This is a genomic window from Hyphomonas sp. (assembly GCF_041398385.1).
In the GTDB taxonomy this organism is placed as follows: domain Bacteria; phylum Pseudomonadota; class Alphaproteobacteria; order Caulobacterales; family Hyphomonadaceae; genus Hyphomonas.
Map to the genome: position 1 here is coordinate 1 of NZ_JAWKUW010000003.1, position 57,234 is coordinate 57,234.

At 64.0% G+C, this 57,234-nt stretch carries 49 protein-coding genes, 2 tRNA genes and 1 pseudogene (1 of these 52 only partly in view); 28 read left to right on the forward strand and 24 right to left on the reverse strand.

Annotation, left to right across the window (positions count from 1 at the left end; all coding sequences use genetic code 11):
- The first annotated feature begins 114 nt into the window (after positions 1–114).
- From R3C13_RS07080 to R3C13_RS07095, 4 genes are all read left to right on the forward strand, one after another.
- Entirely contained in the window at positions 115–435 is a 321-nt protein-coding gene (locus R3C13_RS07080; protein ID WP_371310121.1) for an ArsR/SmtB family transcription factor, read from the forward strand.
- 215 nt (positions 436–650) lie between these two features.
- Positions 651–1,343 (forward strand): ABC transporter ATP-binding protein, encoded by a 693-nt coding sequence (locus tag R3C13_RS07085; RefSeq protein WP_371310509.1) that lies wholly within the window; start codon positions 651–653, stop codon positions 1,341–1,343.
- Complete coding sequence (locus tag R3C13_RS07090; RefSeq protein ID WP_371310122.1) at positions 1,340–3,712, forward strand: ABC transporter permease; 2,373 nt, start codon at positions 1,340–1,342, stop codon at positions 3,710–3,712. Before R3C13_RS07085 ends, R3C13_RS07090 begins: the two co-directional genes overlap by 4 nt.
- Positions 3,709–4,896 (forward strand): efflux RND transporter periplasmic adaptor subunit, encoded by a 1,188-nt coding sequence (locus tag R3C13_RS07095; protein ID WP_371310123.1) that lies wholly within the window; start codon positions 3,709–3,711, stop codon positions 4,894–4,896. The genes R3C13_RS07090 and R3C13_RS07095 overlap by 4 nt, the downstream gene beginning before the upstream one ends.
- A 415-nt stretch (positions 4,897–5,311) precedes the next feature.
- Here the strand turns inward: R3C13_RS07095 and R3C13_RS07100 are convergent.
- Positions 5,312–5,388, reverse strand: a tRNA-Asp gene (locus tag R3C13_RS07100).
- A gap of 160 nt (positions 5,389–5,548) precedes the next feature.
- On the opposite strand from R3C13_RS07100, the gene R3C13_RS07105 reads away from it, so the two are divergent.
- Positions 5,549–8,392 carry an AsmA family protein gene (locus R3C13_RS07105; protein ID WP_371310124.1) on the forward strand — a complete coding sequence of 948 codons (2,844 nt, stop codon included), beginning with the start codon at positions 5,549–5,551 and terminating at the stop codon, positions 8,390–8,392.
- Here R3C13_RS07105 and R3C13_RS07110 read toward each other — a convergent pair whose 3' ends face one another.
- From R3C13_RS07110 to R3C13_RS07125, 4 genes and pseudogenes are all read right to left on the reverse strand, one after another.
- The gene (locus R3C13_RS07110; protein WP_371310125.1) at positions 8,393–10,798 is read right to left on the reverse strand and encodes a putative bifunctional diguanylate cyclase/phosphodiesterase; all 2,406 of its coding nucleotides are present in this window, start codon (positions 10,796–10,798) and stop codon (positions 8,393–8,395) included.
- 323 nt (positions 10,799–11,121) lie between these two features.
- A pseudogene (locus tag R3C13_RS07115) lies at positions 11,122–11,409 on the reverse strand (cryptochrome/photolyase family protein); the annotation flags it as partial.
- Positions 11,410–11,412: 3 nt separating this feature from the next.
- Positions 11,413–12,102 (reverse strand): DUF6134 family protein, encoded by a 690-nt coding sequence (locus R3C13_RS07120; RefSeq protein WP_371310126.1) that lies wholly within the window; start codon positions 12,100–12,102, stop codon positions 11,413–11,415.
- Complete coding sequence (locus R3C13_RS07125; protein ID WP_371310127.1) at positions 12,099–12,623, reverse strand: cupin domain-containing protein; 525 nt, start codon at positions 12,621–12,623, stop codon at positions 12,099–12,101. Before R3C13_RS07125 ends, R3C13_RS07120 begins: the two co-directional genes overlap by 4 nt.
- 207 nt (positions 12,624–12,830) lie before the next feature.
- Between R3C13_RS07125 and R3C13_RS07130 the strand changes: the two genes are divergently transcribed.
- From R3C13_RS07130 to R3C13_RS07145, 4 genes are read left to right on the forward strand one after another with little or no spacing between them, the layout of a single operon-like run.
- Positions 12,831–13,835 (forward strand): cysteine synthase A, encoded by a 1,005-nt coding sequence (locus R3C13_RS07130; RefSeq protein ID WP_371310128.1) that lies wholly within the window; start codon positions 12,831–12,833, stop codon positions 13,833–13,835.
- Between the two features lie 3 nt (positions 13,836–13,838).
- Positions 13,839–14,684: a sulfurtransferase gene (locus R3C13_RS07135; protein ID WP_371310129.1), complete on the forward strand. Its 846-nt coding sequence runs from the start codon at positions 13,839–13,841 to the stop codon at positions 14,682–14,684.
- The gene (metC, locus tag R3C13_RS07140) at positions 14,681–15,841 is read left to right on the forward strand and encodes a cystathionine beta-lyase (protein WP_371310130.1); all 1,161 of its coding nucleotides are present in this window, start codon (positions 14,681–14,683) and stop codon (positions 15,839–15,841) included. Before R3C13_RS07135 ends, metC begins: the two co-directional genes overlap by 4 nt.
- Positions 15,838–17,325 carry a DASS family sodium-coupled anion symporter gene (locus R3C13_RS07145; protein ID WP_371310131.1) on the forward strand — a complete coding sequence of 496 codons (1,488 nt, stop codon included), beginning with the start codon at positions 15,838–15,840 and terminating at the stop codon, positions 17,323–17,325. Before metC ends, R3C13_RS07145 begins: the two co-directional genes overlap by 4 nt.
- On the opposite strand, the gene R3C13_RS07150 is transcribed toward R3C13_RS07145, so the two are convergent.
- The 4 genes from R3C13_RS07150 to R3C13_RS07165 all read right to left on the reverse strand — a co-directional run bounded on the left by R3C13_RS07150 (position 17,322) and on the right by R3C13_RS07165 (position 19,725).
- A complete protein-coding gene (locus R3C13_RS07150) occupies positions 17,322–17,711 on the reverse strand; it encodes a hypothetical protein (RefSeq protein WP_371310132.1) in 390 nt (129 codons plus the stop codon). The genes R3C13_RS07145 and R3C13_RS07150 overlap by 4 nt on opposite strands.
- A gap of 82 nt (positions 17,712–17,793) precedes the next feature.
- Positions 17,794–18,234, reverse strand: a complete 441-nt coding sequence (locus R3C13_RS07155) for a hypothetical protein (RefSeq protein WP_371310133.1) — start codon at positions 18,232–18,234, stop codon at positions 17,794–17,796.
- 8 nt (positions 18,235–18,242) lie between these two features.
- Complete coding sequence (locus R3C13_RS07160; RefSeq protein WP_371310510.1) at positions 18,243–19,256, reverse strand: NADP-dependent oxidoreductase; 1,014 nt, start codon at positions 19,254–19,256, stop codon at positions 18,243–18,245.
- 52 nt (positions 19,257–19,308) lie between these two features.
- Entirely contained in the window at positions 19,309–19,725 is a 417-nt protein-coding gene (locus R3C13_RS07165) for a hypothetical protein (protein WP_371310134.1), read from the reverse strand.
- A gap of 143 nt (positions 19,726–19,868) precedes the next feature.
- Between R3C13_RS07165 and polA the strand changes: the two genes are divergently transcribed.
- The 3 genes from polA (at position 19,869) to R3C13_RS07180 (ending at position 25,590) form a co-directional block, all read left to right on the forward strand.
- A complete protein-coding gene (gene polA / locus R3C13_RS07170; RefSeq protein ID WP_371310135.1) occupies positions 19,869–22,658 on the forward strand; it encodes a DNA polymerase I in 2,790 nt (929 codons plus the stop codon).
- A 184-nt stretch (positions 22,659–22,842) separates the two neighbouring features.
- Positions 22,843–24,681 carry a dihydroxy-acid dehydratase gene (ilvD, locus tag R3C13_RS07175; protein WP_371310511.1) on the forward strand — a complete coding sequence of 613 codons (1,839 nt, stop codon included), beginning with the start codon at positions 22,843–22,845 and terminating at the stop codon, positions 24,679–24,681.
- Between the two features lie 213 nt (positions 24,682–24,894).
- A complete protein-coding gene (locus tag R3C13_RS07180) occupies positions 24,895–25,590 on the forward strand; it encodes a response regulator transcription factor (RefSeq protein WP_371310512.1) in 696 nt (231 codons plus the stop codon).
- Here R3C13_RS07180 and R3C13_RS07185 read toward each other — a convergent pair.
- Positions 25,587–26,057 carry a DUF3995 domain-containing protein gene (locus tag R3C13_RS07185; protein WP_371310136.1) on the reverse strand — a complete coding sequence of 157 codons (471 nt, stop codon included), beginning with the start codon at positions 26,055–26,057 and terminating at the stop codon, positions 25,587–25,589. The two genes, R3C13_RS07180 and R3C13_RS07185, sit on opposite strands and share 4 nt — an antisense overlap.
- Before the next feature lie 118 nt (positions 26,058–26,175).
- Here R3C13_RS07185 and R3C13_RS07190 point away from each other — a divergent pair, with 118 nt between their 5' ends.
- Both R3C13_RS07190 and R3C13_RS07195 read left to right on the forward strand, forming a co-directional pair.
- Positions 26,176–26,640: a peptidylprolyl isomerase gene (locus R3C13_RS07190; protein WP_371310137.1), complete on the forward strand. Its 465-nt coding sequence runs from the start codon at positions 26,176–26,178 to the stop codon at positions 26,638–26,640.
- A gap of 25 nt (positions 26,641–26,665) precedes the next feature.
- A complete protein-coding gene (locus tag R3C13_RS07195; protein ID WP_371310138.1) occupies positions 26,666–28,276 on the forward strand; it encodes a stimulus-sensing domain-containing protein in 1,611 nt (536 codons plus the stop codon).
- Positions 28,277–28,279: 3 nt separating this feature from the next.
- On the opposite strand, the gene R3C13_RS07200 is transcribed toward R3C13_RS07195, so the two are convergent.
- The 3 genes from R3C13_RS07200 to R3C13_RS07210 are packed head-to-tail and all read right to left on the reverse strand — an operon-like array spanning position 28,280 to position 32,136.
- Complete coding sequence (locus R3C13_RS07200; protein ID WP_371310139.1) at positions 28,280–28,864, reverse strand: YdeI family protein; 585 nt, start codon at positions 28,862–28,864, stop codon at positions 28,280–28,282.
- The gene (gene acs, locus R3C13_RS07205) at positions 28,861–30,810 is read right to left on the reverse strand and encodes an acetate--CoA ligase (protein ID WP_371310140.1); all 1,950 of its coding nucleotides are present in this window, start codon (positions 30,808–30,810) and stop codon (positions 28,861–28,863) included. Before acs ends, R3C13_RS07200 begins: the two co-directional genes overlap by 4 nt.
- 36 nt (positions 30,811–30,846) lie before the next feature.
- The gene (locus tag R3C13_RS07210) at positions 30,847–32,136 is read right to left on the reverse strand and encodes a DcaP family trimeric outer membrane transporter (RefSeq protein WP_371310141.1); all 1,290 of its coding nucleotides are present in this window, start codon (positions 32,134–32,136) and stop codon (positions 30,847–30,849) included.
- 188 nt (positions 32,137–32,324) lie between these two features.
- On the opposite strand from R3C13_RS07210, the gene R3C13_RS07215 reads away from it, so the two are divergent.
- Complete coding sequence (locus R3C13_RS07215; protein WP_371310142.1) at positions 32,325–32,957, forward strand: response regulator; 633 nt, start codon at positions 32,325–32,327, stop codon at positions 32,955–32,957.
- A 2-nt stretch (positions 32,958–32,959) separates the two neighbouring features.
- On the opposite strand, the gene R3C13_RS07220 is transcribed toward R3C13_RS07215, so the two are convergent.
- From R3C13_RS07220 to R3C13_RS07235, 4 genes are all read right to left on the reverse strand, one after another.
- Entirely contained in the window at positions 32,960–36,430 is a 3,471-nt protein-coding gene (locus R3C13_RS07220; RefSeq protein ID WP_371310143.1) for a PAS-domain containing protein, read from the reverse strand.
- Positions 36,431–36,567: 137 nt separating this feature from the next.
- Complete coding sequence (locus R3C13_RS07225; protein ID WP_371310144.1) at positions 36,568–38,334, reverse strand: sodium:solute symporter family protein; 1,767 nt, start codon at positions 38,332–38,334, stop codon at positions 36,568–36,570.
- A gap of 3 nt (positions 38,335–38,337) precedes the next feature.
- A complete protein-coding gene (locus tag R3C13_RS07230) occupies positions 38,338–38,604 on the reverse strand; it encodes a DUF4212 domain-containing protein (protein WP_371310145.1) in 267 nt (88 codons plus the stop codon).
- Between the two features lie 94 nt (positions 38,605–38,698).
- On the reverse strand, positions 38,699–38,890 hold the full coding sequence (locus R3C13_RS07235; protein ID WP_371310146.1) for a hypothetical protein: 192 nt from the start codon (positions 38,888–38,890) through the stop codon (positions 38,699–38,701).
- A gap of 295 nt (positions 38,891–39,185) precedes the next feature.
- On the opposite strand from R3C13_RS07235, the gene R3C13_RS07240 reads away from it, so the two are divergent.
- The 3 genes from R3C13_RS07240 (at position 39,186) to pth (ending at position 41,330) form a co-directional block, all read left to right on the forward strand.
- Positions 39,186–39,794 carry a hypothetical protein gene (locus R3C13_RS07240; protein WP_371310147.1) on the forward strand — a complete coding sequence of 203 codons (609 nt, stop codon included), beginning with the start codon at positions 39,186–39,188 and terminating at the stop codon, positions 39,792–39,794.
- A gap of 199 nt (positions 39,795–39,993) precedes the next feature.
- Positions 39,994–40,617, forward strand: a complete 624-nt coding sequence (locus R3C13_RS07245) for a 50S ribosomal protein L25/general stress protein Ctc (protein ID WP_371310148.1) — start codon at positions 39,994–39,996, stop codon at positions 40,615–40,617.
- Between the two features lie 98 nt (positions 40,618–40,715).
- Positions 40,716–41,330 (forward strand): aminoacyl-tRNA hydrolase, encoded by a 615-nt coding sequence (gene pth / locus R3C13_RS07250; RefSeq protein ID WP_371310149.1) that lies wholly within the window; start codon positions 40,716–40,718, stop codon positions 41,328–41,330.
- Here the strand turns inward: pth and R3C13_RS07255 are convergent.
- Positions 41,327–42,250, reverse strand: coding sequence for a Gfo/Idh/MocA family protein (locus tag R3C13_RS07255; protein ID WP_371310150.1), 924 nt, complete (start codon positions 42,248–42,250; stop codon positions 41,327–41,329). The genes pth and R3C13_RS07255 overlap by 4 nt on opposite strands.
- A 157-nt stretch (positions 42,251–42,407) precedes the next feature.
- Between R3C13_RS07255 and R3C13_RS07260 the strand changes: the two genes are divergently transcribed.
- From R3C13_RS07260 to R3C13_RS07270, 3 genes are all read left to right on the forward strand, one after another.
- Complete coding sequence (locus R3C13_RS07260) at positions 42,408–43,430, forward strand: NADP-dependent oxidoreductase (RefSeq protein ID WP_371310151.1); 1,023 nt, start codon at positions 42,408–42,410, stop codon at positions 43,428–43,430.
- Between the two features lie 2 nt (positions 43,431–43,432).
- On the forward strand, positions 43,433–44,350 hold the full coding sequence (locus tag R3C13_RS07265) for a hypothetical protein (protein ID WP_371310152.1): 918 nt from the start codon (positions 43,433–43,435) through the stop codon (positions 44,348–44,350).
- A gap of 100 nt (positions 44,351–44,450) precedes the next feature.
- Complete coding sequence (locus R3C13_RS07270; RefSeq protein ID WP_371310153.1) at positions 44,451–44,717, forward strand: HU family DNA-binding protein; 267 nt, start codon at positions 44,451–44,453, stop codon at positions 44,715–44,717.
- Positions 44,718–44,756: 39 nt separating this feature from the next.
- Here R3C13_RS07270 and R3C13_RS07275 read toward each other — a convergent pair whose 3' ends face one another.
- Positions 44,757–46,169 (reverse strand): MATE family efflux transporter, encoded by a 1,413-nt coding sequence (locus tag R3C13_RS07275; RefSeq protein WP_371310154.1) that lies wholly within the window; start codon positions 46,167–46,169, stop codon positions 44,757–44,759.
- A 260-nt stretch (positions 46,170–46,429) separates the two neighbouring features.
- On the opposite strand from R3C13_RS07275, the gene R3C13_RS07280 reads away from it, so the two are divergent.
- Positions 46,430–46,726, forward strand: coding sequence for a hypothetical protein (locus R3C13_RS07280; protein WP_371310513.1), 297 nt, complete (start codon positions 46,430–46,432; stop codon positions 46,724–46,726).
- Here the strand turns inward: R3C13_RS07280 and R3C13_RS07285 are convergent, their stop codons facing one another.
- Positions 46,727–48,106 carry a class II 3-deoxy-7-phosphoheptulonate synthase gene (locus R3C13_RS07285; RefSeq protein ID WP_371310155.1) on the reverse strand — a complete coding sequence of 460 codons (1,380 nt, stop codon included), beginning with the start codon at positions 48,104–48,106 and terminating at the stop codon, positions 46,727–46,729. It lies immediately after the preceding gene.
- Positions 48,107–48,252: 146 nt separating this feature from the next.
- On the opposite strand from R3C13_RS07285, the gene R3C13_RS07290 reads away from it, so the two are divergent.
- On the forward strand, positions 48,253–49,560 hold the full coding sequence (locus R3C13_RS07290) for an AAA family ATPase (protein ID WP_371310156.1): 1,308 nt from the start codon (positions 48,253–48,255) through the stop codon (positions 49,558–49,560).
- A 3-nt stretch (positions 49,561–49,563) separates the two neighbouring features.
- Here R3C13_RS07290 and gor read toward each other — a convergent pair whose 3' ends face one another.
- Genes gor through glmU form a run of 3 tightly spaced genes read right to left on the reverse strand, consistent with a single transcriptional unit; the run spans position 49,564 to position 53,088 of the window.
- A complete protein-coding gene (gor, locus tag R3C13_RS07295; protein WP_371310157.1) occupies positions 49,564–50,961 on the reverse strand; it encodes a glutathione-disulfide reductase in 1,398 nt (465 codons plus the stop codon).
- A gap of 53 nt (positions 50,962–51,014) precedes the next feature.
- Complete coding sequence (rpiA, locus tag R3C13_RS07300; protein ID WP_371310158.1) at positions 51,015–51,713, reverse strand: ribose-5-phosphate isomerase RpiA; 699 nt, start codon at positions 51,711–51,713, stop codon at positions 51,015–51,017.
- Positions 51,714–51,717: 4 nt separating this feature from the next.
- The gene (gene glmU / locus R3C13_RS07305; RefSeq protein ID WP_371310159.1) at positions 51,718–53,088 is read right to left on the reverse strand and encodes a bifunctional UDP-N-acetylglucosamine diphosphorylase/glucosamine-1-phosphate N-acetyltransferase GlmU; all 1,371 of its coding nucleotides are present in this window, start codon (positions 53,086–53,088) and stop codon (positions 51,718–51,720) included.
- A gap of 83 nt (positions 53,089–53,171) precedes the next feature.
- On the opposite strand from glmU, the gene R3C13_RS07310 reads away from it, so the two are divergent.
- Positions 53,172–53,852, forward strand: a complete 681-nt coding sequence (locus R3C13_RS07310; RefSeq protein ID WP_371310160.1) for an HAD hydrolase-like protein — start codon at positions 53,172–53,174, stop codon at positions 53,850–53,852.
- Here R3C13_RS07310 and R3C13_RS07315 read toward each other — a convergent pair.
- On the reverse strand, positions 53,849–54,091 hold the full coding sequence (locus R3C13_RS07315) for a hypothetical protein (RefSeq protein ID WP_371310161.1): 243 nt from the start codon (positions 54,089–54,091) through the stop codon (positions 53,849–53,851). The two genes, R3C13_RS07310 and R3C13_RS07315, sit on opposite strands and share 4 nt — an antisense overlap.
- Before the next feature lie 503 nt (positions 54,092–54,594).
- On the opposite strand from R3C13_RS07315, the gene R3C13_RS07320 reads away from it, so the two are divergent.
- The 4 genes from R3C13_RS07320 to lpxK form a co-directional block, all read left to right on the forward strand.
- A tRNA-Val gene (locus R3C13_RS07320) sits at positions 54,595–54,669 on the forward strand.
- A 68-nt stretch (positions 54,670–54,737) separates the two neighbouring features.
- The gene (locus R3C13_RS07325) at positions 54,738–55,472 is read left to right on the forward strand and encodes a lysophospholipid acyltransferase family protein (RefSeq protein WP_371310162.1); all 735 of its coding nucleotides are present in this window, start codon (positions 54,738–54,740) and stop codon (positions 55,470–55,472) included.
- Positions 55,469–56,728, forward strand: a complete 1,260-nt coding sequence (locus tag R3C13_RS07330; RefSeq protein ID WP_371310163.1) for a 3-deoxy-D-manno-octulosonic acid transferase — start codon at positions 55,469–55,471, stop codon at positions 56,726–56,728. Before R3C13_RS07325 ends, R3C13_RS07330 begins: the two co-directional genes overlap by 4 nt.
- Positions 56,728–57,234, forward strand: partial view of a tetraacyldisaccharide 4'-kinase gene (gene lpxK, locus R3C13_RS07335; protein ID WP_371310164.1) — the 5' portion only. The gene runs 489 nt beyond the window's last position; 507 of the gene's 996 nt are visible here — the first part of the coding sequence; its start codon is at positions 56,728–56,730; the stop codon falls past the right edge of the window. Before R3C13_RS07330 ends, lpxK begins: the two co-directional genes overlap by 1 nt.

A 57,234-nucleotide genomic window follows, 5' to 3' on the forward strand; every position in this document is an offset into this window, starting at 1 on the left:
CGTCCTGGTCATCCCGGCGATTTATGTCGCCCTGCGCGGGCCGGACTGGCTGCCGAAGGAAACCGGCACGGAACCTGCTGGGCAGGCCCATGGTTCAGAGGAGGTGCATGCCTGATGGCCACCGCAAAGCGATCCCCCAACGAAGCCTTTGATGTCGTCTCCGGCAGCATCGGAGACGCCTCGGAAGTGCTGAAGGCCATGGCCGGCGAAACGCGCCTCAAGATCATGTGCGCGCTCAGCTCGGGCGGCGAGCTGCCCGTGGGCGAGCTTGCCGAGCTGACCCAACAGTCGCACTCTGCCGTGTCGCAGCATCTTGCAAAGCTGCGCGCGGCCGGGCTCGTCGAATCACGGCGCGATGCGCAGACGATCTATTATCGCTGCACCAATGGCATCGGGCGGGCGCTGATCAACACGCTCTGCGACTTCTACCGCTGATCTGGCGTCCCCGGCGCCCCGCAGCTCCGGAATTCAATTGTTCTGGCTGGCGGCGGCATGATCTTTGTCAATAATGCCAGGCTCCGGCATTGCGACGACTGGACCGTGGTCCGGGCGCGCAGGCCGCACAGAAACAGGCTATTCTTGATGCTGGCATGAACAGGTCGACCGACAGCAAGTACGAACAGGACGACACGGCCCAGTCCGACATCCTCATGTGGGGACGCAGTCTTGAGCGGACCTATGTGACCGGCGAAGTCAGCGTGCATGCCCTGCGCGGCGTGGATGTGTCCCTGCGCAGGGGCGAACTGGTCGTACTGCTCGGCCCGTCCGGCAGCGGCAAGTCGACCCTGCTGAATATTCTCGGCGGCCTCGACCGTCCGACCGGCGGCGAGCTTCATTTCGAAACGCAGGATCTGACCAACGCGAACGACGCAGAGCTGACGCGCTACCGCCGGCGCTCAGTCGGCTTCGTGTTCCAGTTCTACAATCTCGTGGCGGGCCTCACCGCGCGGGAGAACGTGTCGCTGGTCACCGAAATCGCCGACGCCCCGATGAAGCCCGACGAAGCGCTCGACCTTGTCGGACTCGGCGCCCGCGTCACGCACTTCCCGGCACAGCTGTCGGGCGGCGAGCAGCAAAGGGTCGCTGTCGCGCGCGCGATTGCCAAACGTCCCAAAGTCCTGTTCTGCGACGAGCCGACGGGTGCGCTGGACAGCGCCACCGGCGTGCGCGTCCTGGAAGCCCTGGAACGGGTGAACCGCGAACTCTCGACCACGATCATGATCATCACCCACAATGTCGGAATCGGCGACATTGCAGACCGCGTCCTGAGAATGTCCGATGGAAAAATAGTCGAGGAGACCCGACCCGGCCGGGCTCGCAGACCCTCGGAGATTTCCTGGTGAAGAGGTTTTCCGCCCTCGACACCAAACTACTCCGCGACATCTGGCACATGCGCGGCCAGGCGATTGCCGTCGGCATCATCGTCGCCTGCGGCGTTGCCATCATGGTCATGGCGCTCGGCACACTGAGCACCCTGCGTGCTAGTCGCGATGCCTATTATGAGCGCTACCGCTTCGCCGATGTCTTCGCCAGCGTTCGGCGCGCTCCTGAGAATTCCGCCGCCCAGCTGCGCGAAATCGACGGCGTGCAGACGGTCGAGACACGAATCGTGCGGCTTGTCATCCTCCGCATCGAAGGCCTGGAAGAACCTGCGAATGCCCAGATCGTTTCGCTGCCGGACGATGGCGAAAGCACTCTCAATCGCATCGTCCTGTTTGAAGGGCGCTATCCGGAGGCGCATTCCCCGCGTGAAATCATCATCTCCAACGCGTTCGCCGAAGCGAACGGCCTTGCGACCGGCGACACAGTCGAAGCGGTCATCAATGGGCGGCTTCGCACTCTGAGCATCGTCGGCATCGGCGACAGTCCGGAATTTATCTATGCGCTCGGCCCCGGAACCATCCTGCCGGATGATCGCCTGTTCGGCATTTTCTGGATGCGCCGCCCCGCCCTCGAAGCCGCCTTCGATCTCGACGGCGCTTTCAACAATGTCACGCTGACGGTCGCCCCCGGCACCGACACGAAATCGGTAATTGACGAAGTTGATGACGTCCTCGCGCCCTACGGCGGCACCGGCGCCTTCGACCGGGAAGACCAGCTGTCCAATGCGTTCGTCGAATCCGAGATGCGCCAGCTGAAGACCATGGCCCGGATCATTCCTGCCGTCTTCCTGGTCGTTTCGGCCATTCTCATCCACTCCATCCTGAATCGTCTGATCCAGACCGAGCGTCAGCAGATTGGCCTGATCAAGGCATTCGGATATTCACGCTGGGAAATTGCCTGGCATTATCTGAAGCTTGCCATCGCCATCACCGCCGGCGGGGTCGTCGCCGGCTATGCGCTCGGCTTTGTGCTCGAAAATCTCATCACCCGTCTGTATGCGGAAACATTCCGCATCCCGGACCTGACATGGCGCATCGACCCGTTCGCACTTGTCGTCAGCGCTGGCGCGGCCCTTGGGGCAGGCATTGCCGGCGCGATGTCGGCATCGCTCAACGCGGCCAGCCTGTCGCCCTCAGAAGCGATGTCGCCCGCCCCGCCCGTCAATTACCAGCAACGCTGGCTACGCTATATTCTCCAGATGCGCTGGCTCGACGAGCCGACGCGCCTGATCCTGCGACACATCTTCCGCTTCCCGGCCCGCACGGGCGCCAACCTGTTCGGCGTGGCGGCTGCAGTGATGCTGCTCGTGGGCACGCTTTTCACCTTCGATTCCATCGATGACATGCTGGATCAGATGTTCTTCCGGACCAATTCGCACGATGCCTCCGTCACCTTCTTCGAGGCACGCAACGATACGGTGGTCGAAGAACTGGCGCGGCTGCCCGGCGTTGTTTCCATTCAAGGCGTGCGCGATGTGCCTGCCCGGCTGGAATCGACCTTTCGGTCCGAGCGGATCAGCATTACCGGCCTGCCGCAGGGCGGCGACCTGCGACGCCTCCTGTCGGAAAGCGGGACATATGTAGACCTGCCGCCCACCGGCATCGCCCTGTCATCCCAGTTGGCCGCCATGCTGGACGTTACCAACGGAGACACCGTCACCGCGCACATCCTCGACGGGACGCGCCCGGTGGCCGATCTTCCGGTCACCGCCATCGTCGACGAACAGATCGGCACGCCGGCCTTCATGGACCTCGCCGCTCTCAACACGCTCATGAGACAGGCCCCGACTGTTTCCGGAGCCTTCCTGAAACTCGATCCCGAGGCCCGGACGGCATTCGAGGAAAGTATCATCCAGCGCCCCGGCATTGCGGGCGTCTCCCTGCGGGCGGCAGCCATCGAGTCCTTCGAAGAAACCCTGCAGGAAACCATCTACATCATGATGGCCATATACGCTGTCATTGGCGGGGCGATCGCCGCCGGCGTCGTCTACAATGCCGCCCGGATCAGCCTCACCGAGCGGGGCCGGGAACTTGCCAGCCTGCGCGTCCTCGGCTTCACCAATCAGGAGGTCGGCTACATCCTGCTTGGCGAGCTGGCACTGATTGCCATGGTAGGCATCCCTATCGGCTGCCTGTGTGGCGTGGGCCTTGCACACCTGATCGCAACGTCGATGGCGACGGAGCTCTATCGGATTCCGGTGAGCGTCGACCCCTCGACCCTGGGCGTCGCGGCCCTGATCGTTCTGGTATCGTCCACTGCCGCGGCCCTGTTCGTGGTACAGCGGGTGCGGTCACTGGACCTGATCGCCGTTTTGAAGACAAGGGAATGACCATGCCGTCTGTCCGTATGCGCATCTGGATCGGCCTCGGCATCCTGGCACTGATCGGGTTCGCCTGGGCCTTCTCGCCACGCGCCGTCGCGGTGGATGCTGCGCCGGTGTCCCGCAAGGACATGACCGTGGCGATCTCCGACGATGGCGTCACTCGGGTGCGCGATGTCTTCGTCCTTTCCGCGCCGCTCGACGGGACCATGACCCGGGTGGAGGTGGAGCCCGGCGACTTTGTCACCGAAGGCGAGACCGTGATCTCCACGATCCGCCCGCTTCTCCCGCCGCTCCTGCCCGCGCGCACCACAGCCCAGCTGAAATCGACGGTGTCTTCCGCCGAGGCAGCCCTGACCGCCGCGCGCGCCGATGCAGACCGTCTGCGTGCAGAGCATGCACGTCTTGAGCGCGATCTCGATCGGGCGAAAACACTGCTCGCCTCCGCCACCGTCTCCCAGCAGGCCGTGGACAATGCCGAGGCGGCCGAACGCGAAAGCTATCTGGCTCTCAGGTCTGCCGAAGCCGTCATTGGCGTGCGCCGCCAGGAGCTGGCCGCCGCCCGCGCGGCCCTGATGCCGAGCGAAGCTCAAAACGGCAACGACGCCATCGCCGTTGTCGCCCCGCTGTCCGGCCAGATCCTTTCGGTCAACCGGGAAAGCGAAGGCCCGGTCTCGCAAGGCACGCCCATCGTCGATATCGGCGACCTGAATTCGCTTGAATGCGTCGCGGACTTCCTGTCTGAAGACGCCGTGCGGGTGAAACCCGGTGATCCGGTCCTCTTCACCGATTGGGGCGGCGACCCGCTGCCCGGCCGCGTCCGCCGTGTGGAACCCGCAGGCTTCACCAAGATTTCAGCGCTCGGCATCGAGGAGCAGCGCGTCAACATCGTCATGGACCTCGATGCCGCCGACGACAGGCAATCCCTCGGCCATGGCTATCGGTTCGTGGCAAATATCGTCGTCTGGCAGGGCGACGACCGGCTGACCGTGCCCATGTCGGCCCTGTTCCGCGATGGCGCAGACTGGGCAGTCTTCGCCATCCGCAACGGCCGGGCAGAAAAGCTCACCGTTTCAGTCGGCCACACCAACCGGACCGAAGCGGAAATCCTCGACGGCCTGACGGAAACGGACCGCGTCGTGATCCATCCCCCGCGCCAGCTTGAAGACCACGCAAAGATCACCGTGCGCTGAGCCGCCGGGCGCGTGCCTCACATCTGCCCACCGGCGCGGCGCAGACGCAACGCTTAGCAGTCCGGGCCCAGGAAAAAGCGCGCGCAACGTGCCAAACATGATCATCGATTTGGATGCACATAAGCTGAGTTCCAGCGCACGATCTGCGCATCAGAGGGATGCTCTTCCAGCGCGCCGAGGGCGACCATGTCATTCAGCACGCCAAACAGCATGTTGCCGAGCGGGATGACGGTCCAGGAATGAGGTCAAGTTCAATCGAAGCCGGAACTAACTCAAATAACGGACCACTTTTCGGGGGCAGACCATTTGTGGTGCAAACCGTAGTGCACTCACAGACCAGACCCAGGATTTCCGCCTCAGGAAATCAAAAGTTCTTCGTTTTCAGGCGATTGGTTTGTCTGCCTTGGGGGGCAGATGGCGCGAGTGACGGGGCTCGAACCCGCGACCTCCGGCGTGACAGGCCGGCACTCTAACCGACTGAGCTACACCCGCGCATTTTCCGCCGTGTTGCGGCGAGCGGTCTCTTTATGCGCGGGAGAAATTCGGGTCAAGCAGGGAAGTTCAGGCGGAATCACCTATTTCCTGCTTTCAGCCGTCATTCATGAGACACATTCCAGAGTCATCCTGTGCTACAAGGACCAGAGGTCAAAAAATGAAGCGCATCCTGTTTATCGCGGGCGGAATTTTCGCCCTTTTGCTCGTCGCCGCCCTGACAGTTCCCTTCCTGATTCCCAAGGAGGTCTACAAGGCCCAGATCGAGCAGGCGGCCACCAGCGCCCTGAACCGCGAGGTGCAGCTGACCGGGGATGTCAGCATTTCCGTCTTCCCGCGCATCGCCGCCAGCGTCGGCGGCGTCACCGTGGCCAATCCCGAGGGCTTCGCCACGCCGAACATGATCGAGGCCGGCCAGCTGCGCGGCTCGGTCAAATGGCTGCCCCTCATCCAGCGCCGCGTCGAGGTGCAGGAGATCGCCTTCGTCGATGCCAATGTGCAGCTGCAGAAGCTGGCCGACGGCCGCACCAACTGGGATTTCGGCTCCGGCGAGGACTCCCCCGCCAATGACGGCGGCAGTGGCGGCAGCGTCGATGCGGCCGTCGACCAGGCCCGGCTGACCAATGCCTCGCTCTCCTATCGTGATGATGCCGCCGGCACGGTGTATGAGCTGAAAGACCTCAATCTCGAAGCCTCGCTGCAGGCCATGGACAAGCCGCTCAAGGCCAAGGCCGATGGCATCTTCCAGGACGAGACCTTCGACATCGCCCTCACCCTGTCCACGCCGGAAGCGCTGACCTCGAACGCCCCGGCCGACATCAGCTTCGACCTCGACTCGAGCCTTGGCACCGCCACCTACAAGGGCACCATGACCCTCGGCGAGACGCCGCAGCTCACCGGCAGCTTCACCGCTGCCGCCGACTCGCTCGCGCCCGCGACGAAGTTCGCAAAGCTCGACCTGCCCTACGACCTTGCCCGCCTCGGCAAGGTGAAGGCTGCCGGCAGCGTTTCCGGCCCGCTGTCGGCCCTTCAGGTGACGCTCGACGAAGTCACGCAGGCGTCCGACCTGATGAAGACCAATTTCAAGGGCGGCCTGACTCTGGGCGAGGCCCCGACCATTACCGGCGACCTCGCCCTCACGGCGCCCAGCCTCGCCGAAGTGACGAAATTTGCCGCCATCGACCTGCCGGTGAATGTTGCCCCGCTCGGCGCCGCCAATATCAAGGCGAGCCTCTCCGGCGCCCTGACCGCGCCGGCGATCCGCTTCGAAACGCTGGGCCTCAAGAGCGGCCTGATCGACATGTCCTACACGGGCGGCCTCGCCCTTGGAGACGTGCCGACGCTCGACGGCGCATTGAAGGCCTTGCTGCCCAATACGGGCGAACTCGTGAAGCAGATGGGGGTCGACATCCCGGCCGAAGCCGCGCTCGAAAAGCTGCAGATCGCCGGCAATCTCAAAGGCGCGGCGGATGCCCTCTCGCTGACCGGCCTCAATGTCGTGCACACTGGCGCGCTGCTCAACGGATCCTATACCGGCAATGTCGGCCTCGGCGGTGATGGCAGCATCAATGGCGAAGTCGACGCCTCCAGCAACGAGCTCCGGGCCCTGCTTGCCGCCGCCGATGTCGAGATGGAGCCCGGCGACACGCTGCAGACATTTTCGTCCAAGGGTGCCGTCACCGGCACGTTCAAGAAGTTCACCTTCAACGGCCTGACGCTGACGCTCGACGGCATCAAGGCGACCGGCAATGCGGGCATGGACCTCTCGGGCGAGCGCCCGCGCCTCACCGGTACGCTCGACATGGGCGCACTGGATCTCTCGCCCTTCCTCGCACCGGCCGACCAGGAGAAAAAGCCGCAACAGCCGATGCAGGCCTGGAGCAAGGAGCCGCTGGACCTTGCCGGCCTGAAAGCCGTGGACGCCGATCTCGACATCCGCACCACGACGCTGACGCTCGGCAATGTGAAACTGGCCGACGCCCGCATCGAATCCAAGCTGAGCAATGGCAAGCTGGACGCGAACCTGCCGAGCTTCCAGACCTTTGGCGGCACCTGGGCCGGCCGGCTGTCGCTTGACGCCTCAGCCGCGCGCCCCGCCCTGTCGTTCGACATGTCGGGCCAGAGTGTCGTGATCTCCAGCCTGCTCGGCACGCTCGCCGGCTTCGACAAGCTGACCGGCACCGGCAACTTCACCGTCACAGGCGCCTCGTCGGGCAATTCGATCGACGAGATCATGCGCGCCCTCGATGGCAAGGTCAGCACGAAGCTCAGCGACGGCGCCCTGAAAGGCCTCAACGTCGCCCAGCTGGTGCGCAGCGCGGACTCGCTGCGCCAGGCACTGACGACCGGATCGCTGCAGAACCTGGACTTCGCCGCGGTCCTCTCCCCGCAGGCCGAAACCGACTTCACCAGCTTCGACGCAGTCTTCAACATCCAGGACGGCGTCGCGCAGGTGGATCTCATGAAGCTGCTGAACCCCGTGCTCGGCATCGACGGCACCGGCCAGATCAATCTCGGCGGCCAGAGCCTCGACCTCCGCCTCGCAACGGCCATCGACAAGAAAGGCCAGGGCACAGGCAGCGTGGTTCAGCTGAACGGCATTCCCGTGCCCGTGCGGCTCTCCGGTTCCTGGGACAAGCTGAAGGTCTCGCCGGACTTTACCGGCATCCAGAACGCCCTTGCCGCCGACCTTGGCAGCCAGATCCGCGATGGCCTCTCAGGCCAGCTGGGCGGTTCGGACGCCGGCAGCGTGATCGGCGACATCATCGGCCTGCCCGGCAAGAAGGAAACGCCCGCCGACAGCACCGGAACGCCGGCCACTGCTCCGCCCACGGACACTCCGGAAACCACAACGCCGGCGGAACCCGAACAGCCCAAATCGCTCGAAGACGCCGCGAAGGATGCGGCCCGCGATGCGGCGAAGGATGCGCTCGGCGGCCTCTTCGGAACGAAGAAGAAGACCGAGCCGCCGAAAGAAGAAGAGCCGCCAGCCGAAGGCGAGTGATCAGGAGGCTTTCGCAGCCCGCTGCGAAGCACCGCCCTCGATCGCCCGCAGGCTGACACGCTCGACCGGCTCGTTTTCGAGGTCGGCCACGTCGCGGATGTCGACGAGGTGACGCAGCTTGTCGAGCGGCTGGGCGCGGCTGATGAAGAAGCCCTGGAGCTCGTCACAGCCATTGTCACGCAGGAAGTCCGCCTGATAGCTCGTCTCGACGCCTTCCGCCGTACACGTCATGCCCAGTGACCGGGCGAGCGTCAGCGTCGCAATCGTGATGGCGCGGCTGTCGCTGCGGTTTTCGAGGTCAGCCACGAAACTCTTGTCGATCTTGATCTTGTCGAAAGGGAAGCTGCGCAGGTAGCTCAGCGACGAGAAGCCCGTCCCGAAATCGTCAAGTGCAATCCGTACACCAAGCGCGCGCAGCTGGTGCAGGCGCTGCAGCGTGAATTCGGTATCTGACATCAGCACGATTTCGGTGATCTCCAGCTCAACGCGGCCGGGATCGATCCCGTTGGAGGCAAGAGAGTTGACGACCGTCGACATCAGGCTCGCGCTGTGAATCTGCAGCGGCGAAATGTTGATCGAGATCTTCACATGCTTCGGCAGGCGGCGCGCTTCGGCCAGTGCCGCGCGGATCACCCAGTCGCCCATGCGCGTGATGAGACCATTGTCCTCGGCGTGCTCGATGAACTCGCCCTGAAAGATCAGGCCGCGCTTGGGGTGTTCCCAGCGCACCAGCGTCTCGCAACCCACCATCTCGTGCGACTTCGCATCGACCAGCGGCTGGAAATAGACGCGCAGCTCATTGTTTTCCAGCGCGCGGTGAAGGTCTGCCTCGATCTGCTGGCGCGCGCGCGCCTTCTCATCGAGTTCAGCCGTAAACTTGCACCAGTTCGCCTTGCCCTGGCTCTTGGCCTGGTACAGCGCAAGGTCCGCATGCTTCAGCATGACGCGCGCATCGCTGGTGAAGGCATCGAACATCCGCACACCTACCGATGCGGCACAGTTCACCGTCGAGCCCCAGAGATCATACGGCTCGGACATCAGCCCGGTCAGGCTGTCGAGGAAGTCTTCGAGTGCACCATTGGCATCACGCTCGACAATCATCGCAAACTCGTCGCCGCTGAGGCGCGCAACAATGTCGCTCTCGCCACACATGCTGCTGAGACGGGCAGATGCCATCTGCAGGAGTTCATCGCCCGCCTGGTGGCCCAGCGTGTCGTTGACCCATTTGAAATTGTCGAGGTCGAGCCAGATCAGTGCACGGTCCAGTTTCGGATTGATCGGCTTGCGGGCAGCCTTTTCGAGGTGCTCCTGCATGGTCATCCGGTTCGGCAGGCCGGTCAGGCCGTCATAGTGCGCCATATAGGCAATGCGGTCCTCGATCTCCTTCGACTGGGAGATGTCGGCGGCAACGCCGCGGAAGCCCTTAAAGATTTCCTGCTCGAAGATCGGCTTGCCGGTGACAGACCACCAGCGTTCCGGCTCGCCCGGCGCAGTCTTCACCTGCAGCACGAGGTCGCGGAAGCCCTGCCGGCGGTGCAGGCTGGTCTCGAGGATCTTCAGCGCTTCGTCCTCAACGAAAACGTGTGTGAGCGGCTCGCCCATGCGCATCACGCCATTGGATTCGATCGCCCCCTCGAATACGAGCGGAATGTCCTGCAACTCGCCGCGGGCATTGGTCTGCCACAGCCAGTCCGACGTGCTCTCCTCGAAGTCGCGCAGCAAGAGGCCGATCAGCTGCGACTGCTCGTTCACGGCCGCCTCGTTGAGATGCTGCTCCACGAACTGCTTGTGCGACCAGCGAATAGCCAGCATCAGGACGCCGAGGTAAACAAGCGTCAGCACGGACACATATTGGTATTGCGGGATCTGCTGGAACTGCATCGCGATTACCATGCCGATGCCGACCGGCATGATGAAGGAGAATGCGGCGTCCGGCAGGCGCGACATCAGGAAGGCGCCGGCGAACATCATGCCGGCCAGGATGATCCCCATGACCATCTGGCCATGCGGATCGGTTGTGTTCATCACGATGATCGGCACCACGGCCCAGAGCAGGCCATTCAGCGAGCTGGCGCGCGCATTGCGGTCGAGCGCGGCCTGCGAACGGTCTTCGGCACGGTCGCGGTCGAATTTGAAAATGAGCTGGTGAAGGATGGCGAACACACTCGCCGAAACCGAACACGCGCCCCAGATATACAGCAGCGTATCGGCGGCCGTGTTCCGGAATGAAAACAACACTACGGCCGTATTCAGCAGGTTCGTCAGAACCAGCACGGCCGTCATCTTCCGGACCATTTCCAGCTGCTTCGCACGCAGCGATCCGGCATGCTTCTCAGGGACGGGAACGTCCTTGATCAGATCGCCGAAAGTCCACCCGTTTGTGCGCGCTTTAATACGCTCACCCATATCGCCTCTCTCTCATCCCCATAGAGGGGAAGCGTTTATTCGCGGATGGGTAGCAGAAATGGGTGAAGGGCCCGGTAGCCCAAAAGATGAAATTTGATCGAATTCGGGTAAAGCCTGCTTAGCCATGCGCCGCAGGCCGGGTCATTCCGGTCTTTTCAAGGAAGGCCCGCGCCGCGCGCCGGCAGGCTGAAACCTCGGCCTGGGGCATCCGGTCAAACCCCTTGTAAATCAGGGCCATACGCGGATTGCCTCGCAATATCCGTTCGTTGCGGGCGATGAAGTCCCAGTAAAGGAAGTTGAACGGGCACGCATCCGGCCCGGTCCGCTCGCTTACCTTCCAGTGCGCGGGCAACTTCTCCGCGCAGGTTTCCGGCATTGTCGGGGTCGGTCAGGCGCACATAGCGCACCCGGTAACCCGCCGCTTCCAGCTCCGCCGCAAAGTGGCGCATCGCGGAGAAAACAAAGGCGATCTTCTTCTTGTGGTGGCGCACATAGGTCGCCTCATCCTGCACTTCCGCCATCAGGATCAGGTCAGCGGACCTGTCCGCGCCCTGTAGCGACGATATCTCCAGGCTCAGCTGGTCGCCAAGGATCAGCCGCAGGACGCCCACGGCTCAGTAAAGGCGCGCCAGTTCGTAATCGATCTGCTGGCCGCGCGCCTCGAAGGACAGTTTCACCCACCGGCCCGCATCGTCATACCAGAGCGACACGTCGATCTCTGAATCCAGAAGGTATTTCGTCGCCTCGACCGCCTGCCCGCCAGCAACCACGGTCTCGCGGCCCTGTTCGCGCACGGTGACCGGGATCAGCTCGCCGCTTTCGGTCGACAGCAACGTGTCAGTGCGGGTCGCTGCAATGTTCCAGTGGCTCGACGGCACCACGCCTGCAGGCGCCTCGCCCTCGAACGCTGTCCCGTCGACTTCCAGCGCGCCCGCCTCGCGGCGTGCCTCGACTTCGGCTTTCCTGCCATCCTTGTTGACCGTCCCGTCCAGCGCGACCAGCTGCCCGTCCTTCCAGGTCTCTGTCGTGCTCAGCTTGTAGTGATACAGCACCAGCGGTCCGAGCCCGGCTTTCAGCTTCACATCTGACCGGGCCGTCAGCGTGCCGTCGGCGGCCACGTCAAACGTCACCACATGCGATCCGAAGGGCTGGCCCTGCCGGAACACGTTGAAGCGGATTTCATCGCCGTCCTGCGGCTGCCAACGCGCGATCCCGGCCTCGTTCGGGGCAGGCGCAACATCGGCAGCCGCGGTCAGCAGGCCCCACCCGGCTGTCAAGGAAACAAGGGCTGCGCGCAGGCTCAAATCAGCCTCCAGAACCGGGCCGGGCGCTGCGCCACGAAGCAGATGCAGGCCTCCTCACCGACCGTCTGTGGCTTGTGCCGTGTGCCCGGCACCGCCAGCACCAGGTCGCCGGGACCGTATTCGCCATGTCCGTCCGAAAACCGGCCGGTGATCACAACCGTCGCTTCCAGGTCGCCATGGCCATGCGCCGGGGCAGCCTGGCCGGGTTCCAGCCGCATGAACCGGGCGCCGGGCGCACCGGCGGGGGCATAGGATACGCCGGAAAGGCCCCGGCGCCAGGACAGGTCGCCCGACGCCATGGCCAGCACGTCCTGCGCACCGATTGATGCGCATTTCCTTCGCTTTGACAGTCCAATTGGGCGAGGCTGCGCCTGCGCTGCCGGAACGGCGCGCTCAAGCAGCGCCCCGCCGATTACGTCCCAGTCATGCGCAACCTGCGCGCCGTCGGCACTCAGGAGGATGTGCAGGTCTCCGGCAAGGGCAAAGGCTCCCGCCTGCGCACCGGCAGCATGGTCCATCATGAATGCCAGATATGTCTCCCGTTGCGTCAAGCCTTTCCTCACAAGTTGCCTGGTCAGTTCGACTTTCGTTACGTACCGGGCCAGCTGATGGATCACTTTAGATTCTGCCGGTTTGCAGCGGTTGTGCTGCCGCGCGGGCCGCTCTAGCTTCAGGAACCAAGAGCGGCCAGACGACTCGGCCGGACTATTCGGGAGGGCACCGCCCACATGCAGTTCCATCGCTCCGTGATTGACCTCATCGGCAATACGCCGTTGCTGCGTCTCAACCGTGTATCGGACGAGACGGGATGCGAGATCCTCGGAAAGTGCGAATTCCTGAACCCCGGCCAGTCGGTGAAGGACCGCCCGGCCCTTGGCATCGTCCGCGATGCTGAGGCCTCCGGCGCCCTGAAGCCCGGCGGCACCATCGTCGAGGGCACCGCCGGCAATACCGGCATCGGCCTCGCCCTTGTCGGCGCCGCGCTCGGCTACCGGGTCGTGATCGTCATGCCCCGCACGCAGAGCCAGGAGAAGAAGGACGCGATCCGCCTCCTCGGCGCCGAACTGGTGGAAGTGGACGCGGTCCCCTACGCCAATCCGAACAATTACCAGCACTATTCCCGCCGCATGGCCGAGGAGCTTGCCCAGTCCGAACCGAACGGCGCCATCTGGGCCAACCAGTTCGACAATGTCGCCAACCGCAAGTCGCACTATGAGACCACCGGCCAGGAAATCTGGAACCAGACCGACGGCAAGCTCGACGCCTTCATCTGCGCCGTCGGCTCCGGCGGCACGCTCGGCGGCGTCTCGCTGGCGCTGAAGGCAAAGAACCCGGCCGTCCAGGTCGGGCTCGCCGATCCGGGCGGCGCCGCAATGTACGAATACTTCACCAGTGGCGTCCTCAAATCAGAAGGCACCTCGATCACCGAAGGCATCGGACAGGGCCGCATCACGGCCAACCTCGAAGGCATCGTGGTCGACCGCGCCTATCGCTGCACCGACACCGAAGCGCTCAACATCCTGTTCGACCTCGTCCAGCATGAAGGCCTCTGCCTCGGTGGATCGGCCGGTATCAATGTCGCCGGCGCCGTGAAGATGGCGAAGGATCTCGGCCCTGGCCACACGATCGTCACCATGCTTTGCGACTACGGCAACCGCTATCAATCGAAACTCTACAATCCGGAATTCCTGCGGTCGAAAGACCTGCCGGTTCCGCCATGGATCAAGGGCTGACACATGGAAACTGGCGATCCCCTCGTCTCTGCCGAATGGCTTAAGGAACACCTCTCCGCGCCAGACATCCGGGTCGTCGACGCGACCTGGTATGCCTCCTTCCAGAACTCCGACCGGACCGGCCGCGAGGCCTGGGCGCAAGGGCATATTCCGGGCGCGGTGCATTTTGACATCGACGCCATCAAGGCCGGCGGCACCGACCTGCCGCACATGCTGCCCGATCCGATCATGTTCTCCTCGCGGGTGCGCAAGCTCGGAATCGGCGATGGCAACCGGGTCATCGTATATGACCAGAACGGTTACTGTGCAGCGCCCCGCGTCTGGTGGATGCTGCGCGTCATGGGCCACAATGACGTGTTCGTGCTGGATGGCGGCATGAAAGCGTGGGTGGACGCAGGTGGCGAACTCGAAGACCTGCCGCCCGTTGCGGTCGAGCGCCACTTCACGCCGCGCGTGCGCAGCGATCTCGTCAAGGATGTCGGCCAGATGCTGGCGGTCTGTGAGTCCGGCGCCTGCACAATCGTCGATGCGCGTCCCGCCGGCCGGTTCACCGGCGAAGCGCCGGAACCGCGCGAAGGTCTCCCCTCCGGCCACATGCCGGGCGCCGCCAATGTGCCCGCCAGCACGCTGACCAATGAAGACGGCACGATAAAATCAGCGGAGGCGCTGAAGGCAATACTGCCGTCTGACGGGCGGCCGGTCATCACCACGTGCGGCTCTGGCGTCACCGCCGCCACGCTGGCGCTCGCTTATGCGCGGGCCGGAAACTGGGATGTCGCCGTATATGACGGGTCGTGGACAGAATGGGCCTCCGATCCTTCCCGCCCTGTCGTCACAGGCGCGGCATGAAGTCTCCTGAAACACGCATCATCCATACGCGAAAGGGACGGCTGGACCGCACCACGGTAAACCCGCCGGTCGAGCGCGCCTCCACCGTCCTTCTGCCCACGGAAGACACGTTGTATGGCCAGAAGCCCACCTATGGGCGCATGGGCCTCACCGTGCACCGCGAACTCGAAGCCGCCCTCTGCGAACTCGAAGGCGGCACCCATGCCCAGCTGGCGGCCAACGGATTGCAGGCCTGTGTGCTCGCCATCCTTGCCAGTGTCGAGGCCGGCGGCCACATCCTCATTCCTGACAGCGCCTATGGGCCCACTGCACGCTTCTGCGAACGGAGGCTCGACAAGTTCGGCATAACCGCCAGTCGGTATGACCCACGTGCCGGCGCTGACATTGCTGACGCCCTGACGCCGGACACCCGCGCCATTTTCATCGAGGCGCCCGGCTCGCTCACCTTCGAGATCGCCGATGTCCCGGCCATCATCCGCGTCGCGAAAGACCGCGACATCCTGACGATTGCCGACAACACCTGGGGCGCGGGCTACCATTTCAACCCGCTCGCCCACGGCGCCGACATGGTTGTCCATGCGCTCACCAAATATGTCGTCGGCCATGCCGACGCCTTCGGCGGGGCGGTCATCTGCGCAGATGCCGGCATCAAGCAACGCCTTGCCGCCACAGCCGAGGATTTCGGCTTCAGCCTGTCGCCGGATGATGCGTACACGGCCGTTCGCGGCCTGCGCACGCTGCACACGCGCCTCAAAGCCCATGAGGCCGGCGCCCTTGAACTTGCAGAATGGCTGCAAGGCCGCGAGGAAGTTTCCGACGTGCTGCACCCGGCCCTGCCCTCCAGCCCGGATCATGCCCTGTGGAAACGCGACTTCACCGGCTCCTGCGGCCTTTTCGGCGTCGTCCTCAACCCGGTTCCCGAAGGCGGCATGGACCGTTTCCTCGCCGCCCTGCACATCTTCGGCATGGGCTTTTCCTGGGGTGGGTTCGAGAGCCTGCTTATTCCCTGTGACCGCCAACTGACACGCAAGCTGCCCGGCAGCTGGACCGCCAGCAAGGCCGGCCCGCTCCTGCGCATCCATGTCGGCCTCGAAGCCGTCAGTGACCTGAAAGATGAACTGGACGCCGCATTCGCCGCCCTGCGGAGCGGCACATGAGCTGGAGCCACCGGACCATCGGGCTCGTCGTCGGGCTTGTGGTCCCGGCACTGATGCTGCTGGCCGGCCCGCCGGCAGACCTGTCCCTGCTCGCCTGGATCACGGCGGCCCTGCTCGTCACCATGGCCTCCTGGTGGGCGACCGAGGCCATCCCCATTCCGGCGACCTCGCTCCTGCCCCTCTTCGTGCTGCCCGTCGGCGCCGCCATTGCCGGGCATGCCGACAGCGGCATCGACCCGGCGGTCCTCAGCCAGCTGACACCCAAATCCATCGGCGCCAGCTATGCCGACCATATCGTCCTGCTCCTCCTCGGCGGCTTCATCATCGCCCTCGGCGTCGAGCGCTGGAACCTGCACAAGCGCATCGCGCTCAACATCGTCGACCGGGTCGGCACATCGCCCGGCGCGCTGGTGTTCGGCTTCATGCTGGCGACCGCGCTGATTTCCATGTGGATCTCCAACACGGCCACCTCGCTGATGATGGTGCCCATCGCGCTTTCCGCGGCCACCGCCGTGCACGACAAGGATGGCCGCTTCACCACGGCGGTCCTGCTCGGCGTCTGCTATGCCGCCTCCATCGGCGGGGTCGCGACGCCCATCGGTACACCGACCAATCTGATCGCCCTCAAATGGCTGCAGGAGCAGACCGGCACCGGCATCGGCTTCTGGCAATGGATGGTCTTCGGCGTGCCCGCCATGGCGCTGCTCATTCCCGCCGCCTGGTATAGCGTGACGCGCGGCCTGCCCGCTTCGACTGGCGGCAAGGCGATGGCCGCGTCCGTGCACCAGGACTTGCTGGACCTCGGCCCGATGACCGTGCCCGAACGGCGCATCGCTATCGTGTTCGGCATCGTCGCCGCGCTCTGGGTGCTTCGCCTGCCGGCCACCGACGCCCTCGCCGCCCTCGGCTACTCCCAGTTCAAGGCCTTCGGCGGCCAGAACGACATGATGATCGCCATGTTCGGCGCCGTCCTCGTCTTTCTCGTGCCGGCCGGCGGCGGAGAGCGCCGTGCCCTGATGACCTGGCCGGAGGCCGAGCGCCTGCCCTGGGGTGTGCTGATCCTGTTCGGTGGCGGCATCGCCCTCGGCAATGCCATGCGCGCGACCGGCCTGTCGGACTGGATCGGCCACCAGCTCGAAGTGCTCAGCATCTTCCCGCCGCTGGTCATCGTGGCAATCATGGTGACACTGGTGATCTTCCTCACCGAAGTCACCTCCAACGTCGCCACCATGACAACGCTCGCGCCCATCATCGGCTCATTGGCAGTCGCTGTCGGTGCCGCACCAGAGGCCCTGTTCGCCCCTGCCGCCGTCGCGGCCAGCTGCGCCTTCATGCTGCCGGTCGCAACGGCGCCGAACGCAGTGATCTACGCCACCGGGAAAGTGCCGATCTCGCGCATGATCCAGCGCGGGCTCCAGATCAACCTGATGGGGGCCGTGATCATCACGATCATCGGTTACTGGATCGCGCCGCTGGTGCTTTAGTCGGCGGCGTCAGGTGCCCGAACCCAGCAATTGCAGGCCGCATCGAACACCATGGTCTCGCCACGCTCATTGACCCGCGGCGCCGGCCGGGTCGCGCCATAGGACGTCCCGAAATTTCCGGACACATTGCCCGCATCCATCACCCGGTCGCCGTACCGGTCGGCATAGCCGTCACCGCCATCGTCGCAGACCAGGTCGCGGTTGACGTTATAGCCACACCCCCAGGCGGGCACGGCCGTCGTCGTCACCGCGGGGCCAATCTTCCGCTCCGTCAGCTTCTGCGCCGCAGCCTTCACCCGCGAACTCGCCGCCGCACCGGCCGAACAGCCCGTCAGGGCGAAAACACCCGCAATCGCGAGAAAGAGCACAGGAATGCGGCCAGCCATGTCGGGTCTCCGGATACTCCGTGCATGTTGGCGGGATTCTCCCTCCTGAACAGGGATCACCGGCCGCTACCCCTGCAAGCGCCTAGTCGTCGTCCCAATCGTCATCGTCATGGTGGGAGTGATGCCCGTGGCCCCGGTCATCCGGAAACTCATCCAGCGACGGTTCGCGCACCCAGCAATCGCAGTCGGCCTCATACACATAGGCCTCGCCATAATCGTTGATGCGGGTCGCCACCCCCGATCCGGCATAAGGCGATCCGTAACCGCCCACCTGGATCGTGTCATACAGCGGATCGCCGTACCGGTCCGCATAGCCATCGCCATTATCGTCGCAGACCAGGTTGCGGTCGACATTATACCCGCACGACCATTGCGGCACCATCGTCATGGTCACCGCCATCTCGTCGGCGGCCATGCTCATGCCCTGCGCGAATGCGTCGAGGTCTTCTGTCGTGCAGGCGCCAAGCGCCGGCAGCATCAGGACGGCGGAAATCAGGTTTCGGTGGCGCGGAAGTCTGGACATCAGCGTCATCATTGGGGCGGCGGGCTGACTTCGACAACCAGCTTCCCGAGATTTTTTCCCTCGAAAAGCCGCGACAGGCTCGCGGGCGCATTCTCGAAGCCTTTGACGATATCGGTCTCGAATTTCAGCTTACCCTCCATCAGCCACTGCGCCATCTGCTGGATGCCTTCCGGGAAGCGCGGGAAGTAATCGATCACGATAAACCCCTTCACCAGCGTGCGCCGCATCAGGAAATTGGCAAAATTCGCCGGGCCGGGAACGGGCCCCGTCGCATTATAGGTGCTGATCATCCCGCAGAGCGGCATCCGCGAGAAATCGTTGAGGCGCGCAATCACCTCATCCATGATCGTCCCGCCGACATTCTCGAAATTGATGTCGATGCCATTCGGGCAATGCCGGTCGAGCGCGGCGCCGACATCCTCGGCCTTGTAATTGATCGCCGCGTCGAAGCCCGCCACTTCCGTCAGCCAGCGGCACTTGTCCTCGCTGCCCGCAATACCGACGACACGGCAACCCTGGATCTTCGCGATCTGGCCCACCATGGAGCCGACCGCTCCCGCCGCTGCAGACACCACCACCGTCTCGCCCGGCTGCGGCTTGCCAATGTCCATCAGGCCGAAATACGCCGTCATGCCCGTCGCGCCCAGCGGCCCCATGAACGCTGTCAGCGGCACGCCGGGCAGCCTCGGCAGCTTGGCGAGGCCGTCGCCCTGAAGCGTCGCATAAAGTGTCCAGATGCCAAGCCCGGTATTGACGATGTCGCCCTGCTGGAAGCCCTCGTGCCGGCTTTCCACCACCATGGCGAGGCCGCCGCCGCGCATCGGGTCGCCAATCCCTACCGGCGGCAGGTAGGCGTCCATATCGCTCATCCAGATGCGGTTGGTGGGGTCCAGCGAGAGATACACCGTCTTCGCGCGCACCTGCCCTTCTTCCAAAGGCACCAGCGGCGTTTCGACAAGCTCCAGATCGCCCTCTTTGATCTCCCCGACCGGCCGGTGGCGCAACACCCAGGTCTTGTTCATCTCGGTCATCGCTTTCTCCCTGCTTTTGCCGGGAGGCTAGACCTTTGCGGCCTCAGCGCAAGATATCCCGGCGCGACAACCACCGGGCATAGACCACGAGCAGAAGCGCAATCGCGATGATGACGAAGCTCATATACTGCTGCCCCTCCATGCGCGGCGCATTCTTGTCGAAGTATCCCATCGACATGCTGGAAGCCGCCGCGAGGAACGAAGCGAGGAAAAAGCCGACAGCAAGTTTGCGCTTCAGCAGCAGCGCGATGCTGCCCGCCAGACAGCCGAACACCCCGACCGCCCAGATCAGCCAGACCCAGACCGGCATGTTCAGCCAGTAATCCAGCATTTCCTGCGGATACGGCTTCAGATAGGCCTCATTCCGCGTGGCGGTCATCGTGAAATCGAAACACCCGAAGGCGTTCCAGAGCGCACTGACGCCGCCCACGATCCACAGGTGCCATGGTGTCCTGGTCATTCTGTTCCTCCCTGACTTTATCTTTTGGAGGAAGCTTACCCCGCGGCAGGCTTTCCACAAGCTGAATCCCGTAAGCCGGTCTCGACGGGTGACGGACCCGTCCCGGCCCGCTAAACCATGGCCCAGAAAAGGAATCCCCTCTCATGGCCAACGCCCCCGTCACCAAGGACAGCCACCTCTACCTGGTCGACGCCAGCGCCTATATCTTCCGCGCCTTCCATGCCCTGCCGCCGCTGACCCGCGCTTCCGACGGCCTGCCCATCGGCGCGGTCAGCGGCTTCTGCAACATGCTGTTCAAGCTGCTGGAAGACCTGAAGGGCGACGAGCGGCCGACGCACTTTGCCTGCATCTTCGATGCGTCGTCCCACACTTTCCGGAACGAGCTGTACGACCAGTACAAGGCGAACCGCGAAGAGCCGCCGGAGGAGCTGCGCCCGCAATTCCCGCTGGTGCGCCGCGCGGCAGAGGCTTTCGCCGCCCATGCCATCGAGATGGAAGGCTTCGAGGCCGACGACCTGATCGCCACCTATGCCCGCGAGGCCGAAGCCAAAGGCGCGCGCGTTACCATCGTCTCGTCGGACAAGGACCTGATGCAGCTCGTCTCAGACCAGATCGTCATGCTCGACACGATGAAGAACAAGACGCTGGACCGCGACGCCGTGTTCGAGAAATTCGGCGTCGGCCCGGAAAAGGTCATCGACGTACAATCCCTCGCCGGCGACAGCGTGGACAACGTGCCCGGCGCCCCCGGCATCGGCGTGAAGACCGCCGCGACGCTGCTGGAGGAATATGGCGACCTCGACACGCTGCTCGCCCGCGCAGAAGAAATCAAACAGCCGAAGCGCCGCGAAACCCTCATCAATTTCGCCGACCAGATTCGTCTCTCCCGCCAGCTGGTCACGCTCAAGGCCGATGTACCGCTGAAGGTCAAACTCGAAGACCTCGCCGTGCAGGACCCGGACCCGCCAGTTCTTCTGGGCTTCCTCGAAGAAATGGAATTCCGCACCATCACCCGCCGCGTGCGCGAGATGATGGAAAAGGAGGGTACCCTCGAAGCTGCTCCGCCTGCGGAAGACCCGATCGACCGCAGCACATATGTCTGCATCCGCGACTTTGAGACCCTTGAAGACTGGGTCGCCCGCGCGGCAAAACAGGGCTATGTCGCGGTCGATACCGAAACCGACAGTCTCGACTCCGTCGGTGCAAACCTCGTCGGCGTTTCGCTCGCCCTCTCGCCGGGCGAGGCCTGCTACATCCCGCTGGCCCATCTCGACCCGAACGATGCCGGTGACGGCGACATGTTCGGCGCCGACCCGCCCCGGCAAGTGCGGATGAAGGATGCCATCAAGGCGCTGAAACCGCTGCTCGAGAACGACGCGGTCCTGAAGATCGGCCAGAACATCAAGTACGATCTCAACGTCTTCGCCCGGCACGGCATCCATGTCGCGCCGATCGACGATACGATGCTGCTGTCCTACGTCCTCAATGCCGGCAAGCACAGCCACGGCATGGACCTCCTGTCCGAGAAATATCTCGGCCACAAGCCCCTCGCCTTCAAGGACGTCACCGGCACCGGCAAGGCGCAGGTCAGCTTCGACCGCGTCGCCCTCGACAAGGCCACCGAATACGCCGCCGAGGATGCCGACGTCACGCTGCGCCTGTGGCAGACCTTCAAGCCGAAGCTGCATACGGACAAAGTCACGACCGTCTATGAAACCGAGGAACGCCCGCTCGTTCCCGTCCTTGCCGCCATGGAGCGCGAAGGCATCAAGGTCGACCGCGACAAGCTCTCCCGCCTCTCGTCCGACTTCTCCCAGCGCATGGCCGCGCTGGAGGCCGAGGCCTATGAACAGGCCGGCGAGGAATTCAACATCGGCAGCCCGAAACAGCTCGGCGAAATCCTGTTCGACAAGATGGGCCTCGAAGGTGGCAAGAAGACCAAGACCGGTGCCTGGCAGACCGATGCCGACGTGCTCGAAGGCCTCGCCGCCGACGGCCACGCCCTGCCCCGCACCATTGTCGACTGGCGCACCCTGTCGAAACTCCGCTCAACCTACACCGAAGCGCTGCAGGCCGCGATCAACAAGCAGACCGGCCGCGTCCACACGAGCTTTTCCATGGCCGTCGCCCAGACCGGCCGCCTCTCCTCCACAGACCCGAACCTGCAGAACATCCCGGTACGGACGGAAGAAGGTCGCAAGATCCGCGAAGCCTTCATCGCCGAGGAAGGCAACATCCTCGTCAGCGCCGACTACAGCCAGATCGAACTCCGCGTCCTCGCCCACATGGCGGATATCCCGGCGCTAAAAAAAGCCTTCCAGGACGGGCTCGACATCCACGCCATGACCGCCAGCGAAATGTTCGGCGTGCCCATCGAAGGCATGGACCCGATGGTCCGCCGTCAGGCCAAGGCGATCAATTTCGGCATCATCTACGGCATTTCAGGCTTCGGCCTCGCCCGCCAGCTGGGCATCCCCCAGTCCGATGCCGCCGACTACATCAAGACCTATTTCAAGCGCTTCCCCGGCATCCGCGCCTATATGGACGAGACCAAGGCCTTCGCGAAGGAGCACGGCTATGTCCAGACCGCCTTCGGCCGCAAGGTCCATCTCGAAGGCATCAAGTCGAAAGGCCCACAAAAGGCCTTTGCTGAGCGCCAGGCCATCAACGCCCCGATTCAGGGCTCGGCCGCCGACATCATCAAGCGCGCCATGATCCGCATGCCCGAAGCGCTCGCGAAGGCGGGCCTCAAGGCGAAGATGCTGCTCCAGGTACATGACGAACTCGTCTTCGAATGCCCGGAGAAAGAAGCCGACACGCTGATCAAGGTCGCCAAGGACACGATGCAGCACGCCGCCGCCCCCGCCCTCAATCTCTCCGTCCCCCTCGAAGTCGACGCCCGCGCCGCCGCCAACTGGGCCGAGGCGCACTGACCGCGTCCGCCCGGGAGGCAGCCTGTGCCCGGCTTCCGCCGATTTCAGGAACGATCTGCCGCCAGCCTGCCGCGCAGACATGCATCGGAGGCACGCTGTTGCCCGCTGAGCATGTTGCTAAACGACAGCACGGTGGCTATCTGGCATACACAAACGCTTAGCCCGAGAGAGAAACAGAGTGGCCATCCTTTATCGTTCCCGCACCTCCACCCATGGCCGCAACATGGCCGGCGCCCGGGGGCTCTGGCGCGCCACCGGCATGAAGGACAGCGATTTCGGAAAGCCGATCATTGCCGTGGTGAACTCCTTCACCCAGTTCGTGCCGGGCCACGTTCACCTGAAAGACCTCGGCCAGATGGTCGCCGGCGAGATCGTCGCGGCCGGCGGCGTCGCCAAGGAATTCAACACGATCGCGGTCGATGACGGCATCGCGATGGGCCATGACGGCATGCTGTATTCCCTGCCGAGCCGCGAAGTCATCGCCGACAGTGTCGAGTACATGGTCAACGCCCACTGCGCCGACGCGATGGTCTGTATCTCCAATTGCGACAAGATCACGCCCGGCATGATGATGGCGGCGCTGCGCCTCGACATTCCGGTCGTCTTCATCTCCGGCGGCCCGATGGAGGCCGGCAAGGTCAATATCGACGGCGAGCTGCGCGCCGTGGACCTGATCGACGCCATGATCGAAGCCGCCAACCCTGACCGGACCGATGCCGAAGTCGCCGAGTTCGAGCAGAATGCCTGCCCGACCTGCGGCTCCTGCTCCGGCATGTTCACGGCGAACTCGATGAACTGCCTTGCCGAAGCCATGGGCCTCGGCCTGCCGGGCAATGGCTCGACGCTAGCCACTCATGCCGACCGGGAGACCCTGTTCCGCCGCGCCGGCCAGCGCATCGTGGAACTGACCAGGCTCTATTATGAAGACGGCGACACATCCGTCTCGGCCCGCGGCATCGCCACCAAGGCGGCCTTCGAGAACGCCATGACGCTCGACATCGCCATGGGCGGCTCCACCAACACGATCCTCCACCTTCTGGCCATCGCCCGCGAAGGCGAGGTCGACTTCACGCTGGACGATATCGACCGCCTCAGCCGCTCGACCCCCTGCCTGTGCAAGGTCGCCCCGGCGGTGGCCAACGTCCACATGGAAGACGTTCACCGCGCCGGAGGCATCTTCGGCATCCTGGGCGAGCTGGACCGCGCCGGAAAGCTCGACACCTCCGTGCGCACCATCCATTCCGACACGCTGGCAGAAGCGCTGGCCAGGTGGGACATCCGCGTTACCAACGATCCGGCCGTACAGGAACTGTTCCTCGCCGCGCCGGGCGGCGTGCGCACGACCGAAGCCTTCAGCCAGTCGCGCCGCTACAAGGAACTCGACACCGACCGCGAGAATGGCGTCATCCGCTCCGCCGAACATGCCTTCTCGCAGGATGGCGGCCTCGCCGTCCTGTTCGGCAATCTGGCAGAACAGGGCTGCGTCGTGAAAACGGCGGGCGTGGATGACAGTATCCTGAAGTTCTCCGGCCCTGCCGTCGTCTGCGAAAGCCAGGAAGAGGCGTGCAAGCGCATCCTCGGCAAAGAGGTCGGCGCCGGTGATGTGGTCATCATCCGCTATGAAGGCCCGCGCGGCGGCCCCGGCATGCAGGAGATGCTCTACCCGACCTCCTACCTGAAATCGATGAAGCTCGGCAAAGCCTGCGCCCTGATCACGGACGGGCGCTTCTCCGGCGGCACGTCGGGCCTCTCCATCGGCCATGTCAGCCCGGAAGCCGCCGAAGGCGGCCTGATCGGCCTGATCGAGGAAGGCGACCTGATCGAGATCGACATCCCGAACCGCACCATCAACGTGAAGCTGACGGACGAGGAAATCGCCGCCCGCCGCGCCGCGATGGAAGCCCGCGGCGACAAGGCCTGGAAACCGGTGGAGCCCCGCCCCCGCAAGGTAAGCCGTGCCCTGAAGGTCTACGCCGCCCACGTCGGCAACGCCTCGCAAGGGGCGGTAAGGCTGGATCCATAAGCCCCGGAGAGGCAGAAACGATTGTGGCGGTCGCCGGGAAAGCCCGCCCCAATTGTCCCTTAAAACGCCGTAATGTGAGCAAGCGCTCGCCGAACTCTGCGCCTTTCATTGCAACAGCACTGAAGGGAGGCTATTTCCATGACGCGAACCATGTTTCACTCTTCCGCTGATCGCCCACAGACCGGGCTCAAGCTCGCGGACAAGGACCGGATAATGACGACACTCGCGCTTGTGGATGATGACGAAAACATCGTCGCCTCGCTCAAAATGTTCTTTGAGGCGGAAGGCTACAATGTCCGCACCTATCATGACGGCGAGGCCGCCCTGCCGGCCCTCACCGAGAACCCGCCGGACATCGCCATCCTCGACGTGAAGATGCCCCGCATGGACGGCATGGAGCTGCTGCGCCGCGTGCGCCAGACGTCGGAGCTGCCGGTCATCTTCCTCACCTCCAAGGATGAAGAGATCGACGAGGTCATCGGCTTCAACATCGGCGCCGACGATTTCGTGCGTAAGCCCTGCTCCAACCGGCTGCTGGCCGAGCGCGTGAAGGCGGTCCTGCGCCGCGCCCGCGGCGGCACCGCCGGCCCTGAGGAAGGCGACCACAAACCCATCATCCGCGGCAAGCTCACGCTGGACCCGAACCGCCATGCCTGCATGTGGGACGGCCACCCGGTGCGCCTCACGGTCACGGAATTCCTGATCCTGCAGGCCCTCGCGGCCCGCCCCGGCTATGTCAAAAGCCGCGACCAGCTGATGGACGCCGCCTATGACGACCAGATCTATGTCGACGACCGCACCATCGACAGCCACATCAAGCGCCTGCGCAAGAAGTTCCGCGAAGTGACGGATGAATTCGACGCGATCGAAACGCTCTACGGCGTCGGCTACCGCTACACGGAAGCCTAACTCAGCCAGCCCAGCCGCCACGTCCAGTAGGGCAGCGCCAGGGTCAACAGGGCAAACCCGACGCCGATCAGGAAGATCAGCGGAGAATAAAAGCGCCGGTTCAGCGACAGGAATGGCTGTTCCGGCGCCGCCCGTTCAAATGCGGGCAGCACGCCGACAATCCCCCGCCCGACGAAGATCAGCGCCGCGCCCGAGCCCGCGAAGGCGACCAGCCATTTCGACACCGGCAGCGGCGCAAACCGGCCCAGCATCAGGGCGAGACCGGCAAAGGCGAACAGCCACACCGCCACGAACAGGCACGCGGCCAGCGAGGGCATTTTCGTGATGCCCCGCCGCCCCACGACCATGCGGGCCAGCTGCTGCTCATTTGCCGCCGGGAACGTGACCCCAAATCCCCAAAGCGCATGCAAAAGGCCCGCGATCGCCAGAATCGTGGCCAGAACAACAGATAGTATGGGTGCCAGCATGCAGTCCTTGGCCTTTCAGCGGCCCGGCGACCAGGGAGCATTCCTGCCGCACGGGCTTGCCGCAATAGCCTACATTCAATAGCCAGTCAGTAACGGAACGCAAGAAACAGGATATCCCATGGCAGACCCGGAAAACACCCTCATCCTCGAAACCTCCAAAGGCACCGTCACGATCGAGCTGCGCCCGGACCTTGCGCCCGGCCATGTCGAGCGGATCAAGGAACTCGCCCGTGAGGGGTTTTACGACGGAATCGTCTTCCACCGCGTGATCGACGGCTTCATGGCCCAGGTCGGCTGCCCGAAAGGCACCGGCACCGGCGGATCGTCGAAGCCGGACCTGCAGGCCGAGTTCAACAAGGAGCCCCACGTCCGCGGCACCTGCTCCATGGCCCGCACGTCTTACCCGCACTCGGCCAACAGCCAGTTCTTCATCTGCTTCGACGATGCCCACTTCCTTGACGGCCAGTACACCGTCTGGGGCAAGGTTACCGACGGCATGGATGCGGTCGACAAGCTGGCCAAGGGCGAGCCGCCGCGCAGCCCTGACAAGATCGTCACCATGCGCGTCGCCGCCGACGCCTGACCGGGCCAGACGGAGCCACCCGCGCATGGCTGAGGCCCGCAAGAAGAAGATCCCACGCCTGCCCGCGTCGCGCGGGTCGGTCGTGTTCGGCTCGCGCATCGCGCGGCTGATCTTCGCCTCCAATCTTGCGGGCCTCGCCATCCTCATCGTCGGCGCCATGGTGCTGAACGAGATGCGCGCGGGCTTCGTCGTCTCGAAGAAGCAGGATCTCGTTGCCCAGGCGCAGATCTTCACCAGCCTGCTCGGCGAGGATGCCACCACGCCCCAGCCGGCCCTCGACGTCGAGGCCGCCCGTCAGACCATCGTGCGCCTCAACCTGCCCGAGCGCGTGCGCGCCCGCATCTACCTGCCCGATGGCGAGATGATCGGCGACAGTTTCTATCTGTCAGAGCGGGTCGACGTTGACGCCCTGCCGCCGCTGCGCGAGCCCGGCCGTGTCGCCCTCTGGGGCCGCAACCTGTCCGAATGGGCGGGCAATGTGCTGCGCCCGATCATGCCGCGCAACTCTTCGGATGCCGTCCGCACCCAGACCTTCGAGGAAGAATTCGAAATCGCCGTGCGTGGTGGCGAGGCCGCGAGCCAGCGCTTCTCTGATCGCGGCCAGCGCATCATCTCCGTCTCCATGCCGATCCAGCGTGTCTCCGCCGTGGTGGGCGTGCTTTCGCTGGAAGCGAGCGACATCGACGAAATCGTCCGCGCCGAACGCGCCGCCCTGATCCCCTTCATCGGCGTCGCCGTGCTGGTCGCCTTCATCACCTCGGCCCTGCTGACCCTCGGCATCGCCCGGCCGCTGCGGCGCCTGTCGCTCGCCGCAGATCGTATCCGCGCCGGCGCCTCCGAGCGGATCGAGATTCCCGCCCTCACCTCCCGCAAGGACGAGATCGGCAACCTCGCCACCTCGCTTCAGGGCATGACCGAAGCCCTGATTGAGCGCATCCAGGCCAATGAACAGTTCGCCGCCGACGTCGCGCACGAGCTGAAAAACCCGCTCACCTCCATCCGCTCGGCCGTCGAGACGCTGGACAGTGTGAAGGGCAACGCCGAACTGACCGAGCGCCTTCGCGCCGTCATCGCGCAGGACGTGCGCCGCCTCGACCGCCTGATCACCGATATTTCCAACGCCTCGCGCCTCGAAGCGGAAATGACCCGCCTGCCGAGCGAACAGATCGACATTGCCCGCTTCGTGCGCGACGTGGTGAGCACCTATGACGCCCTCGCCCATGAAGAAGGCGCGATCACAGTCCACTTCCACGACGCCACGATGGGCGGGCGCCTCCTGGTGCGCGGCCGCGAAGGCCCGCTCGGACAGGTGATCCGCAACCTGATCGACAATGCCCGTTCCTTCTCCCCGCCCGGCGGGCAGGTCAATGTCACGCTCGACCAGACCAATGACGGCCCGCAGACCATTGCCCGCGTCAAGGTCGAGGACCAGGGCCCCGGCGTTCCCGAGGACAAGCTGGAAACGATCTTCAACCGTTTCTACACGGACCGCCCGAAAGGCACGGCCTTCGGCAACAATTCCGGTCTCGGCCTGTCGATTGTCCGCCAGATCGTCGCCACCCATCGCGGCAAGGTCTGGGCCGAGAACCGCGCCGAAGGCGGCGCCCGCTTCTGCGTCGACCTGCCGGCGAGCTGAGACTTACTTGTTCGTGTATTTCCAGTTGCGCGGCTTGCCCTCGGCAAGCCACTCGACGGCCTGCGCGATCCGCTTCGCGCGCGTTTCATCGCGCTTCGCCTCAAGGATCCACGCGATATATTCACGCCTGTGGCTGGGTGCAAAGCCATGGAACGTGTCCGCCGCCGCCCCGGACGCCTTCAGCGCCCGGGCGAAGTCCGCGGGAATATCCGGCACCGGCCTCGCCGGCTTGCGCGGCGACACGGCCTTCGGGCCCGCATCGACGTCCTGCATCCGCGCCGCCAGCAACGTCGCCATGTCCTGCTTTGAAGGCAGGTCTGCCGGGCTTGTCATCCTGCCGAAATTTCCCATGCCTTCCGCGTCGCCCTGCCCTGACGGACCATGGACATAGAAGGCAACATGCGCCTTGAACGCGCCGAAGCCGCACAACAGCTTGCCGCGATAGGTCAGCGCCGGCATGCCCCACTTGATGGCTTCTTCCGCTTGCGGACAAATCTCCCGCGCCTGCGCCCTCAATGCACGGAGAAGCGGCTGGGCGAACCCGGCTGCTTTCTCTATGTATACGTCAACGCGTGCGTCGGTAGTCACCCGCGATTTTGCCGGTTCTCGATCAGGTCTTTCACCACTTCCGGCTCGGCCAGCGTAGACGTGTCGCCCAGATTGCCGAACTCGTTTTCCGCGATCTTGCGCAGGATGCGGCGCATGATCTTGCCGGAGCGCGTCTTCGGCAGGCCCGGGGCAAACTGGATGAAGTCTGGCGAGGCAATCGGCCCGATTTCAGCACGCACATGCTGCACGAGGCTCTTGCGCAGGTCGTCGTCCGCCACCGCGCCCGCTACTGTCGTGACATAGGCATAGATGCCCTGCCCCTTGAGGTCATGCGGACAACCGACCACGGCCGCCTCGGCCACGGCATGGTGCGAGACCAGCGCGCTTTCCACTTCCGCAGTACCCATGCGGTGGCCGGACACGTTGATCACATCGTCCACGCGGCCGGTGATCCAGTAGAAGCCGTCGGCATCGCGCCGGCATCCGTCGCCGGTGAAATAATTGCCCGGATAGGCCGAGAAATAGGTTTCGACGAACCGCTGATGGTCGCCATACACGGTGCGCATCTGGCCTGGCCAGCTGTCGGTGATCAGCAAATTGCCGTCCGTCGCCCCTTCCAGTTCATGGCCTTCACTATCCACGAGGGCCGGCTCGATGCCGAAGAAGGGATGGCTGCCGGAGCCCGGCTTCATCGGCGTCGTCCCCGGCAACGGCACGATCATCGCCCCACCGGTCTCGGTCTGCCACCATGTATCGACAATGGGGCAGCGCGCCTCGCCGATCACATGGTAGTACCACTCCCAGGCTTCCGGATTGATCGGCTCGCCCACGGTGCCGAGCAGGCGCAGCGACTTGCGCGACGTCTTGTTCACCGGGTCTTCGCCTTCGCGCATCAGCGAGCGGATCGCCGTCGGCGCGGTGTAGAAGATCGAAACCTTGTGATTGTCGCATTCCTGCCAGAAGCGGCTCGCATCCGGATAGGTCGGCACGCCTTCGAACATGACGGACGTCGTGCCGTTCGCCAGCGGTCCGTATACGATGTAAGTGTGCCCCGTCACCCAGCCGACATCCGCCGTGCACCAGTATATGTCGTCTTCCTTCAGGTCGAAGACGTATTCATGCGTCATCGAGGCCCAGACAAGATAGCCGCCCGTCGTATGCAGCACGCCCTTCGGCTTGCCGGTCGAGCCGGACGTGTAGAGGATGAACAGCGGGTCTTCCGCCTTCATCGGTTCCGGCGGGCAATCGTCCGACACATCGGCCGCAGCCTCGTGCAGCCAGTGGTCCCGCCCTTCCACCATGGTGACGGCGCCGCCTGTGCGCTTGACCACCAGCATCGTCTTCACCATCCCGCCGGAAAGGTCCGCCGCCTTGTCCGCATTCACCTTCAGCGGCACCTTGCGGCCGCCGCGCAGGCCTTCATCCGACGTGATCAGCACGGTGGACTCACAGTCCGTGATCCGCCCGGCCAGCGCTTCCGGCGAGAAGCCGCCGAACACGACCGAATGGATCGCCCCGATGCGTGCACAGGCCAGCATCGCATACGCCGCTTCCAGGATCATCGGCAGGTAAATCGTGACCCGGTCGCCCTTTTTCACGCCCAGCTTCTTCAGCACGTTCGCGAATTTCGAGACGGCACCATGCAGTTCCTTGTAGCTGACATGGTGCGCCTCGCCCGGCGCATCCCCGATCCAGATCAGGGCGGTCTTGTCGCCCCTGGTGGCCAGGTGCCGGTCGATGCAGTTCTCGGTAACGTTCAGCACGCCGTCGGTGTACCAGCGCACGTGAAGGTCGCCCGTTTCCCACGAGACGTCCTTCACGATGCTGTACGGCTTCATCCAGGTAAGCCGCTTGCCATGCTCGCCCCAGAACGCATCCGGGTCCGCAATCGAAGCCTCATACATCTCCTTGTACTTTTCAGGAGTGAGGTTCGCTTTGGCTGCAAAGTCAGCAGGCACCGGATAGATTTTTTCCTGGTCGCTCATGGTCGTTTCCCCGTACGGCATCACTTATCGTTCGCCTCAGAATGCATATTTGGTCGAGAACGTGAAGCGGGTCATGTCGCCTTTATTGCCGCTCTCTTCCTCGCGGATACCATGCATCAGCTCCACGCCAAGCGTCGTCTTGGGCGCGACGTCCCACAGCACGGCGCCAAATGCAGACTGGACCGATTTCGTCGAGGTCGAGGCGAGATAGGTCGGGTTATCCACGAACAGGCCGGAATAGCCGCCGCTGAAGCGCGCCGTCTCGCCGAACGGATGCCGCCAGGCGACGAGGCCACCGACACTCGGGATCGCTTCCAGCTTGCCGTTCGGATCGAGCGCGGCAGAGCGGCTCGCCGCAAGGCCGACATACCGCCCGATGCCTTCGCCGCCGACCAGGTTGAACCGGATGTCATCCTTCGCGCCGGCCTTGACGAGGCCCGACACGCTGAGGCCGTAGCCGAAGGTCTCGTCCTCGCTCGCCCCGAAATCGGCGCGCAGCTGGCGGGCGATACCGGCGAACGACACATTCCCGAAATCGCCGGTCATGTTGTAGCGCGCCACGACATCCGGCAGCAGGTTCTCGTCCCGCGACCCGGCGTTCAGCGTCGTCGTGTTCGGGTTCTCCAGCGCGAACATCCAGTTGCCCTTGGTGTAGCGGATCTGCGGCTGGCGAATGAAGATCATGCCGTCCGGCAGGGCGAGGAAGCTCGCGCTCTCCGGAATGGCGGACGTGTTCTGGAAGGTCGACCATTCCTGACCCACCAGCCAGTTGCCATACTTCACGAAGGCCCGGCGCAGGCGCGGCGAATAGGAGTTCGACACGAGTTCATTGCCTTGCCCGGAACCGAGGAAGTCAAGCTCGATATAGCCGTCCACCTTGCCCTCGCCCACCGGCGTCGAGGCCGCCAGGAAGAAGCGCGACGGCTCGGCGGTAAAGTCGGTAAAGGTCGTCTCGTCGCCGCCCACCGGGATGGCGCTCGGAATGTAGAAGTCGCGCGCGATCGAGGTCGACGCGATGCCGCCATCGGTCAGGTTCGTGACATGCACGTCGGCATCGATGAAGCCGCCGAATTTCAGCGTCGTGTCGCCCACCTTGAAGCCATCGGTCTTGGGGGCCGCAGCAGCCGGCGCCTCCGCCACGGTCTTCTCGATACGGACGATGCTTTCATCGGTCTTGGCCCGCTCGGCGGCCAGTTCCGCTTTCAGCTCGGCAACCATTTCCTCCAGGGCGGCCACCCGGTCTTCCATGGTCCCGTCGGCGCTCGCCCCAAGGGCGAAGACGGCGGCAGCTGTGGACAGCATTATTGCGCGTACTGATTTCGACATGCATTCCTCCCTCATGTCATGTTTTATGAGGGCGAGTATCCGGGTCCGGGCGCGAACCCGCTATTGGCCATTGGTGCTAAGACCAAGGTCGAATCTTTACCGGAGTGTTCGCATTTCTTACTAATTGTAGTAGGAGCTGAGGATCGCGGCCCTTTCAGAGGCGGCGCCGGCTCCGGGGAGGACCTGCCATGTCAGAGGTACCCACGATCCTCATCGTGGACGACCACCCCCTGTTTCGCGACGCGCTGGAAGTGGCCCTCAATGCGGCCTTTCCGGACGGCGCGGTCGCCCATCACGCCGGCAGCCTCGCCGACGCGCTCGGCAAGGTCGGTCAGTCCGCTTACGACCTGATCCTTCTGGACCTCACCCTCGCCGACTCGCAGGAATTCGACGGTCTCTCCCGCCTGCTCGCCGCCGGGCCCGGTTGTCCGGTCGTCGTCGTCTCGGCCACCGAATCGTCGCGGGCCTTCGACACGGCGCGCGCCCTCGGCGCCGCGGGCTACCTGCCCAAGAGCATGTCGCTGGAGGATCTCTCCGCCGCCCTCGCCACCGCACTTGACGGCGGCCAGTGGTTCCCCCCTCGCAATGACGCCGACACGGCCGGGCGCGACGAACTGCTCGCCCGCGTCGCCGGCCTCACGCCCGCCCAGCGCAAGGTGCTGTCCGGCCTCGCCGACGGCCTCCTCAACAAGCAGATCGCCTATGAGATGGATATTTCCGTCGCCACGGTGAAGGCCCACATGACGGCCATCTTCCGCAAGCTCGGCGCCAACAACCGCACCCAGGCCCTGCTGATCTACAAGGAAGCGACCTCGCTCTGACCCTATTCGGCCGCGTGCGGACGGCCGGTCTCCTTCAGCCCTTCCAGGAACCGCCGGATGTCGCCGGGCCCCGCCGGCTTACGCAGCACCGCGATGCCGGCAGAGCGCGCCCGCGCCTTCACGTCATCGGTCGCCGTCGCCGTCAGCAGCAGGGCATTTCCCGGCGCCGACAGGCGACCGCGATACTGGTCGATCAGGTCCAGCCCGTCGCGCCCGCCCTGCAGGTGCAGGTCGGCAATCACCGCGTCATAGTCCTCGGCCGCGAACAGCGCATCCGCTTCAGCTTCCGATCCGGCCCCCGTGACGTCGCATCCCCAGCTGCCCAGCAGCGCCTTCATGCCGTCCACGATGGCGGGTTCATCGTCGATCACGAGAATCCGAAGGCCGGTCAGCTTCATCTTCGGCTTGGCGGGCGCCGCCTGCGCCGCGCTCCTGCGCACCGGCTTCGTCCGCGCCAGCGGCACCCGCACGGAAAACACGCTGCCCTTGCCCGGCTTCGAGCGCACATCGATCTTCGCGCCCATCAGGTCGGCAAGGCGTTTCGACACCGACAAGCCAAGGCCCGCGCCGCGAATGCCGGTATTGTCGGCATCCTCATAGCGCCGGAATTCCTCGAAGATCAGTTCCAGCCGGTCCGGCGCGATGCCGGGGCCCGTATCCCACACTTCGATCAGCGCCTCATGCCCGCGCCGCCGCGCGCCCACCAGCACGCCGCCCTTGCGCGTATAGCGCCGCGCATTCGAGATGAAATTCCGCAACACGCTTTTCAGGAAATCCGGATCGGCATTCACCACAAGGCTGGTCGGCGCGATCCGCATGTCGAGCCCTGCCAGCTCGGCCATCGGCATGGCTTCGTCCACCAGGTCTTCCAGCAGCGGCCCCAGCGGCATCGAGACCGGCTGCGCCGCGATATTCCCATGGTCGAGGCGCGAAATGTCCAGCAGGCCGCGCAACAGTTCATCCGCCGACTGAATGGCCTTGTCGGCCCGGCTGACGAGGTCCATCCCCTTCTTGTCGGAGCTGATGGAGCCGAGGAACAGGCGCGCGGCATTCAGCGGCTGCAACAGGTCATGGCTCGCCGCGGCAAGGAAGCGCGTCTTGGAGGCGTTCGCCCCTTCGGCCTCGCGGCGCGCGGTATCCAGATCCTGCGCCATCACTTCAAGATCGTGCGTGCGCTCGCTGACGCGGCTTTCCAGCGTCTCGTTCGCTTCGATCAGCGCCCGCTCGCGCAGCTTGTCGGTGGTAATGTCGGTGAAGGTGGTAACATACCCGCCGCCCGGCATCGGATGCCCGGTAATCCTGAGGTAGCGGCCATCCGGATTGCGCCGCTCATAGGTGTGCTGGCGCCCCGCCCGCATATGCTCCACCCGGCGGCGCGCTTCGGCGGCCGGGTCTCCGCCGATCCAGCCGGAGCCGAGATTATGCTCGATCAGCCGTTCGATCGGCACGCCGACGGCAACAAGGTCATGCGGGTAGTCGAACAGTTCCAGATACGCTGAATTCCACGCGACCAGACGCTGCTCGGAATCGACCACGGAAATGCCCTGCGAGATATTCTCCAGCATCGACTGCAGCATGTGCCGCTCGAACCGTTCGGCCTGCGTCTTGTGGTCCAGCATGGACAGCACATCCGGCAGGGCCACCTTGTTGCCGCCGATGGCCGACGCCAGCACGACGCGGGCCGACGAAGCGCCGAGCGCACTCGCCAGCAGGCGTTCCGTCCGCTGGACGAGGTGCCAGTCGGCCGGACTGTCGCCGGAGGCGCTGACGCCGGTCTTGCGCTCGAAATCGGCGAAGGCATGCTCCACCGCCTCCGGTGCCAGGAAGCGCGACGCCAGCGTCTTCAGCCCGTTGGGCGTGACCGAGCCGACGCTCTGCCCCGCCCCGGACTCGGCCTCCGGAATGGTCACGTCCGTGCCCCCGGTGAAGGCTGCCGCCTGCACCTTGTCGCGCAGCCGCTCCCGCGCTCGCAGCGACACCAGCACGAACGCCAGAATGTTGGCCCCAAGACTCCAGAACACGCCATGGGTCAGGCTGTCGGCAATATGGATTCCGAACAGGGCATGCGGGTCCAGCCAGCCCGGCACCACTGCCGCCATCGTGTCATGGCGAAGGATCGCCGGCAGGAACAGCGTGTAGGCCCAGACCGACATGCCCAGGGCAAGCCCGGACAACACACCGGCCCGGCGTCCGCCCCGCCAGTACACCGCACCCAGCAGGGCCGGCGCGAACTGCGCCGCCGCCGCAAAGGAGAGGAGGCCGATCTGCGCCAGCGCCTCGCCGGTGCCCGCCAGCCGGTAATAGCCATAGGCCAGCAGCACGAGCATAACGATCACCGACCGCCGGATCATCGTCAGGCGCGCGCCGGAATCGCCGCCAAGGCTGGAGAAGCGGCCCGTCTGCATCACCGCCGGCACGATCAGGTCATTGGTCACCATGGTCGACAGCGCCACGCAGGCGACGATCACCATGCCCGTCGCCGCCGAGAAGCCGCCAAGGAAGACCAGCATCGCCAGCATCCCGTCCCCGCTCGCCAGCGGCAGGTCCAGCACATAAAGATCCGCCGGCACGTGCGAGGACATGGTCGCAAGCCCCGCCACCGTGATCGGCATGACCACCGCGCTCGTCACCGCGAGATAGAGCGGGAAGACAAACCGCGCGAGCCGGCTCTCCTTCTCCGACATCCGCTCGATCACCGCGACATGGAACTGCCGCGGCAGGCAGATGATCGCCGCCATCGAGAGCAGCGTCATGGTCACCATCCGCTCGTCGATCGTCAGTGTCGTGAACGTGGCATAGGCCGATTGCGGAATCGCGCCCGGATTGTTCATGATCAGCGTCAGCGACAGCATCGCCACTGCGATCAGCGCCACCAGCTTGATCACCGCCTCCAGCGCCAGCACATGCATCAGGCCCGCATTGCGCCGCGTCGCATCCGACTGGCGCGCCCCGAACAGGATCGCGAACACCGCCATCGCCAGCGCCGTCAGCAGCACCGTCTCGCTCGCCGGGCTGCCGCCCGCATTCTCCGCGCCATAGGCGAGCGCCTGGAAGCTCATCCCCACGGATTTCAGCTGCAGCGCGATATAAGGCAGGCTGCCCATCACCGCCGCCAGCGCCGCCATCGCGCCCACCGCCCGGCTCTTGCCATAGCGCGCCGACAGGAAGTCCGACAGCGAGGAGATGCTCTCCCTGTGTGCCACATCCACGATACGCTTCAGGATGCCGGGGAACACCAGGAACACCAGCGCCGGCCCGATATAGATGGGCAGGTAGTCCCATCCGTTGGAGGCCGCCGTGCCGACCGCGCCGAAATAGGTCCACGAGGTGCAATACACCGACAGGGCGAGCGCATAGACGATCGGGTTCTGCCGCCCGCCGGTGGTGCGCGCGCGCTGGTCCCCGCGCCAGGCCACGGCAAACAGGCCCAGCACGTAAAGTCCCGTCGCAAGTACGATCAGCCAGACCGGCATTCCGTCAACTCCAAACACCCCGATCTTCACCCCGTCCCGCCCCCAAAGGCAAGCCAACCTTGGTCTTGGTTGCAGAACAAAAAAGGGCGGCCCGTCAAAGGGCCGCCCCGAGGTCGTGCCGTTTCCGGCTGCCGGTCTTATTCCGGCATCATCTCCGCATCCGCGATGCCGTGCGGCACGCGCGTGCCAGGAACCCGGATGTCTTCGACGAGGTCCTGGATGTCCTGCGGCGGGGGCGCCGTGACGAGGGAGACGACAATCCCCACTGCCAGCGACAGGAACATGAAGATGAAGCCGATGCCTTCCGGCGAGACGCCCAGCCACCAGTGGGAGGCGTCCGTATCCACGAACTTGAAGTGGTAGATGTACCAGAACGTGGTGACGAGACCGACCAGCATGGAGGCAATCGCGCCCTCACGGTTCATCCGCTTCCAGAAGATGCCCAGAACGATGACCGGGAAGAGCGAGGCTGCCGCCAGGCCGAAGGCGAAGGCAACCACCTGCGCCACGAAGCCGAGCTTGGCCGTGTTCATCCCCATGATCCCGGCAAGGATCACCGCACCTGCGGCTGCGCCGCGGGCCGTCATCAGTTCCTGCTTGTCGGTCATGCCCTTGAAGAAAGTCCGCCGGCAGAGGTCGTGGCTGACGGAGGACGAGATCACCATCAGGAGGCCCGCCGCCGTCGACAGGGCAGCCGCAAGGCCCCCGGCCACGACGAGACCGATCACCCAGCCCGGCAGCCCGGCAATCGACGGGTTGGCCAGCACGAAGATGTCGCGGTCGAGCTTGGTGACTTCATTCTCGGCACCGGCGGAATACTGGATCACACCGTCGCCATTCTTGTCCTCGATCCCGAGCAGGCCGGTTTTCTCCCAGTCCTTGAACCATTGCGGGATCGGCTTGCCGCCTTCGGCCACGATGGCAGCCGATTCAGTGGCATAGTCCGCATCGGACGCGATATAGGTCGCTCCGTTCACGGAGTCCGTGAAGTTCAGGCGGGCGAAGGCTGCCACGGCCGGAGCGGTCGTGTAGAGCAGCGCGATGAACACCAGCGCCCAGCCGGCCGACACGCGGGCTGCGCCAGCGCTCGAGACGGTGAAGAAGCGGATGATCACGTGCGGCAGGCCAGCCGTGCCGAACATCAGTGCGCCGGTGATGGCGAACACGTCCAGCATGGACTTGTTGGTCTGCGTATACTCTGCAAAGCCAAGATCCGTCACGACCGTGTTGAGCTTTTCGAGCACCGAAACGCCCTCGCCCTTCACGTTCGAGATGAAGCCCAGCTGCGGGATCGGGTTGCCGGTGATGATCAGCGAAATGAAGATCGCCGGAACCGTGTAAGCAAAGATCAGCACGACATACTGCGCCACCTGGGTGTAGGTGATGCCCTTCATGCCGCCCAGAACCGCATAGACGAACACGATGCCCATGCCGATCATGATGCCGGTGTTGAAGTCGACGCCGAGGAAGCCCGAAAAGGCAACGCCCACGCCCTTCATCTGGCCGGCAATGTAGGTGAACGACACGAACAGGGCGCAGATCACCGCGATCAGGCGTGCCGTGGTCGAATAATACCGGTCACCTACGAAGTCCGGCACGGTAAACTTGCCGAATTCGCGCAGGAACGGCGCGAGCAGCAGGGCCAGCAGGACGTATCCGCCGGTCCAGCCCATGAGATAGACAGAGCCGCCATAGCCGAGGAAGGCGATGAGGCCCGCCATCGACAGGAACGAAGCCGCAGACATCCAGTCCGCCGCCGTGGCCATGCCGTTGATCACCGGGTGCACATCGTGACCGGCGACATAGAAATCATCCGTAGACCCCGCACGCGCCCACAGCGCGATGCCGATATAGGTGCCGAACGTGATGACGACGAAGAAATAGGTCCAGAAGTCCTGTGACATCGCTCAGGCCTCCACGTTGTATTTCTTCTCCAGGCGGTTCATCGCCCGGCAGTAATAGAAGATCAGCGCCACGAAGACATAGATGGATCCGTTCTGTGCGAACCAGAATCCAAGCGGGGCGCCGCCGATCGAAACATTGTCCAGCGCGTCGCGGAACAGGATGCCTGCCCCATACGACACCAGGAACCAGATTACGAGAAGGCTCAGGGTCAGCCTGACGACTTCGCGCCAGTACCCCTTCGCATCAATCTCGGCCAGATTGTGTGTCATTCCCTCGTTTCCTCCCTATTGCACTTATTGCTGCGGGATACCGCACCTTCCACGCTGGCTCAGCCGTCGCGGATTTTACAGCCCCACTTTGGTCTTAACTCTTTTTCATCCGACGGCGTTCTTTCAGGCCGCTGATGATCAGCGTGCCTGAAATCGCAAGCCCGCCGATGAGGTAAAGCTCGCCAAGGCCGATCCCGTCGGCCAGGCTGAACGCGGCCACCAGACGGCCGGCATAGATGATCGCCAGAAGCAGGCCGAGCGCCACCATGATGTGAGATTTCAGCATGCAGTCCTCCCTTTTATTATTGCCGCCAGTGTAATCTCACCCCCGCCCGCCCAAACCCCCGACCTTGGTCGGATAGAAAGCGCCCCTATCCCCCCCTTACCTCCCACCGCCTTCGGCGGCGGGCCCCTCCTCTCCCGCAAGCGGGAGAGGGGTCTGCAACAAGCCGATCTGGTGCAGTGGCGCCGGGTCCACCCCCTCTCCCTTCAGGGAGAGGAGGGGCCCATCGCGCAGCGATGGGAGGTGAGGGCCGGCCCGATCTATCCGGCAGGCCGCCGGCCTCCCCATCCTTGCGCTCATGTCCGATCCGCGCGCCTTCATCGACACCGGCCTCGCCGCCGTCTCCGACGCCCTCCTCGAGGCGGTGGACCGCGCCGGCCTGCACCTGAAACCGGAAACGGTCACGAAAACCGTGCGCCGCCGGTTCCGCGCCCGGCTGAAACAGCTCACCATCCTCGTCCGCCGCCTCCTCTTCCTGCTCGCGCTCACGCTTGAACTTGCGCCCACGCGGCCGCGGCCGCCTGCCGGCCGTCCAGTGGCGCCCGGTGGCGCGGAAGACGTCACGGCCCGTTTCGGCCCTAAGCCGCGCAGCCTCCGGCTGGTTCCACAGCCCTGCCGCTTTTCGGAGCCTTACCGGAGCGCTGCCGGAGCCTTGCCGGAGTGCCCGGTGGCCGCCGCCCCGCTCTTGGCCCAATGGATCGCGTTCCATCGCCTGCTGGCGCATCCGGAACGCGCGGCCCGTCATCTCGCCCGCATGGTCGCCCGCTGGAAGGCCCGCGGAGAGCCGAAGCCGGATGTCCCGCCGCTGGCCGGACGCCACCGCCTCCGCCCCGCCCTTGGGGCCATCGCGGGCATGTTGCCCGGCCTCCTGCGGGAAGCCCTGAAAGACTGGCCGGACACGGGCTGACCCCCGCCGGAACCGCCATCATCCTGCCGGAGCGCGCCCGCGTGTCCGGCCGCAGGTGCAGGCCCTGCCCCCGTCCCCTTGCCAATCCACAGGCGATGGGCTATCCGCGCGCCTTCAGAAACGGCGGCGCAAGGCCGTGCGTGTCAGCTTCTCACCTCCCCGGACAGGCGAGGCGGAGTCGAGGACGAAAGGAAAAACCATGTCGAAACAAAAGATTACGTTCAATGTCGAAGTGCGCGAGCGCGTCGGCACCGGTGGCGCCCGTGAAGCCCGCAAAAACGGCGGCGTGCCCGGCGTCCTGTATGGCGGCGGCATTGACCCGGTGGCGATCACCCTCAAGCGCGGCGAAGTCATCAAGGCCATCGAAACCGGCCACTTCCTGTCTTCGACCGCCACGCTGATCCACAAAGGCGAAAAGCAGCTCGTGATCCCGCAGGCAATCCAGATGCACCCGGTCACCGACCAGCCCATGCACGTCGACCTGTTCCGCGTCCGCGACGACCAGAAGATCAAGGTCGAAATCGCGGTGCACTTCAAGGGCGAGGAAGTCTCTCCGGGCCTCAAGAAGGGCGGCACGCTCAACGTGGTTCGTCACACCGTCGAACTGCTCGTCCCGGCCGGCCACATTCCGGAATTCCTGGAAGCCGACGTGTCGAAGCTCGAAATCGGCGACAACGTGAAGATCTCGAACATCGCCCTTCCGGCCGATGCCGAACCGACGATCACCGATCGCGACTTCACCATCGCGACCATCGCGGGCCGCGGCGGCAAGACCGAAGACACCGAAGCAGCTGCTGAAGAAGAAGAAAAGAAAGAAGACTAAGTCTCTTTCGACCTGTTCTTCCGGGACCGGCCCGCCCGCACTAAAGTGCCCGGCGGGCCGCCCACCCCTCACTCTTCCGGGCAGGAGGCAACTTCCTCATGCTGATCCTCACCGGACAGGGAAACCCCGGCGACCGTTATGCGAAGAACCGGCACAATGCCGGCTTTCTCCTCATCGACAGCCTCCACGACCGTTTCCGCTTTTCTCCCTGGCGCGCGAAATTCGAAAGCCAGATCGCCGAAGGCACGATCGGCCGGCACAAGGTTCTGCTGGTCAAGCCGCAGACCTTCTATAACGAGACCGGCCGCGCCCTCTCGAAAATCCTGCAATTCTACAAGCTGCCCGCCCATGACGTGACGGTCTTCTATGACGAGATCGACCTTGCCCCCGGCCGGCTGCGCGTAAAGCGCGGCGGCGGTCATTCCGGCAATAATGGCGTGCGCTCAATGATGGCCCATCTGGGCGAGGATTTCCGCCGCGTCCGCATCGGCATCGGCCATCCGGGCGACAAGTCGATGGTCATGCCGCATGTTTTGTCGGATTTCACCAAGGCCGATCTCGACTGGTTCGAGCCGATGAAAACCGCCATCGCGGATTCGCTTGGCTTCCTGCTCGATGGCGATGACGAACGGTTCCAGACCGAAGTGCTGCGCCTCGCGCCCGCCCCGAAGCACGACCCGAAACAGGCCGCCCGCCGGAACGGCGACGACTAGACCTTCAGCCGCTGAAGCGCGATCGTCTCGGCCGCTTCCGCCATGGCAACCGCTGCAACCGTCCCGTGGGCCGGAACCGGGCTGCGCGCCTCGCCGAGGCAGGCCGCAAAGAAGCCTTCATCGGCCGCACCCAGCGGATCGGGCAGTTCGGCCGCAATGTCGACGCGCACTTCATAAGGCGTCGTGTTTTCCAGTTTGCGCGTCAGGAAGTCGATGGCGATTTCACCCGACGGGTAAACCACATGCATCGTCCGCTGACGTTCTGTCGCCGCCCGGCTCGCAGTCAGGCGGGCAACGCCGCCGCTGGCATAAGTGAACTGCGCCTTCGCCTCATCAATATGCTGGGAATGGACGCGCTTGCCCGTCGCGGTCACGCCCGTGAACTCATTGCCCAGCATCATCGCCGCGAGGTCGAGGTCGTGGATCATCAAATCCCAGATCACCGAGACATCGCCCGCCCGATTGTCCGCCGCCGGCGGGCCGGACCGGACGGATTCGATCAGCAGCGGCGTTTCCTCAATGGCCAGCACGCCCATTGCCTTGGCAACGAACCGCTCCTGGTGCCCCACCTGAAGGATGCGTCCCCGCGCAGCCGCTTCATCGGCAAGGTGCCGCGCCGCCTTGCCGGTCAGCGCCAGCGGCTTTTCGCACAGCACATGGCAATGCGCCTCTATGGCCTCATGCGCCAGCGCCTCATGCCAGGTGGCCGGCACCGCAATCACGATCGCCTCGCAGGCTTCCAGAAATTCCGGATACTTGTCGAAGCCGCGCGCCCCGAACTGCTCCGCAATCCGCGTCGCGCGTGCAAGGTCGATATCATAAACGCCGACCAGCTCGGTCTTCGCCGAGGCGGCGGCCTTCTGCGCGTGATAGTTCCCGAAAACCCCGGCGCCTGCGACGCCAACCTTCAGCTTCTTCATGTCCTGACCCTCTGTCCTTCCGCCATCGCACCCAACAGGATTTCTATCAAGGGCCGCGCTCAGACGGATAACAGCGCCATTCTTTTGCCTTCCCCCCTTCACAGGGCCGTCCTGCCGGTCCACTTAGACCGCAAAGAACACAGCAGGAGGAAACATCATGGCCACGCTCAGCTCCACCGAATGGGCCCTCGCCCGCCGTCCGACAGGCCTGCCGCAACTCTCCGATTTCCAGAAGAAGACCGTGGACGTACCAGAGCCTGCCGATGGCCAGATCCAGGTGCAGAACTCCTGGATGTCGGTCGACCCTTATATGCGCGGCCGGATGTATGACCGAGAAAGCTATGTCCCGCCCTTCGGCATCGGCGAAACCATGACCGGCGGTGCCATCGGCCGCGTCACCGCCTCGAAAGCGCCCGGCTTCGAGGTCGGCGACCTCGTCCAGTCGATGAATGGCTGGCGCACGGCCTGGACGGCCGATCCCGGCAGCGCGATGACGATGAAACTGCCCGAAGTGGGCCTGCCCGAAAGCGCCTTTCTCGGCATCGCGGGCATGCCGGGCCTCACCGCCTATGCCGGTATCCTTCGCATCGCGGAACTCAAAGAAGGCGACACGGTTTTCGTCTCGGGCGCCGCCGGCGCAGTCGGCTCGACCGTCGTGCAGATCGCCAAGATCAAGAACTGCACCGTCATCGGCTCGGCCGGCGGAGCGGACAAATGCGCCTTCGTGAAGTCGCTCGGCGCCGATCACGTCATCGACTACAAGCAGGCCAAGGGCTTCGACGGCCTCGTCGCCGCCCTGAAACAGGCCGCCCCCAAAGGCATCGACGTCTATTTCGACAATGTCGGCGGCGATCACCTCACCGCCGCCATTGAAGTTGCCCGGCCGATGGCCCGCTTCGCCGAGTGCGGAATGATTGCGCAATACAACGAGACCGGCACACCGGTCGGCCCGCACAATATCATCCAGGTCGTCGGCAAGCAGCTGAAGATCCAGGGCTTCATCGTCTCCTTCCACTTCGACCTGCAGCCCGCCTTCATTGCGGATATGGCCAAATGGATCGCGTCAGGGCAGATGAAGTTCGAAGAAACCGTAATGGAGGGAATCGACAAGGCGCCCGACGCCTTTCTCGGCCTCTTCAGCGGCGCCAATACCGGCAAGATGCTCGTCAAATTGGGATAATCATGGCCCGTCTGTTCGACGCCTATATCATGGTGGACTGGAGCGCGGCGTCGAAGCCGGCAACCGGCGCCAATTCCATCTGGATTGGCCTCATGGCCAAGGATGCGCGGTTGAAGTTTCACTTCACCGCCGTCAACCCGCCGACACGTCTCAATGCGCGCGACATCATCCGGGATCTGACGGAAAAGCTGGTAAAGCGCGGCGACCGGGTTCTGATCGGCTTCGACTTCCCGCTCGGCTTCCCGGCCGGAACCGCGGCTGCCCTGAGCCTCGACACGGGCGCTATGCCGCCCTGGTCAGCCATGTACGCGCACCTCTCATCGAAGATGAAGGACAAGCCCGACAACAATTCCAAGGCACGCTTTGCTGTCGCCGCCAGCATGAACTATGCAATCTCGAAAGGCCCCTTCCCGTTCTGGGGGGCGCCGAAGAATGAGCAGGTGAATACGCTGGCTGGCACGAAAACTCCGTTTACCGATGATCGGCCGGTTGCCGAGCACAGGATGACGGAACAGGCCCTGCGCGATGCAAAGGCCGGCCAGCCGAAATCGGTCTGGCAGATCTATGGCAATGGCAGCGTCGGCAGCCAGGCCCTGACCGGCATCCCGCATGTCCACGCCCTGCGGCAGGACTGGCCGAATTCCCGCATCTGGCCGTTCGAGACCGGGCCCGGTCCGCTGACGGAGGATTCGCTGGATGGCGTCAGTGTCGTGATGACCGAAATCTACCCCTCGCTGATCAAGGCAAAGCCCGCCCAAGGCGAAACGCTGGACGAGGCGCAGGTGCGCGAAATCGCCAGTCACTACGCCAGTCTGGACGAAAAAGGGGCGCTCGCGGCCCTGTTTTCCACAGGCAATTCGCCTGATGAGGGAAAAAACGTCAAAATAATCTCCGAAGAGGGCTGGATTCTGGGCGTTTAGCCCGTGTTTATTGGGATTCTGGCGTGTTCACAGTTTCCGAATCGTGGACTAGTCGGGCGCAACGGCGGGGCATCGCCGTTTAACTCAGAGGAGAACCCCTATGAACAAGGGTGAACTTACCAAGGCAGTGGCCGCTGCTTCTGGCCTGTCGCAAAGCGACGCCGGCAAGGCGGTGGATGCCGTGTTCGACACGATTGCTGGCGCTGTGAAAGCACGCAAGCAGGTCGCCATCGCAGGTTTCGGCACTTTCGCGCCGAAGACCCGCAATGCCCGCGTCGGCCGCAATCCGGCCACTGGCTACCAGATCAAGATTCCGGAGAAGACATCGGCATCGTTCAAGCCGGCATCGGCGATGAAAGACCTCTAGGGTCTTCTGCTCCGCCTCCGGAGCATTTGAGTACCGAGTTCAGGCGGCGCGCTCTTTTACGGGGCGCGCCGTTTTCCATTCCAGCGCTATCGTCTGCAACAGGCCGGCCACCAGCACGCCAATCAGCGCGCCTTCGATCATGCCCTGCGCTCCGCGGCCCTGAACCAGACCCAGCCAGTAACAGGCGGGCAGCATGACCAGGAAGAACGAGCCGATATGGATAAGGCTCGGCAGCCAGACGATTTCCTGCGCACGCAAGGCGAAGGACGCCGTGGCCTGCAGGCCGTCGAATATCGTCATCGCCGCTGCGATCACCAAGAGGGACGCGATCGCCGGGGCCAGCGCAATTCCGTCCAGCATGGCATCCGGCCGCACGAGGAGGCTGCTCAGCGTATCGTTGAAGCAGACAAGTATGCCGCCAAGAACCATGCCAGTCAGGATCGTCGCGGCAACGCCGAGCCGTCCGGCATCCGTAACCTCCCTGCGATTGCCGCGTCCGAACGCTTCGGCCACCCTCACGCTCGTCGCAGAGGCAATACCGAGATAGAACATGAAACAGAAACCGACGACCTGAACCGAGTATCCGTACACGGTGTTCGCTGCGAGGCTGATCCAGGTCGCAACGATGTAGGTCAGGTTGAACCCGCCCCATTCCGCGATATTGCTGATGGCCGATCCCACCCCGACCGAATATTGCCGGCGCGCTTCGTCGGCCGGCCCTGGCGGCGACGGCTTCAGCGCCGGGGTCAGCGCCACGACACAGCCCAGCAGCACGATCGAGATCAGCCAGCGCGAGGCGGTTGTTGCCAGCGCAACCCCTTCCGCGCCCATCTGCGGGAAGCCCCAGTAACCGCCGACAAAAGCAAGATCGAGCAGGAGGTTCACCGTCACGCCGAGATAGCTGACGACCGACACCAGGATCGGACGGCGCAAGGCCTCGAGGTAATAGGAACAGACATTCGAAATCATGAATCCGAGCAGCGAGGTCGAGAGGATGCGCGTCACCGCTGCCGTCGCGTTAGCGACATGGGCATGGTCGGTCTCGCCTGCGGCTTCCGATACCGGCGCCATGTCGACGAACAGCCAATGGAACAAGGGCTGCGCGACGAGGTACACCACAACGCTCAGGACCACGCCGATGATCACCGCACCGATCATCCCCCGGCGGAAGATCCGCCCGGTCTCTCCCACCCGGCCGATGCCCATCAATTCCGATGTCAGCACCTGAACGCCAAGCAGGATGCCGAGCCCGAAGCCCAGCGACACGCCGACCGGCAGCCAGGAATTCAGGACGAAGGGCAGCTCTTCCGGCGAATACTGGCCGAGCACGATCGCGTCCGTGATGCCCATGAGCATCCACGCCATGCGCGAAATCGCAATCGGCACAGACAGCCGAAGCAAATCCAGTATGTCCGCCGGCCTTGCCCAGGCTGGCAGCGAAAGCCCGCTCATTGGAATGCCCTTCCAGACCGGCCAGTTCAGCCGAGCCGGGCTTTTGGGTCAGAATACTGCCCCATGCAACCGGCAACTACGTGGCCCGGTCGTTTCCTGGAACAGGGTGGCCCGAACGACACGGCCCCGCTGAACAAAATCTTTGATGCCCCTCTTCCTCCCGCGCGGGCGCCCCACCATCTCTTTCGCGGTTTCAGGATCCACTCTCCCCCCTCCTGATCGGCCTGACGCTTGTCGGCTTCGGCACGTCGACGCCCGAACTGGTCACCAGCCTGCAGGCCGCCTATTCTGGTTCTCCCGGCATCTACGTCGGCAACGTCGTCGGCAGCAATATCGCCAACATCCTCGGCATTCTCGGCGTCACCGCCATCGTCAAGCCGATCCCGGTGCCGCCGCAGATCGCCCATCTCGACATCTGGGTCATGATCGGCGCGACGGCGATGCTGTTCGCCGTTACGGTGTCGCGCTGGAACATCGGACGCATCGAAGGCGCCGCGATGCTCGCGGCCTATGCGGCCTATTCAGGATGGCTGGCGATGAACGCGTCGGCGGCCTGATCAGGCCGTCTTGCGCGCTGCGTCGGTGCCGTTGCCCAGCGCCTGCAGCTTCTCCGCGATGAGGAAGGCCAGTTCCAGTGCTTGCTCGCCATTGAGACGCGGGTCGCAATGGGTGTGGTAGCGGCTGGAGAGGTCGTCCTCGGAGATCGCCTGCGCGCCGCCAAGGCATTCGGTGACGTTCTGGCCGGTCATCTCGAAGTGGACGCCGCCCGGATAACAGCCTTCGGCGTTCAACACGTCGATGAACTGGCGCACCTCCGACAGGATACGGTCCACCGGACGGGTCTTGAAGCCGCTATCGGTTTTCAGCGTGTTGCCATGCATCGGGTCGCAGGACCAGACGACCATCCTCCCGCTTTTCTTCACGGCCCGCGCCAACGGCGGCAGGCCCTTGGCAACGCCGTCCGAACCGAAGCGCGAAATCAGCGTGATGCGGCCGGGCTCATCATCCGGGTTCAGCGCATCGATCAGGCGGATCAGCTCATCGGCCTCGAGGCCGGGGCCGCATTTCACACCGATCGGGTTCTTGATGCCCTTGCAGAAATTGACATGGGCATGGTCCAGCTGCCGCGTGCGGTGGCCGATCCACAACATGTGGGCCGAGGTGTCGTACCAGTCGCCGGACGTGGAATCGATGCGGGTCAGCGCCTCTTCATAGCCAAGCAGCAGAGCCTCATGGCTGGTGTAGAACTCCACCTGCGACATCTGCGGCACGGTTTCGGCATTGAGGCCGACCGCTTCCATGAAGCGCAGCGAGGCCGAAATCTGGTCCGCCAGCTTTTCGTAGCGCTCGCCCTGAGAGCTGCGGTCGACGAAGCCCAGCATCCAGCGATGCACGTTCGCAAGGCTGGCATAGCCGCCCTGGCTGAACGCGCGCAGCAGGTTCAGCGTCGCCGCCGACTGCGAATAGGCCTGCATCAGGCGCTCGGGATCCGGAATCCGGCTCTCGGGCGTGAAGTCCATGCCATTGATATTGTCGCCCCGGTAGGAGGGCAGCGTCACGCCATCGATGGTCTCGATGGGCTCGGAACGCGGTTTGCCGAACTGGCCCGCGATCCGGCCAACTTTCACGACGGGCTTCGCCGCGGCGAAGGTCAGGACAACCGCCATCTGGAGAATCACGCGGAACGTGTCGCGGATATTGTCCGGATGGAACTCCTTGAAGCTCTCGGCGCAGTCGCCGCCCTGGAGCAGAAAAGCCTTGCCGGCCGCAACCTCTCCGAGGCGCGCTTTCAGGCGCCGGGCCTCGCCCGCAAAGACCAGCGGCGGAAACGAGCGCAGACGGCTCTCAACCGCTGCAAGGGCAGCAGGATCCGGGTAATCTTCCGGGATGTGCTTGGCCGGCAGTTTCCGCCAATCCGAGGGGGTCCAGGTGCTCATGGGGCGCTCCAATCTGGGCTGCATAAATCACATGGCAGGCGACTGCTCAAGTTTCACCATAATTTCACAGCAGAAAGCTGGCGGAATCAGTTGTCCTTCCCTTAGAAAACAAGGCGGGGCAGTGCTTAAGGGACAAGGGCGAAACCATGTCGCACGTCTATGTCAGCCATGCCCCCCAGGATCTGGACGATCTGCTGAAGCTGCATGAGGCCCTGCGGGCTGCCTCGATCCCGGACTGGTATGCCCCTGACGAGGACAATGACCGCCAGCGCAACAACGCCACCATAGACGATGCGTTCGCGATGATCGTGCTGGTTTCGGCCACATCGGTGCGCTCGAAAATGGTCCGCCAGGACGTGGAGCGCGCGAAGGCCCGGGGCCTCAAGCTGATCCCCTACCAGATCGACAAGGCACGCCTCAACGGCTTCTTCAAGCAGGAGGTCCAGCCCCATCTGCGCCTCTCGAACGCCATGCCGGACGGGCTCGACCAGCTGGTCGCGGAAGTCCAGAAGGCCTACCGGCGCAAATGCCCGGTCTTCGCCGTGATGAACCTCAAAGGGGGCGTCGGGAAGACGACGGTTTCCGCGCAGGTCTTCGGCGCCTGGCATGCCTCCATCGGCGGGCGTGTCCTGCTGATCGACCTCGATCCGCAATACAATCTGACCCAGACCTTCTACTCCATGGACTTTGCCGATGAGAGCGCGGCGAAGGACCGGTCCGTCATCGCCCTGTTCGAACGCTCGCGCCTGCAGGCGCGCGATGCGGTCAGCCCGGCGGAAAACTGGCTCGGCCTCTCGACGGAACCGTTCAACCCGGTCGCACGCTCCTATCTCGTCCATGATATCATGGCCGACGGCAACAGCCCCTCCGGCCGGTTCGACCTCATCTCCGGCCAGTTCGAGATTTCCAAATACGCCTTCGCGACAGACCAGACGGCTCTCGACAAGATCAAGCAGCATTTCCTGCGCACCGTGGAATACTATCGCAGCGAATATGATCTCATCGTGTTCGACACGAACCCGAACGCGACCTTCCTCACCCGCTGCGCGCTCGAAGCGTCAGACCGGGTCATTGCCCCGATGTACACGGACATTTATTCCCTGCGCGGCGTGAAACTGCTTCAACAGGTCATCCAGCAGCAGGTTGCCCCGGAGAAGCGGCCGGAACTCTCGGTCCTGTTCAATGCGGTCGGCCGGTCGGAACAGTCGACCTTCGAGGCCGATGCCCGCAACGGCGCGTTTGATGCAATCGCCGGCTTCCCGCTGTCGAAAGCCCTGATGCGCACCGCCCTGCCCCGGTCCCGCCACCTCGCCGTAAAAGCGCCGCAGGAAGGCCAGCCGGCCTGGAAGCAGCTGACCATCCACTCCGGCCGCGGCGGTGGCCTGAAGCCCATCCGCGAAAGCCTGAAGGCGATTGCGCTGGAACTGAACGAGCTGGAAGAGGCGCGCAGCTGATCGTCAGCCCGTTTCTTCAGGAACCCATTTCGTCCGCATCGTGACAAGCTCCTCCGCCACGGAGGGGTGCAGAGCACAGGTGCGGTCGAAGTCCGGCTTGGTTACACCCATCTTGATCGCGATGCCGATGGCCTGGATGATTTCAGCCGCATCATCGCCGACCATATGGACGCCGAGCACGCGCTCATCGGATTGGCGCACAATAATCTTCATCAGCACCCGGCTCATGTCGCCGTTCAGCATGTTTTTCATCGGGCGGAAGTTCGTCTTGTAGATATCGACCGCGCCATGTTCCTTGCGGGCCTGTGCCTCGGTCATGCCAACCGTGCCGACCTCCGGCTGGGTGAACACGGCTGTCGGAATATCCGCATGGTCGAAATGCCAGGGCCTTCGGTAGAATTCCGTTTCCGCAAAGGCGTGCCCCTCGCGGATCGCCACCGGCGTCAGGGCCACACGGTCGGTCACGTCGCCGACGGCCCAGATATTGTCTACATTGGTCTTCGACCATTCATCCACGACCACGGCGCCATTATCGTCCAGCGCCACGCCGGCGGCGTCACACCCAAGGCCGTCCGTGTTCGGACGGCGCCCGAGTGCGCCCATCACGACATCGGCATCGATATGCCCCCCATTGGAAAGGCTGATGCGCAGCGGCAGGTCTTCACCCTCACACTTGTCGATCCGGTCGAACACAGCGCCGGTGATGACGCGCACACCGGCTTCCTTCAGGCCTTCATGTACCGCGGTGCGGATATCCGCATCGAAACCGCGCAACACTTCCTCACCGCGATAGACGAGGCAGGTCGGCACGCCGAGCCCGGCGAAGACATGCGCAAACTCGACGGCGATGTAACCGCCGCCACCGATGACGATGTGTTTCGGCAGCGCTTCAAGATGGAAGATTTCGTTCGAGGTGATGGCATGTTCGATCCCCGGAATCTCGTCCGGCGACGGCATCCATGGCCGGCCGCCGACGGCGATCAGGATCTTTTCTGCCGTGATTTCCTTGCCCGAAGTCTTCAGGCGCAGCGTGTGCGCGTCAACGAACTCGGCGCGCTCCTCCAGGATTTCGACGCCGGCATTCTTGAGATTGCGGAAATAGATGCCGGACAGCCGGTCGACTTCCGCATGCATGGCGTTGGCGAATGTTCCGTGGTCGTAGGATACTTCCCCCGCGCTCCAGCCATAGCCGGCCGCCTTGCGGATGTCCTTGCCATAGGCGCTGGCATAGACCATGAATTTCTTGGGCACACAGCCGCGGATGACGCAGGTGCCGCCCATCCGGTATTCCTCGGCAATCGCCACTTTCGCGCCGGTCAGCGCCGCAAGGCGCGCGGCACGCACGCCGCCCGAGCCGCCTCCGATCACAAACAGGTCGAAGTCGTAAGCGTGCTCAGCCATGAGTCATGTCCTTGGAAAAATATATCGGAAGGCGGGATATGTGGGCGCAGGGCTCAGAATTCAAACACGGTAGCGCCGTTCTCATTGCCAATGATGATCGTGCGCGCAATCCCGATAAACAATCCGTGCTCGACGACGCCCGGCACATTCGACAGGCGCGCGGCCAGCGCCTCGGCATCCGGGATGCGCTGGCAGTGGCAGTCGAGAATATAGTTGCTGCCATCGGTGACGACGAGCTTTCCGTCGGGCTGCGTCCGCAATTCCACGCGCGGCCGCTCGATGCCGCTGGCCACCAGGACGTCGTACACCTTCCTTGCCGTGATCGTGTAGCCGAAAGGCGTGACTTCCACCGGCAGGGGGAACTGGCCGAGGCGTTCGACCTGCTTCGACGGGTCGGCGATCACCACCATGTGATCGCTGGCATTGGCGATGATCTTCTCGCGCAACAGCGCCGCGCCACCGCCCTTGATGAGATTGCCCGCCTGGTCGACCTCATCGGCCCCGTCCACGGTCAGGTGTATCCGGTCCACCTGCTCGAACGGGATCAGTGGCACGCCGAGGCTCTCTGCCTGACGGCGCGTCTGCTCACTCGTCTCGATGCAGCGCACGACAAGGCCGTCCGCGATTTCCTCGGCCAGCAGGTCGACGAAAAACTTGGCCGTCGAGCCGGTGCCGAGGCCGATGGTCATACCGTCCTCGACGAACTCCATCGCCGCGATCGCCGCGTTTTCCTTTTCAAGCTCGTTCGCCATTCCGTCAGCCCTTTTTGGTTTCGGCCTTTTTGGCCGCCATCTTTTCGTGGAACGCCGATGCCCAGCCCTCATAGCCTGCCTGCCGGGCGCGCCCGACGGCGAGCGAACCGGCCGCCACATCCTTCGTGATCACGCTGCCGCTGCCGACATAGGCGTTCGCACCGATCGTCACCGGTGCGACGAGCGCGGAGTTTGATCCGACGAACGCGCCCTCACCGATCTTCGTCTCGTATTTGAAGTAGCCATCATAATTGCAGAAGATCGTGCCGGCACCGATGTTCGCGCCAGCCCCGACTGTTCCGTCGCCCAGATAGGACAGATGGCTCGCCTTGGCGCCCTTGCCCATGCGGACATTCTTCACCTCGACGAAGTTTCCGACAAAGGCGTCCGCCTCCAGCACCGCGCCAGGGCGCAGGCGCGCAAACGGGCCGACCTGCGCGCCCGGGCCGACGCGCGCGCCCTCAAGATGGCTGAACGCCCGGATGCGAGCGCCGGACCGCACATGCACGCCGGGGCCGAATACGACATTCGGTTCGATCACAACATCGGGGTCCACAATCGTATCATAGGAGAAAAACACGGTCTCCGGCGCCACCAGCGTCACGCCCTGATCCATTGCCTCGATGCGGCGGCGGGCCTGGAAGATCGCCTCGGCCTCGGCGAGGTCCGCCTTGGAGTCGCAGCCGATCAGGTCGTCCTCGGCGCAGCGGACCGCCCGGCAGATGCGATCCTCGGCCCGCGCAAGGCCGACAAGGTCGGTCAGGTAGTACTCGCCTTTGGCATTCTGGTTTGTAACTTTTTGCAGGAGCCGGAACATAGTTTCGGCCCGCCCGGCCATGACGCCGGAGTTGCAAAGGGTGATTTTCAGCTGCTCCGGGGTGGCCTCACGGGCCTCCACAATAGCCTCCAGTTCACTGGAATGTGACACTATGAGGCGGCCATAAAGCCCCGGTTCAACGGCGTCGAATCCCAGAACGCCGAGGGCTGCACCGTCATCCAGAGTGGCAAACAAGTCATCTATAGCGGTCGCGGGGATCAACGGGCTGTCACCGTAAAGGACAACCAGATCCCCCTGGAATCCCGCCAGGGCGTCCTCAGCGCAGCGCACCGCGTGCCCGGTGCCCATGGGCGGATCCTGGAAGGCCACTGCCGCGTCCGGCGCATGGCGGGCGATGTGGTCCACCAGAACATCCTGCGAGGGATGGGCAATCACCACGATCCGCGAACAGCCAACCCGGCGGGCCAGGTCAATCGACCAGTCCACCATCGGCCGGCCGGCGACCGCGTGCATCACCTTAGGCAGGGCGGACTTCATCCGTGTCCCCTTGCCGGCGGCAAGGATCACGGCGGCCCGGTCTCTCGTCAGCTGGGTCATCTGGCCCTCTCGTATTCTGCAGCCCCATCGCCTAGACCAAAGGACGATTCAAGGCGAGGGGCGAGTAAGGAATAAGGCACGCGATGACAAAATGGCTGGATGGATGGACGATCGTCTTCGATCTCGACGGAACGCTGGTGGATACGGCCCCTGACCTTCTGGGGGCCCTGAACCATGTTCTCGAACAGGACGGTCTCGAACCAGTCGATCTCAGCCTGATCGCAACCATGATCGGGCACGGCGCCCGCGCGATGATCGAAAAGGGCCTGCGCTTTCGCGGGGTAGACCCGGAAGAGCCCGTGCTGGACGCCCACTTCAGACGCTTCCTTGTGTATTATGCAGCGCACATTGCAGAAGGCTCCCGCCCCTTCGACAAGGCAGAGGCCATCCTCGGTGAACTGGCCAGCGCCGGCGCCCTGCTGGCCGTCTGCACGAACAAGAAGCAGGATCTGACGGACCAGTTGCTGGACGCGCTCGACCTGACACCTCGTTTCGCGGCAGTCCTCGGTGCCGACAGCGTTCCCAACCGGAAACCCGATGGCGACCACATTGTCCGCACTGTCATCGCGGCCGGTGGCGACCCGGCGCGCGCTGTCATGGTCGGCGACAGCCGCACAGACGAAAGGGCAGCCCGGAATGCCGGACTGCCCTTCATTTTCGTACCGTTCGGTTACGAGATCGAGTCAGTCGATGAAATCGGCGCAGATGCCGTAATCACGCACTACTCGGAATTGCCTTCGGCGCTGTCGCGCCTCATCGGCTAAGCCGTCGCTTCGGAGCGCGGACGGTAGCTCTGGCGGCCAGCTGCTGCATCCTGATTGATGCGGCGGCGGGGCATGCCATTAATCATGTTGCTGCGAACATCGGTACGGGCGCTGCGCATGGCAGGGACAAATCCGGCATCCACCAGATCCACGTCCACTTCGTAGCCACGCTCGGCCCAGTAAGCAGCAATTTTCTCGCGAAGGCGCTTGGCGCCTTCTTCGTCACACCAGTCTTTCATATTTTTCTCTCTCTCCAGGCTGTTTTTTATCCGGAGCGTTACCGCTCCTGCCTGTCCTTCTTAGGGTTACGCATGCGAACCATTCCGGTTCGTCTTGTGTGACTGCAAAATGACAATGTTGCAGCGCAATCTCAAGACCTAAATCGAATGAAACACGCGTAATGTTATCCGATGAACAATTGTTCATTCTGAACGTATGCTCATCTTCGCTGTTAGCGCCAACACAAATGGCACCCTATGTGCAAAAAACCGCAAAGTCTCTGCAAAATACCTGTCCCTCATACTGGTGACATCGTGTAATCCTGCGAAAAACCGGATCCGGCGCGAATTCCGTGACATCATGCAGAAACGTATACCTATGCATACGAGGCATGCATTTAGAGTATTCGAAACTAGCGATGTATGTCCCCCGAATGGGGGACACAGGCGGATGGCAGACGGCTCAGCTTTCCCCGCTTGACCTCGCGAGTCAGTCAGATTACCCCACGCACTTCTTCCGGGCCGGGCGATTAGCTCAGTGGTAGAGCACTGCCTTCACACGGCAGGGGTCACAAGTTCGAACCTTGTATCGCCCACCATTCCACGGCCCCGCCGCATCGGCAGCCTATCTATGGTTCGGAAAGAAAAGGGCGTTATAAGCCGCCAGATGAAGTCCCTGCTCCGTTCTCCGATTGTTGCAGCCATACTCGGCCGGCTCATCTGGGCATGGATGGAACTGGTCGCCCGCACTGTGCGGTGGGAGATCGAAATCGACGAAGCGGCCCGGGCGGTCTGGCATAAGCATGATGGTGTGGTCGTCGCAGCCTGGCACTCGCGGATCTTGCTGATGCCTGCTGGATGGGTGCGTGTTGTCCGCAGCTGGAAACATCGCATCAGCCGTGGCGCCATGCTGATTTCCCTGTCAGCGGACGGAGAGGCCGTCGCCCGCGCCATTGACCATCTGGATCTCCACGCGATCAGAGGGTCCGCAGCGAACCGGCGGAAGAAAAAGGACAAGGGCGGCATGAGGGCCATCGCCGAGGCGGTTCGCCTGCTGAAGAGCGGATATGCTGTCTGCATAACGCCCGATGGCCCCAGGGGCCCGGCGCAGAAGGTCAGCCTGGGCGCCATCATGATTGCCCAGCGCGCGGGTGTGCCGATTGTTCCCTATGCGCTGTCCGTGGCGCCAGCATGGAGACTCGACACCTGGGACCGACTGATCCTGCCGCTGCCCTTTTCCCGCGGTGGTATCGTGCTGGGTCCGCCGATCGAAACGGATCGGGACCAGCACATGGGCGAGCTGGAATCGCTCTTGCAGGAACAGCTTGATGCCGCGACCCACCGCGCTGATATGTTGGCGGCACGTCGTGCAAGACCCAGAACGGATTCCGTCCCTCGATGACCCCTGCGCTGCATGCGTACCGCTTCCTGACCGGGGCTCTCGCTCCGTTCGCCGGGTTCGTCCTGCGCAGGCGCGCGGCGGCCGGCAAGGAAGACTATCTTCGCCTGAACGAGCGCTATGCCAAGCGAATGCCGGCGCGCCGCAGCAGCACACCGCTGATCTGGCTGCACGGCGCCAGTGTAGGGGAAACCAGCCTGCTTCTGGAACTGGGCAACCGGTTGCTGGCCGAACGGCCGGACCTGATGCTGCTTTTTACCAGCCAGACGCTGACCTCGGCCCGGCTGATTGAACCGCGGCTGCCGCGAAACGCCTTCCACCAGATGGCCCCGCTCGACACGCCGGCCGCCGCGCGCCGGTTCATCCGCCATTGGAGGCCGGATCTCTGCATTTTCGGCGAGGGCGAGATCTGGCCGAACCTCATCCTTGAAGCCGAGCGTATCGGAGCACGCCGCGCTTTGGTAAACGGACGAATGACCGAAAAGTCGGCCAATGGGTGGATGCGCGCCCGGCAGACATTCAAGTATCTTGTCGGCAAGTTCGATGCCGTGCTCGCCGCCGATGAAGACACGGCCCGACGGCTCGCGTCGCTGATTGGCCAGCCGGTGACGCTGGCCGGGAACCTGAAGTCGGCCTTGCCGCCCCCTTCCGCGAATGACGTCGAACTTCGCCGCCTGCACGAGACCTTCAAGGGACAGCGGAAATGCTATCTCGCGGCCTCGACCCACCCCGGTGAGGAAGCGCTGTTCCTCGACGCCGTCAAAGCGATCCCTGACGCAGCCCTCATCATCGCACCGCGCCATCCCGAGCGAGGCGCAGACATTGCGGACCTGCTGCGCGCGCGCGGCCTGCCTTTCGCGCGACGGTCAAAGGGCGATGCCCCAAACCAGCGAACCAGCGTCTTGCTGGCCGACACAATGGGCGAGATGGGTCTCTGGTATCGCCTTGCCGATTCCGTCTATCTCGGTGGCGGCAACACGCCGGATGTCGGCGGCCACAATCCTCTGGAACCGATCCGTCTCGGCAAGCCGGTCGTGTCCGGTCCGGACGTGTTCAACTTCGCCACCATGATTTCAGACCTCGAAGAACGTAACCTCATCCGCCTGCTGAAGACCCCGAAAGCCATCGGGCGGGCGCTGACGACAATGCCGCCGCCTTCCACCGCGTCGCTGGACCTCCTCGCCCACGAAGCGGATGAGCCGATGCAGGTGACGCTGGAAGCGCTGCGCCCGCTCCTGCCCGGCAACGGGGCGAGCTGATGAAAGCCCCCCATTTCTGGGCCGCCGGGCTGGATCCGAAATCCCGTGAAGCCGCACCGCTGACCCGACTGCTCCTGACACCGCTTGCCCTGCTCTACACCTGGGGCATTCGCCGCAAACTCGCAAAAGCTACGCCGGAGAGAGCCGCGGCACGTGTCATCTGCGTCGGCAACCTGACTGTCGGTGGCGTCGGCAAGACACCCATTGTCGAAGCGCTGCGCAAGGCAGGCACGGAGGCCGGGCTGCGCACCGCAAGCCTGTCGCGCGGTTATGGCGGCAACCAGGCCGGGCCGCTGCGCGTGGATCCTTCGCGCCATGCCGCGTCGGACGTGGGGGACGAGCCCCTGATGCTCGCATTGTCGGGCGAAACCTGGATCGGGCGCGACAGGGTCGCCACAGCACAGGCAATGGCTGCGGACGGTGTCGAGCTGATCGTCATGGATGACGGCCATCAAAACCCGTCGCTCGCCAAAGACCTGTCTATCGTCGTAATCGATGCCGCCGCA

Excerpts from the sequence above, each read along its gene's own strand:
- R3C13_RS07080 (WP_371310121.1), top strand. The coding sequence starts at position 115 with ATGGCCACCGCAAAGCGATCCCCCAACGAAGCCTTTGATGTCGTCTCC.
- R3C13_RS07085 (WP_371310509.1), top strand. The coding sequence starts at position 651 with ATGTGGGGACGCAGTCTTGAGCGGACCTATGTGACCGGCGAAGTCAGC.
- R3C13_RS07095 (WP_371310123.1), top strand. The coding sequence starts at position 3,709 with ATGACCATGCCGTCTGTCCGTATGCGCATCTGGATCGGCCTCGGCATC.
- R3C13_RS07105 (WP_371310124.1), top strand. The coding sequence starts at position 5,549 with ATGAAGCGCATCCTGTTTATCGCGGGCGGAATTTTCGCCCTTTTGCTC.
- R3C13_RS07110 (WP_371310125.1), bottom strand. The coding sequence starts at position 10,798 with ATGGGTGAGCGTATTAAAGCGCGCACAAACGGGTGGACTTTCGGCGAT.
- R3C13_RS07125 (WP_371310127.1), bottom strand. The coding sequence starts at position 12,623 with ATGATGGACCATGCTGCCGGTGCGCAGGCGGGAGCCTTTGCCCTTGCC.
- R3C13_RS07130 (WP_371310128.1), top strand. The coding sequence starts at position 12,831 with ATGCAGTTCCATCGCTCCGTGATTGACCTCATCGGCAATACGCCGTTG.
- R3C13_RS07135 (WP_371310129.1), top strand. The coding sequence starts at position 13,839 with ATGGAAACTGGCGATCCCCTCGTCTCTGCCGAATGGCTTAAGGAACAC.
- metC (WP_371310130.1), top strand. The coding sequence starts at position 14,681 with ATGAAGTCTCCTGAAACACGCATCATCCATACGCGAAAGGGACGGCTG.
- R3C13_RS07145 (WP_371310131.1), top strand. The coding sequence starts at position 15,838 with ATGAGCTGGAGCCACCGGACCATCGGGCTCGTCGTCGGGCTTGTGGTC.
- R3C13_RS07150 (WP_371310132.1), bottom strand. The coding sequence starts at position 17,711 with ATGGCTGGCCGCATTCCTGTGCTCTTTCTCGCGATTGCGGGTGTTTTC.
- R3C13_RS07155 (WP_371310133.1), bottom strand. The coding sequence starts at position 18,234 with ATGTCCAGACTTCCGCGCCACCGAAACCTGATTTCCGCCGTCCTGATG.
- R3C13_RS07160 (WP_371310510.1), bottom strand. The coding sequence starts at position 19,256 with ATGAACAAGACCTGGGTGTTGCGCCACCGGCCGGTCGGGGAGATCAAA.
- R3C13_RS07165 (WP_371310134.1), bottom strand. The coding sequence starts at position 19,725 with ATGACCAGGACACCATGGCACCTGTGGATCGTGGGCGGCGTCAGTGCG.
- polA (WP_371310135.1), top strand. The coding sequence starts at position 19,869 with ATGGCCAACGCCCCCGTCACCAAGGACAGCCACCTCTACCTGGTCGAC.
- R3C13_RS07180 (WP_371310512.1), top strand. The coding sequence starts at position 24,895 with ATGACGACACTCGCGCTTGTGGATGATGACGAAAACATCGTCGCCTCG.
- R3C13_RS07185 (WP_371310136.1), bottom strand. The coding sequence starts at position 26,057 with ATGCTGGCACCCATACTATCTGTTGTTCTGGCCACGATTCTGGCGATC.
- R3C13_RS07190 (WP_371310137.1), top strand. The coding sequence starts at position 26,176 with ATGGCAGACCCGGAAAACACCCTCATCCTCGAAACCTCCAAAGGCACC.
- R3C13_RS07195 (WP_371310138.1), top strand. The coding sequence starts at position 26,666 with ATGGCTGAGGCCCGCAAGAAGAAGATCCCACGCCTGCCCGCGTCGCGC.
- acs (WP_371310140.1), bottom strand. The coding sequence starts at position 30,810 with ATGAGCGACCAGGAAAAAATCTATCCGGTGCCTGCTGACTTTGCAGCC.
- R3C13_RS07210 (WP_371310141.1), bottom strand. The coding sequence starts at position 32,136 with ATGTCGAAATCAGTACGCGCAATAATGCTGTCCACAGCTGCCGCCGTC.
- R3C13_RS07215 (WP_371310142.1), top strand. The coding sequence starts at position 32,325 with ATGTCAGAGGTACCCACGATCCTCATCGTGGACGACCACCCCCTGTTT.
- R3C13_RS07220 (WP_371310143.1), bottom strand. The coding sequence starts at position 36,430 with ATGCCGGTCTGGCTGATCGTACTTGCGACGGGACTTTACGTGCTGGGC.
- R3C13_RS07225 (WP_371310144.1), bottom strand. The coding sequence starts at position 38,334 with ATGTCACAGGACTTCTGGACCTATTTCTTCGTCGTCATCACGTTCGGC.
- R3C13_RS07230 (WP_371310145.1), bottom strand. The coding sequence starts at position 38,604 with ATGACACACAATCTGGCCGAGATTGATGCGAAGGGGTACTGGCGCGAA.
- R3C13_RS07235 (WP_371310146.1), bottom strand. The coding sequence starts at position 38,890 with ATGCTGAAATCTCACATCATGGTGGCGCTCGGCCTGCTTCTGGCGATC.
- R3C13_RS07240 (WP_371310147.1), top strand. The coding sequence starts at position 39,186 with ATGTCCGATCCGCGCGCCTTCATCGACACCGGCCTCGCCGCCGTCTCC.
- R3C13_RS07245 (WP_371310148.1), top strand. The coding sequence starts at position 39,994 with ATGTCGAAACAAAAGATTACGTTCAATGTCGAAGTGCGCGAGCGCGTC.
- pth (WP_371310149.1), top strand. The coding sequence starts at position 40,716 with ATGCTGATCCTCACCGGACAGGGAAACCCCGGCGACCGTTATGCGAAG.
- R3C13_RS07255 (WP_371310150.1), bottom strand. The coding sequence starts at position 42,250 with ATGAAGAAGCTGAAGGTTGGCGTCGCAGGCGCCGGGGTTTTCGGGAAC.
- R3C13_RS07260 (WP_371310151.1), top strand. The coding sequence starts at position 42,408 with ATGGCCACGCTCAGCTCCACCGAATGGGCCCTCGCCCGCCGTCCGACA.
- R3C13_RS07265 (WP_371310152.1), top strand. The coding sequence starts at position 43,433 with ATGGCCCGTCTGTTCGACGCCTATATCATGGTGGACTGGAGCGCGGCG.
- R3C13_RS07270 (WP_371310153.1), top strand. The coding sequence starts at position 44,451 with ATGAACAAGGGTGAACTTACCAAGGCAGTGGCCGCTGCTTCTGGCCTG.
- R3C13_RS07275 (WP_371310154.1), bottom strand. The coding sequence starts at position 46,169 with ATGAGCGGGCTTTCGCTGCCAGCCTGGGCAAGGCCGGCGGACATACTG.
- R3C13_RS07285 (WP_371310155.1), bottom strand. The coding sequence starts at position 48,106 with ATGAGCACCTGGACCCCCTCGGATTGGCGGAAACTGCCGGCCAAGCAC.
- R3C13_RS07290 (WP_371310156.1), top strand. The coding sequence starts at position 48,253 with ATGTCGCACGTCTATGTCAGCCATGCCCCCCAGGATCTGGACGATCTG.
- gor (WP_371310157.1), bottom strand. The coding sequence starts at position 50,961 with ATGGCTGAGCACGCTTACGACTTCGACCTGTTTGTGATCGGAGGCGGC.
- rpiA (WP_371310158.1), bottom strand. The coding sequence starts at position 51,713 with ATGGCGAACGAGCTTGAAAAGGAAAACGCGGCGATCGCGGCGATGGAG.
- glmU (WP_371310159.1), bottom strand. The coding sequence starts at position 53,088 with ATGACCCAGCTGACGAGAGACCGGGCCGCCGTGATCCTTGCCGCCGGC.
- R3C13_RS07310 (WP_371310160.1), top strand. The coding sequence starts at position 53,172 with ATGACAAAATGGCTGGATGGATGGACGATCGTCTTCGATCTCGACGGA.
- R3C13_RS07315 (WP_371310161.1), bottom strand. The coding sequence starts at position 54,091 with ATGAAAGACTGGTGTGACGAAGAAGGCGCCAAGCGCCTTCGCGAGAAA.
- R3C13_RS07325 (WP_371310162.1), top strand. The coding sequence starts at position 54,738 with ATGAAGTCCCTGCTCCGTTCTCCGATTGTTGCAGCCATACTCGGCCGG.
- R3C13_RS07330 (WP_371310163.1), top strand. The coding sequence starts at position 55,469 with ATGACCCCTGCGCTGCATGCGTACCGCTTCCTGACCGGGGCTCTCGCT.